Source organism: Streptomyces sp. NPDC107522, from assembly GCF_055657525.1.
Window position 1 is genome coordinate 354,499 of sequence record NZ_JBVKAU010000006.1, and the last position, 56,883, is coordinate 411,381.

The window sequence follows — 56,883 nt, forward strand, 5'->3', positions numbered from 1 at the left end:
GTGAGCCCCGGCGCAGCCCGGCCCCGCCCCTCACCGCAAACCCCGGTCACTTCACCGGAAACGCCACGTCACACACGGGGTCCTCGGCCCCCGCCGCGTCCCAGTCCGCGAAGTAGATCTCCCGGCACGGGCCCGCCTGCCACAGCCCGTGCCGCGGGATCCACTGCTCGACCGCCTCGAAGGCGGCCAGGATCTGCGGATGGGCCACCTGGGCCTTGGTGATCCGGGTGTAGGCCAGCCGCTGGGCCGGCTCCACGCGTACCTTCGTCTCCCAGGTACGGCCCTGCTTCTCCAGCCACGCCCGGGCCGCCGCCTCGTCGGCCACCGGCACACAGGACTCGGCGGGCCCGTCGCTCTCCATCGACACGTCGGAGTGGTAGACGACGAACGGCGGTGCGGTGATGCCGCCGCACTCCTTCGCCGCCTCCTCCAGGCGTCCCAGTGACGCGCCGATCCAGGCCGGCAGCTCGCCCGCCAGCACATGCCGCGTCTCGGTGATCAGCACCTGCTCGGGCACGTCCACCGTCTCGACCACGAACTTCCCGTACATCTCGGAGCTCCTCCCCGACAGTCGTCCACGGAGGTACTCGGCGAGTGTCCGCTGCCCCGCCACCCGCGCCTCGACGTCCGCCCAGTACGCGGCGAGCCGGTCGGCGGCCGCGGCCCCGTCCGGGGCCTCGACGACCTCGGCGACCCGGGCCAGCGGCATGTCCAGCTGGCGCAGGAGTGCCACGAGGCGAGCGCGTTCGATCTGGTCGGCGCGGTAGTAGCGGTAGCCGCTCAGCTCGTCGACGTGCGCAGGGGCGAGCAGCCCCAGGCGGTCGTACAGCCGCAGGGCCTTGGCCGACAGCCTGGCCCGCGCGGCGAACGCGCCGATGGTGAGCAGTTCGTCGTCCACGGCCTCATCCTCCGTCACCGGGCGGCTCTTCCGCCCGGTGCGAAGAACGGTCGGCCCTGCCCCAGGGGCAAGGTCAACCGGCCAGCTGACCCTCGATCGCCGTGACGATCTCCGCCGCCTCCGGCTCCGTCTGCGGCGAGAAGCGGGCGACGACCGCGCCGTCCCGGCCGATCAGGAACTTCTCGAAGTTCCAGCGGATGTCACCGCTGTGCCCCTCGGCGTCGGCGAAGCCGACGAGCCGCTCGTACAGCGGGTGCCGGCCCTCGCCGTTCACCTCGACCTTCTCGGTCATCGGGAAGGTCACGCCGTACGTCGCCGAGCAGAACTCGGCGATCTCCTCGGCGCTGCCGGGCTCCTGCCCGAGGAACTGGTTGCAGGGCACGCCGAGCACGGTGAAGCCACGCTCCGCGTACTGCTCCTGGAGCTTCTCCAGGCCGGTGTACTGCGGGGTCAGGCCGCACTTGGAGGCCACGTTGACGACCAGTACGGCCTTGCCGGCGTACTGGGAGAGGTCCGCGGAACCGCCCTGGAGGGCGCCGATCTCGACGTCGAGGGGGGATGCGTTGGTGTCAGCAGTCATAAAGCGGATGCTAGCTCCGGTAGGTACCGGGCCCATGGTCCGGCCCCGCCGCCTTCACCAGCACCGCCCCGGCCGTCGTACGCGAATACAGCACCGACCGCCCCGCCCGCCGCCGCTCCACCAGCCCCGCGTCCAGCAGCACCCGCAGATGCCGGCCGACCGAGCCCAGCCCCTGCCCGGTCACGGCGACCAACTGGGTGGTGCTGAGCGGGGCGTCGAGGAGGACGAGCACCGCTGCCCGCGCGTTCCCGAGCAGCGCTCCCAGGCTCGCGGGAACAGCCCGCCCGCCGGGGTCGGCGAGCGCTCCGGCGCACGCGTAGACGACGGCGTACCGGTCGGGCTCCTCCCAGGACACCCAACCGCCCTTCGGCGTGACCGGCACGAAGACCAGCTCGGCGCCGGAGATCTCGCGGGGCGGGTACTCGTGCAGGTTCACCTGGAGCCGGTTGTCGCCGAGCCAGCGTGTGCTCCCCGGCCGCAGCGAGTCCAGTACGGCCGCCCAGCCGCCCCGGCTCACCCGCGCGGTCCGCGCGACCACGTCGGCCTCCAGGATGCGCCGGCGCCGGTACCAGTCCGGGCGTACGGTCTGCGTCCAGACGTATGCGAGGAGCTCGGCGGCGCGTTCGGGCAGGTCGTCCCGGTCCAGTACGGCGGGGAGGGGCCCCGCGAGGGAAACGGTGAGGTGGGCGCGGGCCGCCTCGGGGCCGGCCGCGCGCACGCGGGCGAGGCCCTCCTCGAAGGTCTCCCCGTCCCTCGGGGTCGGGGTGAGGAAGTCGGCGATCCAGTCCTTCCCGAGCCCGGCCCGCACCAGCCGCGCGGTGACCGGGTCGGCGGCGAGACGGGCCCGGTAGCCGGGCAGATGGGCGTCCAGCCAGGCGCGTTCGCCGGGGTGGGCGGCGGCGGCCGAGTGCAGCAGCTTCAGCGCGGCGAAGGTCTCGGCGAGCGGGGAGAGCACGAACCGGCTTCCGGCGAGGGTGTCGGCGTTGATCTGCCACCAGCCCATGAGTCCTCCAGCCCGTTCAGCCCATGGGCCGCCCCGTCCTCCCCCGTGGGCCGCCCAGTCCTCCCAGCGACCTTTCGCGCCCCGGCGAAACAATAACGACCGCGTTCCCGGCCGCCGCAGACTCCGCGCATGCGCAGCTACCGACAGCTCTTCCGCACCCTGGAGTTCACTCCGCTCTTCCTCGCCTCCTCGGCCAACGTCCTGGCCCAGACGATCAGCGGTCTCGCCCTCGGCACCCTGGTGTTCCGGGCCACCGACTCGCCGCTGCTGTCCGCGGTGAGCATGTTCGGCCCGTCGCTGGCGCAGGTGCTCGGGGCGACCTTCCTGCTGTCCGGCGCCGACCGGCTGCCCCCGCGGTCCGCGCTGACCTGGATCTCCCTCGTCCTCGCCGCCACCACGGCGGTCCTCACGCTGCCCGCACTGCCCCTCTGGACGCTCTTCCTCGTCATCGTCGGACAGGGTCTGGTCGCGTCGCTCGGCGGGGGAGTCCGCTGGGGCCTGGTGAACGAGATCCTCACCAAGGACGGCTTCCTGCTGGGGCGTTCGGTCTTCAACATGATGGCCGGGGTCACTCAGATCACCGGGTACGCGACGGGCGGCGTCCTGGTCGCGCTGCTGTCGCCGCGCCTGTCACTGCTGCTGGCGGCGGCGTTGTACGGGGTGGCGGCGGTCGTGCTCCGCCTCGGCCTCACCGCCCGTCCGCCCCGCGTCCAGGGCCGCCCGTCGGTCGCGGCGACCTGGCACACCAACGCCCTGCTGTGGTCCTCCCGGCCTCGCCGCCTGGTCTTCCTCGCCCTGTGGATCCCCAACGGCCTGATCGTCGGCTGCGAGTCCCTGTACGTCTCCTACGCCCCGGACGCGGCGGGCACGCTGTTCGCCTGCGCGGCGCTGGGGATGTTCGCCGGCGATGTGACGGTGGGCCGTCTCGTGCCGCCCGCGCTGCGCCCGCGGCTCGGCGTACCGCTGCTGCTCCTGCTGGCCGCCCCGTATCTGTTCTTCGCGCTGCGCCCGGCGGCGCCGGTGGCCGCCGTCGCCGTGGCCGTGGCCTCGGTCGGCTTCGGCGCGAGCCTCGTCCAGCAGGAGCGGCTGGTGGCCCTGACCCCCGACGAACTCGGCGGTCATGCCCTGGGGTTGCACGGCTCCGGGATGCTCTCGATGCAGGGGGCGAGCGCGGCGCTGGCGGGTTCCGTGGCCCAACTGACCTCTCCGGCGACGGCGATGACGGTGATGGCGGCGGCGTCGATCGCGGTGACGCTGACGCTGGCGGCAGCGAGGCTTCGGCACGCGGAGGAGAGCGGGCTCGTGGCAGCGGAGGGCTCGCGGGGACTGTGACACCTGGGTCCGCCGGTGCGCTGGACCGGGTAGTCGGGGAGAGGTGCGTCCTCGTACCGTCCTCTTCGACTGAGCGCGGCGGTGGACCGAGCAGCGTCCCCACGGCCCACCGCCGCACCCCTGGGTCTCCCCGCAGGAATGGCCAAAACCTCACGGCGCGTGAGGCGTATCCGCGCCAACTAGCCCGCGTACAAGGGGAGTTCACCTAGGTTGGTTGCGGATTTGACCACCGGCGACGACTCGTACCGATCCCCAGGAGGCCACCGTGCCCGACCCCGACATCCCCCTCGGTGCCACCGCCCGGACGCGGGCCCGGATCGACACCTCCAAGCCGCACTCGGCACGCTTCTGGAACTACTTCGTCGGGGGCAAGGACCACTACGAGGTCGACCGGCGGATCGGGGACGAGATCAAGGAGATCTTCCCCGGCCTCGTCGACGTGGCCGTCACCAGCCGCCAGTTCCTGGGCCGCGCCGTACGCCACCTGGCCGGCGAGGCGGGCGTACGGCAGTTCCTGGACATCGGCACCGGTCTGCCGACCGCCGACAACACCCACCAGGTGGCCCAGCGCGTGGCGCCGGACGCCCGCATCGTGTACGTCGACAACGACCCCATCGTGCTGGCCCACGCGAGCGCCCTGCTCACCAGCACAGCCGAGGGCATGGCGACGTTCCTGGACGCCGACCTGTACGACCCCGGAGGCGTCCTGGAGGCCGCCGCGGGCACGCTCGACCTCTCCCGCCCGGTCGCCCTGATGATCCTCAACACGCTCGGCCACGTCGCCGACCACGACCAGGCCTGCGACCTGGTACGCCGCCTCCTGGCCGGCCTCCCCTCGGGCAGCCACCTGGTGATCAGCGACAGCACGGCCACCAGCGAGGGCATGATCGCCGCGTCGGAGGCGTACAACGCCAGCGGCGCCGTGCCGTACCACGTGCGCAGCATCGGCGAGATCGCCGCCTACTTCGACGGCCTCGACCTGGTGGACCCGGGCATCGTCCAGGTCCCCGAGTGGCGCCCCGACACCCATGGCCCGACGGACCCGGCGACGGCCGCGGTCGACGCGTACTGCGGGGTGGGCCGCAAGCCGTGACGGGCCGGGCGATCGCAGACGGGGCGGTCGGGGGCGGGGCGTTCGGAGGCAGGGCTCAGCGGCGCGAGCGGGTCGCCGCGTACTGCGAGGTGGGCCGTATGCGCTCCTCTCGTGTGCCTGTCACCGCCCCTGCTCCACGTACTCCTTGAACTGCTCGAGATCGCTGCGGACGAGCCGCTCGATCGCGTTCGCCTGGGCGAACCCCTTCGGCCCGCCGAAGGTCTCCCTGACCGTGCCGGGGTCGTACTCGAGCCGCGCCTGGACCCGGGTGTGATCATCGTCGATCGGCAGCAGCGAGAAGGATCCCGCCAGCCCGGGATCGCCCGTGGTGCGCCACTCCAGCACGCGTTCCCCCGCCCGGTCGGAAACCCTGGCCTCGAACTCCCGGGCCCGCCCCCCGGCCTCGACGCCCAGCCGCGTCCGACCGCTCTCCTCCGCACGGGCCTCGCGCACCCCTGCCAGGAAGCGCGGATAGTCCTCCACCTGGTGAAGGCTGTCCCAGGCCGTGTCGATCGGAACTCCGACATCCACGTGTTCTTCGAGGGTGCTCATGGCCACCTCCACGTCCGGCTCATGAAGTCATGACCTTCTGCTTCCAGTGTGCGCCTGGGCCGCCCCGCCCGGCGCCGGTGTTCCCTCCGTCTTGTCCCCGTGTCCCACCAGGCACAAAGCAGCCCGCCGGAAGATCGCTTCCGGCGGGCTGTTCGACACTCCGACGCAGGTCGGCCCCGGGTGAGCTACCTGCCGAGGACGACGGTGTTGTTGCAGCCCTGGGTCGAGCCGAGGACCATGGTCTGCGAGCCGGGCGAGCCCTCGCCGTTGGACCGGTTGCCCTCGCGGCCGTTCTGGAACCCGAACTGGCCCTGTACGACGACGTTCTCCTCGGTCGTCGAGCACGAGGTGCTCTGGCTGATGAGGAGCGTCTTGCCCTCTTTGCTGTCCTGCTTTTGTTTGTGGCCGTGCTTGTGCCCTTGCTTGTGTCCCTGCTCGTGCTTGTGTCCGTGTCCGTGCCCCTTCCCGTCGGCGTAGGCGGTGCCGGTGCCGAGGAAGCCGATGGCGCTGAGGAGGACGGCCACGACAGCGATCTTGCGAGGCTTGCGCATGTCTTCTCCGAGCGTTGAAGCGGACGCTTATGCGATCCGCCACGTCATAAGGTGACGAGAGGTTAATGCGCAAATACCGGATATCTGCTCGTCGGCACGCCGGATCGTCCGACCGGCGAGCAAGCGCACCGGCCACCGCGACCGGCCCAAGTCCCCTGTACGGCCAAGGCATCACGCAGCCGAACGCGGACGTAGGCGCTCCGCGCAGAACCACCCGTGTGGCCGCCGCCAAGGGCGCGAGGCGGCCCGGGCTCCTCGCCGCTCACCCGGGGCGCTGACGAAACTCCCGTGCACCGTCGACGAGTTCGCGAAGCGACAGCGGACACCGCGAACTCGCCGAGCCCTTCAACGGTTTCGCCCTCGGCAGGGCCGGCCTGATCGGCGGGCCGCGGTCCGCCGCGCTGTGGCCGAGGCCTCGACCCGCGGCACCCCGCCCGCGCTCATCACCGCTTCGCTCGCCGACGCCGACTCTCCGCCCGCTCACGCAAACGGCCCCGGACGAGAAGTCCGAGGCCGAGCAGAAGCCCTCTCTGAGGGAGTCTCCCCAGGTCAGAGCGGTAACGCATGGTGCCCCCGGCAGGATTCGAACCTGCGACACCCGCTTTAGGAGAGCGGTGCTCTATCCCCTGAGCTACGAAGGCAAGGATCTCGGCGAGATCCGGCGACTAGCCTAGCGGATAAGGGATCGAGAGTGGGAAGGTTCTGGTTTCCGCAGGTCAGGAGGGGTCTGCGGGGAGTGACTGGATGGGTGGCTGGCGGGGCGTACATGGCCGGGGCGGGCGGCCAGGAGGCCGGTGATCGCTTCCGGTACGACCAGGGCGGTCAGGACGGTGAGCGGTGCGCGCCAGCCGTCGGTGATGTCGTGCAGCAGGCCGATGGCCAGCGGGCCGAGGCCGGCGAGGAGGTAGCCGGTGGTCTGGGCCATCGCCGAGAGGGCGGCGGCGGTCTGCGGGTTGTTCGTGCGCAGGCCGAGGAGGGTCATGGCCAGGGGGAAGGCCGCGCCGGTCGCCGCGCCGAGCAGGCATACCCATACCCAGCCGTACGTGGGGGCCAGCAGCAGGCCCGTGAGGGAGACCGGCTTCGCCACGACCACGGCCACCACCAGGGGCTGCTGGCTGCGCATGCGGGCGGCGGCAAGGGGGACGACGAAGCCCAGGGGGATGCCGATGGTCAGCATCACCGACATCATCAGGCCGGCCTGGGCGGGTGGGTAGCCGCTCGCCTGCATGATCTGCGGCAGCCACGCCACGAGTACGTAGAACATCAGCGAGACCAGTCCGAGGAACGCCGACAGCCACCAGGCGAGCGCGCAGCGCAGTAAGGATCCGCCGGGCGGCTGGGACCTCGCCGTCGCTTTCGGTCCCGCCGTCACTCTCGGCCTCGGCATCGGTGTAGGACGTGGCCCCCTGCGGTGTCTCCCGTCCGCTCCAGGCGCGGCCAGCAGCCCCCACACCACCGCGGCCGGCACCGCCGGTACCGCCCACACCGCAAGGGCGAACTGCCATCCGGCCGCGGCAGCGAGCGGCACCGCGGCTCCGGCTGCGAGGGCGCCCGAGACGGCCATGAGCGTCATGGTGAGGCCGGTGAACAGGCCGGTCCGGTCGGCGAAGTGGTCCTTGATGACGGCGGGCACGAGGACGTTGCCGACGGCGATACCGGCCCCGCACAGCACCGTTCCGGCGTAGAGCGCCGTAGACCAGGGAACGGCGCGCAACGCGGCGCCGAGCGCCAGGACCGTGGCGGCGGCGCACACGGCGGCGTGCGTCCCGAACCGGCGGGACAGCCGGGGCGCGAGCCAGGCGAAGGCGCCCAGGCACAGCACCGGTGCTGTCGCCAGCACGCCGACCTGGGTGCCGGACAGGGCGAGCGCCTGCTGTACGTCCCCGATGAGCGGCGGCGCTCCGGTCATCGCCGCGCGGAGATTGACGGCCAGCAGAATCAGGCCGGCGATGAGCCACAGCCTGGTGTTCACGTGTGTTCCCCCATGCGCGTGCGGTCCCCCGTGGACGTGACGGCGGCCCCCTCCTCCGCACAGGAGAGGGCCGCCGGGCTTTCAACTCGGGCTCCGGTCAGTCGCCCGCGTCGTATCAGTCGCTCGCGCCGCGTCAGTTGCCCGCGTCGCGTCAGTCGCTCGCGCCGTGTCAGACGCTCATGCCGTGGTCGACCGGACACGTCGCCCTGCCCGCGGTGCGGAACGCCACCCCGGAAGCCGCGCCGGAGGCGGTCGTGCCGAGCTGCCTCAGGATCTCGTCGGACAGCAGGTCCTCCTTGCCCTTCAGGGCGTCGGCGACCTTCGCGTCGGACACGAACACGAGCTCCGCGGCGATGTTGTCCTGAACGATCCGCGCCAGGTTGTCCAGCGCCACCCCGATCGGGTCCGACGGCAGCTGCGCCGTGGGGATGTCGATCAGGTGGGTGGCCACCTTCTTCTGGTTCATCATCGGCTTGATGATGATCTCCGCCTGGTTCAGCACCGACGTCGTCCAGATCGACAGCACCACCGTGTACAGGTCGGCCCAGGCGTTCTCGCCGATCTGTGCCCGCCACTTCCTGCACAGGCCCTGCACGCCGGAGATCTGCGCCGCGGAGGCGTGCTGCATGTTCACGCGGATCGACGGGTAGACGCGCCGCGCGAAGTCCTGGAACGAGGCGATGTCGAAGGCGCGGGCGCGGACGGAGTCGGCGATGAAGGTCAGCGCCTCGTCGAGGATCTTCGCGCAGGAGTTGTGCAGCTCCTGCGGCAGGTTCGCCGCGGCGAGGTTGTTCTTCGCGGTGGTCAGCCTGTCGGCGAACGCCTGCAGCGGCGTGGTCCACGCGTCGGTGCCGGGGCCCTTCATGGCCACCATGTCGAGGTCGTGGGCGTCGATCCGGTCGGCGTTGGCGACGTTGGGGACCTTGTCCGACAGGTACTCCGCGATCGTGGAGTAGATCCCCAGCGGCACATGGGCGATGGACTTCGCCAGCTCGAACTCCTCGGCCACCGGGTGCTCGACGTACTGCTTGCCCTGGTGGACGAGGGTGAACGTGCCGCCCTTCGCGTCGTTCTGCACCACGATGACGGGCCCGAGATTCCTGACCAGGTCGGCTTTCAGCGCCGCGTAGTTGGTGCGCATCGCGGCGTTCACGGCGCGCAGGGAGTCCCGGGCGGCGGTCTGTGGGTTCACCGCTTCGGCGGCGGGGGCGGCGTCGAGGGCGGTTGCCGCGGTCGGCGTGGCGGCCGTATGGCCGAGGAAGGCCGCGGCGCCGATGCCGCCCGCGCTGCCGATGAAGGTCCGGCGTGTTGCCATGGCTTGCTCTCCGTAACGAATGGGTCGTCAGGTGTTCCCGCCGTGGGGGAAGCGGTGGTGTGGGGGGAACTGACCCGCCGGGAGCCGCGAAGGGCCGGGACGCGGGGAGCAATGCGAGGAGGGAGTCCCTCTCCGGCGGCGTGGGGCTGGAGGGAGGCCGGAGAGGGGGAACTGCGGGGCGCGCTAGCTCAGCGCGGTGGGGGAGGGGACGACCACGCCGTACAGGTCGGCGATCGTCGCCAGCGCGCTCTCGTGGATCTGCTCGGCGGACAGTCCGCCGCCGACCGAAGGCAGCGGCCGGGTGGCGCAGGCGTTCGCGACCACGGTGGGCTTGTTCCCGCGCAGGAACGCGCCCTCGGCGGTGAACGTCACGCACATGTGCGTCATGAACCCGGCGATGACCAGGTTCTCGTTCCCCGCCCGGTCGACGTGCCCGCCGAGGCCGGTGTTCACGAAGGCGTTGGGGGCCTTCTTCACCACGGTCCTCTCACCGTCGGCGGGCTTGACCCTGTCGTGGATCCGGCCGATCGGTCGGCGGATGTCGTACGGCGAACCCGCGCCGCCGTCATTGACGATGTGGATGACCTTCCCGCCCGCCTCGCGGGTCGCGCTCAGCAGCTCGGCCGCGGCGTCCAGGGCCGCCTGCCAGCCGGTCAGTTCCATCACTCCCCGGGTGTAGGTGTTCTGGTAGTCGACCATGAGCAAGGTGGCGGAGGCGAGCGAAGCCGGTCTGTCGGCCAGGCCGCCCAGCTTGCGCAGCGTCGTCGTGCTCGACGTGTCGGCGTCCGCCGCCTGCGCGGGGGAGCCGCCCAGGCGGGTGGCGCCGAACACCGCGGCGCCGCCGACCAGGGCCGCGCCGCCGGCCCTCAGGAACCCGCGGCGGGACTCACTGCCGCGCCCCGGCCCCGCCATGTCAGGCCAGCTCCTTCCCGGACGCGACGACGACGCCGTACGCGTCGGCGATGGCCGCCAGGGCACTGCGGTGCAGCTCGTCCGCGGACACGTCGACGATCGACCGGGTGGCGCACGCGTCCGCGGGGACGGTCGGCCTGTTGCCGCGCAGGGCCGCGGACGCCGTCGTGTACGCGATGCACATATGGGTCATGAACCCGGCGACGATCACCGTGTCGTTGCCGGCCTCGTCCACGAGCTTGCCGAGGTCGGTGCCGTGGAAGGCGTCCGGGGCCTGCTTGACGACCACGGGTTCACCGTCGACCGGCGCCACGTCGGGGTGGATCGCGCCGATCTCGGTGCGGATGTCGTACGGCGAGCCTTCGCCGCCGTCGTGCTGGACGTGGATGACCTTCGCCCCGGCCCGGCGGGCCCGGGACAGCAGGTCCGACGCCGCTTCCAGGGCGGGCTTCCAGCCGTCGAGTTCCATCACACCGCGGGTGTAGGTGTTCTGGTAGTCGACGAGGACGAGCGTCGAGGACGCGAGGGCCGCGGGGGTGTGGTCGGCACCGCCGAGTTCGCGCAGCGTCTTGCTTGCCACAGGTCTTCTCCAAGGTTCCGGGGGCGTGAGCGGGTGGTGCGACAGGGGTTGTGCGGCACGGGTCGTGCGACACAGGCCGCGCAACACCGGCCGTTCAACACTCTGTTGAACATGTATGCGACGCTATGGCCCGAACCGGGGGGTGGGCAATGACGCGCTATATGCAGAAACCGACACCCATGTCTGCGAGGGAAGCAGGGGGTTGCAGGGTGGGGGCCGTGAATCGATTGATGGTGATGGTGCTGTTCGAAGGGGTCGACCTCCTCGACGTCACCGGGCCGCCGGAGGTGTTCTCCCTCGTCCCGCGCGAGATCCAGCGCGAGGTTCCGTACGACACCACCGAGCGCGTCGGCTACGAGGTCGTGCTGGCCGCCGAGACCCTGGAGCCGGTGACGACGGCGGCGGGCGTACGGATCCTGCCCGACACCACGTTCCAGGACGTCGCCGCACGGGCCATCGACACCCTCCTGGTGCCCGGCTCCGTCGAGGTGGACAGCGAGCGCCGCATCCATCCCGTCATCGAGCCCGGCACGGTGGCCCGGGTGAAGGCGCTGGCCGCCCGCGCCCGGCGCGTCGCCTCGGTGTGCGTCGGCGCGCACATCCTCGCCGCCGCGGGCCTCCTCGACGGCAAGCGCGCCACCACGCACTGGTCGACCGCGCAGCGGCTCGCCGCCGACCATCCGGCGGTGCGGGTCGACCCGGATCCGATCTTCATCCGCGAGGCGGGCGAGGTGTGGACCGGTGCGGGGATCAGCGCCTGCCTGGATCTGTCCCTCGCCCTGGTCGCGGAGGACTTCGGCGAGCAGGTCGCGCTGCGCGTCGCCCGCCAGCTCGTGATGTACCTGAAGCGGCCCGGCGGGCAGTCCCAGTTCAGCGTTCCGCTGGAGCGGGTGTCCACGACACGGCGCATCGAGGACCTGCGGCATCACATCCTGAACCACCTCGACCAGCGCCTCACCGTCCCGGAGCTGGCCGCGTACGCGCACGTCAGCGACCGGCAGCTCACCCGCATCTTCAAGACCGAACTCGGCACGACCCCGCACGCCTACATCGAGTCGCTCCGTGTCGAGACGGCCGGCCACCTGCTGGCGACCACCGACGACACGCTGGAACGCATCGCCTCCGGCTGCGGGTTCGGCACCGTCGACACCCTCATCCGGGCGTTCCGCCGCCGCCTCGCCACGACGCCGAGCGAGTACCGGGCCAGGTTCCGCGCGACCGCGGTCCAGGGAGCGTCCTGACGTACTTGACCTCGAGTTAACTTGAGATTTTACGTTGCTCTGGCGGGCCTCACCCGAGGTGATCCGCGAACTCCCTGCGCAGTCAACGGAATTGAGGCACCTCCATGTCCCAGCCCCCGCTCAAGATCGGCGTCCTCATCGGCAGCGTCCGCCCCGGCCGCCTCGCCGACAAGGTCGCGCAGTGGTTCGTCTCCGAGATCGGCCGGCGCGACGACATGGAGACGCATGTCATCGACCTGTCCGAACCCGCCCTCACCGACGAGCTCAAGCTCACCCTGGAGCGCTCCGCCGCCCCGGACGACGCCCCGACCCTGGCCGAGCGCATCGGTGGGCTCGACGGGTTCGTCGTCGTCACGCCCGAGTACAACCACGGCTACCCGGCCGCCCTGAAGCTGGCCATCGACTACGTCTACCGCGAGTGGCGGGCCAAGCCGGTCGGCTTCGTCTCCTACGGCGGTATGGCCGGCGGCCAGCGGGCCGTCGAGCAGCTGCGCCAGGTCTTCGCCGAGCTGCACGCCGTCACCCTGCGCGACACCGTCAGCTTCCCCATGGCCTGGGAGCGGTTCGACGACGAGGGCCGCCCGTACGACCAGGACGGCACCGCCAAGGCCGCCACCGTGCTCCTCGACCAGCTCGCCTGGTGGGGCCTGACCCTGCGCGAGGGCCGCGCCGCCAGGCCGTACGACGGCTGAACCCGAAGCGACTCGGCCTCAGCACATCGCAACAGCCTCAGGACATCGCGACCCGCGCGAACCGCCCCGCCACCCGCAGGTCCCGCTCCACCCGCCCGGCCGTCTCCACCAGCTCGGGCAGCACGTCCCGTACGCACTCCTCCACCGACCGCCGCGCCGCATGCATCGCCACGTTCACCGCGGCGACCACCCTGCCGCCGCGGTCGCGCACCGGTACCGCCACCGAGCGCAGGCCCTTCTCCAACTCCTCGTCGACCAGGGCGTATCCGCGGGCCCTGACGTCCTCCAGTACGGCCGTCAGCGTCGCGGGATCCGTGGTCGTACGCGGTGTCAGCGGGGACAGGTCCCCCAAGTGCCGTTCCCCGGCGGGGAGGTCAGCCAGGAGCACCCGGCCCAGCGAGGTCGCGTACGCCGGCAGTCGCGTGCCGACCGCGATGTCGACGCTCATCACGCGGGCGGTGGCCGCCCGGGCCGTGTACTGGATCTCCTCGCCGGACGGCGTCAGCACCGCCAGGGACGCCGACTCGTGGACCCGGTCGGCCAGTTCGGCCAGGTGGGGAGTGGCGATCCGCGCCAAGGACGTACGGGACAGGGGTGGAAAGCCCAGCGACAGGACACGGGGCGTCAGCGAGAAGGCACGCACGCCGCACGGGCGGACCAGGCCCAGATGCCCGTACGTGATGAGCGCCCTGCGTGCCGTGGCCCGGGACAGTCCGGTCGCCTGGGCCACGTCCGTGAGGGTCAGCTCGGCGCGTCCCTCGCCGAAGGCGGTCAGGACCGTCAGTCCGCGCGCCAGCGACTCGACGAACTCCCTGCCCAGTTCCTGCTTGGAGGCGCCCGTCCAGGTCGCCAGGCCCGCCGGAGCCGCCTCGCGCCGCGGCTCCGGGGCCTCGCGCAGCTCGCGTTCCATCTCCGCCACCGCCGTGCGCAGCCGGGGGAGGAGCGTGTCGCGCAGGTCCGCGGCCGTGTGGCGGCTCGTGTGGCTCACCACGTTCGCCACACAGGCGATACGGCCGCCCGCCCGGGGATCGCGCACCGGGACGGACACGGCGACCAGCCCCGGCTCGATCAACTGATCGTCCAGCGCCCAGCCGTCCTCCCGCGCCCGCGCCGCCCGGCGTTCGAAGTCCTCGTCGGAAGACACGTGCTCCCGGGGCGGTACGGCCGGAAAGCCGCGGTCTTGCGGATCCGCCGCACGGCGCTCGCGCCAGGCCCGCCACTCCGCGTCCGACCACAGCGTGGCGAACAGCGGGCCCGGCGCGGTGCGCTCGGCGGGCAGCAGGTCGCCGATGCGGAAGCTGAGGGACATCGCGCGGCGGCGCGTCGCCTGGTGGATGAAGCGGATGCCGTCGCGGTCGCCGACCGCCAGCGACACCGACTCGTCCAGCTCGTCGGCGAGCGCGTCCGCGTGCGGGGCGAGCAGGGCGGGCAGGCCCAGGGCGGCCAGATAGGCGTTGCCGAGTTCCATCACGCGGGGTGCCAGCACCACGTCACGGCCGTCGAGACGGACGTACCCCATGCGGGCGAGCGTGGACGCGATCCGGTCCACCGTGGAGCGGGCGAGCCCGGTGGCCCTCTCCAGCCCGCTCGCGCTCAGCGTCCCGCCGGCCTCCGTCAGCTGCCACAGCACCGCGACACCGCGGATCAGCGGCGTCACCGCCTCCGCCGGTACGGCGGGGGCGTCCTGGGTCGTCTTCGCGGGCATCGGCTCTCCGGTACGGCGTTCGCAGCAGGCTCACACCGTAATCCGCCGCACGCCCCCGCCCACGCCACGCCTGCGCCGCGCCCACCCCTACGCCTGTCCGTCCTTACTCCCGGGTCACCCGCACCCGGTAACTCCCCGCCACATCCGCCTCCACCACCGCGATCCGCACCCCCCGCTTCGTGTCCCGGAACTCCTCCCCCGGCACGAACGCCGCGTCCGAGAGCTCGGCGTGCACGTTCGGACTGCGGGTGCAGCCGCCGCTGTCCTGCCGGGCGTCGTGGACCTTCACCGGGCCCATCCCGGTGTCCACGTCCGCGTCGACCTTGTAGATCAGCACGCCGGGCCGGCACACGGTCTCGTCGTTGCCCTCGCGCGTGCGCACCTCGACGGCGTATCCGCTGCGGCGGTCCAGCGGTACGAACACCAGCTTCGGGCCGCCCTCGCGGGCCAGCGGCGTCAAGGCGTGGTCGGAGGTCCCGGGAGCGGCCGCGCACCGTACCTGCGCCGCGTCCAGCCAGCCCAGCTTCCACTTGTGCCAGCCGAGCAGGTCGTTGTTGGCCCCCCAGTCCTCGCTCATGATGTCCCAGTGCCCGACCGCGCTCCCGCCCTCGGCCGTGTACAGGTCGGGCAGCCCGAAGACGTGGCCGTTCTCGTGGGGGAGGACCCGGTAGCCGGTGCGGTGGTAGGAGCCGGAGCCGTCGTCCTGGCGGGAGTAGACGAAGGAGGCGTTCGCGACCGAGACGCCGTCCGCCACCGGGGCCTCGGTGTTGCCCGCGAAGGACACCGACAGGACCGTGTCCAGGGCCGAGGGGCCGGCGTTCGGCGTCACCAGCACGTTCAGGAAGTCGTACGACCGGAAGTCCACCCCGGGGTCGGCCGCGGCCACGATGTCCTGGACCAGCTGCCGGTACCCCGGGTCGAAGGGCGCGCCGCGCTCTATGCCGTAGGCGTGGAAGGACTTGGGCATGCGCAGCCAGTCGCGGATCGGGGTCTCGGGGCGGTAGTCGAGGCGGCCGTAGGAGCTGGTGCGGAACCACTCCTGGGTCTTCGGGAAGAACTCCGCGAAACGGTCGAGCGCCTTGCCCTGGCCGGGCGCGTCGGGGAAGTCGACCATCACGGTGAGGGCGTGGACGGTGCCGGTGGAGCGGGAGTAGCCGCGTGCCGTGGGCACGCCCTCCGACATCTGGACCGTCGGCCGGCCGCTGATCATGCAGGGGCCGAGGGGGGAGGAACGGGACAGGGCGATCGGTCCCGCCTGCGTTGCCGTCGAGGGGCCCGCCGTGTGGCGCCCGGTGCCTGCCGAGGTGCCGACCGCCAGGGTCAGGACGGTCACGGAGGCGAGGGCAACCGCACGGCGGGGGCGTATCCGACGGCTCGGCTGCATGCAGGGGCCCTTCCGTCCATGGCAGCCCGCCGACCGCGCACTGCGCCCTCTCGATCACCCTGTGTCGAGGGATGCGCGGGCGCGCGTTGGAAGAGACCGAACGTGGGTTCTTGCGAACAGAGACTTGTGATTCAGGTCACATGAAACTTTTCGGGAGGCGGGAAATAACCGGGGATCCCTTCCCCGTTTAGCCATGTGTCCGAGCGAAACGGGGACAGCTTCCCCGGATCGCCTCCCACTGGAACTCAGGAGTACGCCGTGCAGACCGCGACCCCCGTAGCGCGCAAGGCGAGCCGGCCGCGCGCCGACGCCCTGCGCAACCGGGAGCGGATCGTCACCGCCGCCCGGGAGATGTTCGTCGAACTCGGCCCCGACGTGCCGCTGGACGACATCGCCCGCCGGGCCGGCGTCGGCAACGCCACGGTGTACCGCAACTTCCCCGACCGCGACGCGCTGGTCCGCGAGGTCGTCTGCTCCGTCATGGAGCGCACGGCCGCGGCGGCGGAGCGCGCGCTCACGGAGACCGGGGATGCCTTCGAGGCCCTGGAGCGCTTCGTGCACACCGCCGCCGACGAGCGGATCAGCGCGCTGTGCCCGATGGTCCAGAGCACCTTCGACAAGCACCACCCGGATCTGGAAGCCGCACGCGAGCGGGTGGAGCAGCTGGTCGCGGAGATCATGGACCGCGCCAAGGCGGCCGGCCAGCTCCGCTCCGACGTGGACGTCGGTGACCTCATGCTCGCCGCGGCCCAGCTCAGCCGGCCCCCGGCCGGGACCGGGTGCCAGATCGCCGACCGCTTCGTCCACCGCCATCTGCAGCTGTTCCTGGACGGACTGCGGGCCCCGGCCCGTTCGGTCCTGCCGGGCACGGCACTGACCATGGAGGACCTGCGCCAGGCCTGACCGATCAGTACGGACCGATCAGTACCGCCCGATCAGTACAGACCGATTAGTTCAGACCGATTAGTTCAGAGCACAACAGCAGTCATCACCTCGACGATTCTCACCGGCCGTCACAGCCGACGAGCCGTCCCCTTTTCTTTCACTTTTTCCGTCACGAAGTCCCGAAGTGGGTACCCCCATGTCTGAAACAGCCGCAAAGGCTCCCGGCACACCGGCGACATCCGGTGACGCCAACCGCTGGAAAGCGCTCGTCTTCATCGCGCTCGCCCAGCTGATGGTCGTCCTCGACGCGACCATCGTGAACATCGCCCTGCCCTCCGCCCAGCAGGACCTGGGCATCTCGGACGGCAACCGCCAGTGGGTCGTCACGGCCTACGCCCTCGCCTTCGGCGGTCTGCTGCTGTTCGGCGGCCGGATAGCCGACCTGTGGGGCCGCAAGCGCGCCTTCGTGGTCGGCCTGATCGGCTTCGCCGGTGCCTCCGCGCTCGGCGGTGCGGCCACCAACGAGGCGATGATGTTCGGTGCCCGCGCCCTGCAGGGTGTCTTCGGCGCGCTGCTCGCGCCCGCCGCGCTCTCGCTGCTCGCCGTGATGTTCACCGACGCCAAGGAACGTGCCAAGGCGTTCGGTATCTACGGCGCCATCGCCGGTGGTGGCGGTGCCGTCGGCTTCATCCTCGGTGGTGTGCTGACCGAGTACATGGACTGGCGCTGGACGTTCTTCGTCAACATCCCGTTCGCGATCGTCGCCGCGCTCGGCGCGTACTTCGTCATCCGTGAGCCGGAGGGCGGCCGTAACCGCAACCCGCTCGACATCCCCGGCGTCCTGCTGTCCACCCTGGGCCTGGTCGCGCTGGTCTACGGCTTCACCCGCGCCGAGTCCGACGGCTGGGGCGACTCCGTGACCGTGGGCATGTTCGTCGCCTCCGCGGTCCTGCTGCTCGCCTTCGTCGTCACCGAGGCCAAGGTCAAGGCCCCGCTGCTGCCGCTGCGCGTGGTCACCGACCGCAACCGCGGCGGCGTCTACCTCTCCCTCGGCATCGCGATCATCGCGATGTTCGGCACCTTCCTGTTCCTGACCTACTACCTGCAGATCGTGAAGGGCTACTCGCCGATCAAGACCGGCTTCGCCTTCATGCCGATGATCGTCGGCATGATGGTCGGCTCGACCCAGATCGGCACCCGCCTGATGACCCGTCTGCCGGCCCGCCTGCTGATGGGCCCCGGCTTCCTGGTCGCCGCGATCGGCATGCTGCTGATGACGCAGCTGGAGATCGGCTCGTCGTACACCTCGACCATCCTGCCGTCGATGCTGCTGCTCGGTCTCGGCATGGGTACGGCGTTCATGCCGGCCATGTCCCTGGCCACCCTGGGCGTCGAGCCCCGGGACGCCGGTGTCGCCTCCGCGATGGTCAACACCTCGCAGCAGGTGGGCGGCGCGATCGGCACGGCCCTGCTGAACACGATCGCCGCCTCGGCCACCACCTCCTACATCGCCGACCACATCGGCTCCGCGACCTCCAGGTCGCAGCAGCAGCTGGTGGCGCTGCAGGGCCAGGTGCACGGCTACACCAACGCGATCTGGTTCGCCGTCGGCATGCTGGTGCTCGCCGCGGTGATCGTCGTGACCTTCGTCAACGCCGGCCGTCCGGGCGGTACGACGGTGGCGTCCTCGGAGGAGGACGTCGAGGACGAGGTGGCGGTGCCGGTCGTCGCGCACTGACAGCCGACGACGACCGTACGGCCGTACCCCTTGGGACCAGGCGTACGTACGGGGATGGGGACGCTCCGTACGTACGGCCTCGAAGGACCTGCCCCGGCTTCCTGAACGAGCGGTTCAGCGGAGCCAGGGCAGGTCCGCACCCGCTTCGCTGGGCTGCAGGCCCTCGGCGACGATCTGCATGATCTCGCCGAGGGCCCTTTGCTGTTCGGGGGAGAGCCGGTCGAACATGGCCTGGCGTACGGCCTCCACATGGCCCGGGGCCGTCTGCTTCAGCACCTGGAGGCCCTGGTCGGTCAGCACGGCGAACTGGCCCCGCTTGTCGTCGGGGCAGTCCTCGCGCCGGACCCAGCCGTTCTTCTCCAGCCGGGCGACGGCGTGCGAGAGCCGGGAGCGGGTGATCTTCGCGTACATCGCCAGCTCGGTCATCCGCAGCCGGCGGCGCGGAGACTCGGCGAGCTTGACGAGCAGGCCGTAGTAGACGTGCGGCATGCCCGCGTCCCGCTGGAGCTGGCGGTCCAGGTAGTCCTCGAGCAGCGTGGTCGCGTCGATGTAGGAGCGCCAGACGCGCTGCTCCTCGTCGGTGAGCCAGCGTGGTTCCTCCCCGGAGGCGGGGTCGGACGCCGGGGGCGCGGAGGTCGATGCCGTGTTCATGTACTCCACTGTACGAGAGCTCTCCTTGAAGTTTTAACTACCTGGGCGTACGGTCGTGACAAGAGAAGTTTTAGATTTGAAGCAAGTAGTTCCAGTGAAGCGAGTAGGGCCTCGGTCCCTCGGAGGGAGTCACCACCATGTCCGCCGCCACGCAGGAGCGCATGCCCGCTCTCTATCTCAGCCACGGCGCCCCGCCGCTCGCGGACGATCCCGTATGGCCCGGTGAGCTCGCCGCCTGGTCGGCCGGCCTGCCGCGCCCCAAGGCGATCCTCATGGTCTCCGCCCACTGGGAGGAGGCCCCGCTCGCCATCGGTGCCACCGAGACCGTTCCTCTCGTCTACGACTTCTGGGGATTCCCCGAGCACTACTACCAGGTGAGGTACGGCGCGCCCGGTGCTCCCCGACTCGCAGAATCCGTACGGAAGCTGCTGCGCGCCCCCGGCGCACCCGTGCAGGACTTCCCGGACCGCGGCCTCGACCACGGCGCCTACGTCCCGCTCGTCGAGATGTACCCCGAGGCCGACATCCCTGTCCTGCAGATCTCCATGCCGACCCTGGACCCGCTGAAGCTGATGGAGATCGGCCGCAAGCTGGCTCCCCTGCGTGACGAGGGCGTCCTGATCGTCGGCTCCGGCTTCTTCACCCACAACCTGGCCGCCCTGCGCCAGGGCGGCATCCCCGCCTGGTCCGTGGAGTTCGACGACTGGGGCCGCCGGGCCCTGGAGAACCGTGACTGGGACGGGCTGCTGGACTTCCTCCACAAGGCCCCGGCCGGCCGCTACGCGCACCCGCGCACCGAGCACTTCGCCCCGCTGTTCGTGACGATGGGTGCGGCGGACGCGACGGGCGAGCTGGACGGCCAGAAGTCCGTGATCGACGGGTTCTGGATGGGGCTGGCGAAGCGGTCGGTGCAGTTCGGCTGACCTACAGGTCCTTTTCGTACCAGGCGACGTCCCAATATCGGCCGAACTTGCGCCCCACCTCGCGGTAGGTCCCGACGTGGCGGAACCCGAACCGCTCGTGCAGCCGCACGGACGCCTCGTTGGGCAGCGCGATCCCGGCGTAGGCCCGGTGCAGATCCTCGTCGGCGAGAGCCTCGAACAGAGCCTTGTAGAGGAGTGTGCCGACGCCGCGGCCGCCCACGCGCGGGGCGAGGTAGATCGAGACCTCCACGGAGGTCTCGTACGCCGGCTTCGGCCGAAAGGCGCTGGATGTGGCGTACCCCAGGATTTCCTGAGAGTTCCCTGAGGAGTCCGCCGCCCCGGCAACCATCAGCCGATGCGGCCCGTCTTCAGGGTGGGAGAGCAGCCAAGGGCGGCGCTCTTCCGGTGTGAAGACCGCGGTATCGAATGTGATGGGCGTCTCACGTACGTAGTGGTTGTAGATGTCGGTGAGGGCTTCGAGGTCGCTTTCGACTCCTGGCCTGACCTGCACCTCTGTACGTTCCGACGGCATCGGGCCTCCTCGTGTGGCCGGACAGGGTACTGCAAGATCAGAAAAATAGGGGGGCGGGTTGGGAATTCTGTCCTGATTCCAGTCGTTGTTTCCATCGAATGCCGGGCACTCGAGAAGAGTCCCAAGCGTTCACGGACCACCCGCCAGCCCACATCGCAAGGGAGCACGCATGGCAACCCGTGCCGTCGCCCGTCGTCAGTCCGCCACCGGCGAGGCCGTCGACGCGGCAAGCAGTGTTCGCGCCCATGGCGGCGAGATCGCGGACCGCGACCTGGTCGGCATGTACCTCGACGAGATCGCGCGTACGCCGCTGCTCGACGCCGCCAAAGAGGTCGAGCTGTCGCAGATCATCGAAGCGGGTGTGTTCGCAAGGCAGGTCCTCGACGGATACGAGGAGTCCAAGGCGGACGCCACCCGTGAAGAACTCGAGGCCCTGGTGGCCGAGGGAGAGCGGGCCAAGGACATCTTCATCCGCTCCAACCTCCGCCTGGTCGTGGCGGTGGCCCGCCGCTACCCGCGCAGCGGCCTGCCCCTGCTCGACCTGATCCAGGAGGGCAACGCCGGTCTGGTGCGCGCGGTGGAGAAGTTCGACTACCGCAAGGGCTTCAAGTTCTCGACGTACGCGACGTGGTGGATCCGTCAGGCCATCACCCGCTCGATAGCGGACCAGTCCCGCACGATCCGCCTCCCCGTCCACCTGGTCGAGGAGCTGGGCCGCATCCGCCGCGTCCAGCGCGAGTTCAACCGGGAGAACGGCCGGGACCCGGAGCCCGCGGAGATCGCCGCGGAGCTCGGCTCGACCCCGGAGCGCGTCTCGGACGTCCTCGACTGGGCCCGCGACCCGGTCTCCCTCAACATGTCGGTGGACGACGAGGGCGAGACCCAGTTCGGCGACCTGCTGGAGGACACGTCCGCGGTCTCTCCCGAACAGTCCGTCCTGACCCTCCTCCGCAGCGAGGAACTGGACGACCTGATCGGCCGCCTCGACCAGCGCACGGCGTCCATCATCAAGATGCGGTACGGCATCGAGGACGGCCGCGAGCGCACCCTGACCGAGGTCGGCAAGGAGCACGGGCTGACCCGCGAGCGCATCCGGCAGATCGAGAAGCACGCCCTGCTGGAGCTGAAGAAGCTGGCGCGCAGCACCGGCTTCGACGCGGCGGCGTAACGCCTCCGGCGGCAGCGCCGTGGGCGGTGCGGGCCGGTGGAGCATGGTCGAGTGCCGTGCCGGGATGCCGTCCGGGGGCGTGCGACCGGTGGCGGGCGCGTACGCCGGGTGGCGAAAGACCGCGCAAACATGGCGATGTAACGCCGCTTCAACCGACTGGCCCCCGGGAACAAGACCTCAGGGCAAGGGAGTTCGAACCCTGAGGTCCCCGGCGTTGCGGGCTACGGTCTCCGGCCTCGTGCCCGACCCCGAGCCCCGACGGGATCCACCGCGGACGCACCACCACAGACCTGACCCACCACCAGCAGACCAAGTCCCGACGCACTCCCCCCGGCGCCGGGACTCTCCCTGAGCCGGGCTTCGGCGCCTATCCCCCCTGGGTGCCGGGGCCCGGCTCCTTTGGCTTCCGGGGAGACCGGGCGCCCCTGGCCCTGGCCCGGACAGGGTGATGGGGAGCTGAGGTCGGGAGAGGCTCACGGTCTCCCGGGGCCACGCCGGCCATGGACTTCGGCGCCACCCGCCGGAATTGGCTCCGGAACCCCGGCAAGCTGGGCGGGTGGGTCACCCCGTACCTGAACCACGGGGTGGCCCACCCGGATGGCAGATTGTGCCACATGGGCATACCCTGCCGAGCGTGAGCAGCCCCACCCCCGCACAGCCCTCCTCCGCTCCGTCCCCCTCACTGACGGAGCGACGCAAGGCGGCGACCCGCATGGAGATCGCCCGCGCCGCGGCCGGCCTCTTCGTGCAGCAGGGTCTGCGGGCCACCCGAGCCGAGGACATCGCCCAGGCCGCCGGAGTGGCGCCGCGCACCTTCTACCGCTACTTCGCCACCAAGGAGGAGGCGGTGGCCCCGCTCTACACGGCGGGCGCCGACCGCTGGACGGAAGCGGTCCGAAACGCCCCCGCCGAGCTGTCCGTACCCGAGGCTCTCGAACACGCCGTCCGGCACACCCTGACACCGGGCGCGGGCGTGTCCCCGGCCTCCTGGGAGTGGGTCCGCACCTTGGTCCGCCTGGCCACGACGAGCCCCGCACTGCGGAAGGTGTGGGCGGAGGTCTGCCATGAGGGGGAGGCGAGGCTGGCGGAGGTGTTGGCGGGCAGGAACGCCCACCCCGGAGCCGGCTCCGACAACGTTGCCGAAGCCGCCCCGGCGGAGTCTCCAGACCTCCGCTTCGCCGCCGCCGTGGCCGCCGCGGCCGTACGCGTGGCCGTCGAGACCTGGGCGGCGGGGGAGGGGGCGGCCGACGGGCCGCAGGGTCCGGCGGCACTGGCGGTGCGCAATCTGGAGGCGCTGAGGGACTTCCCGTGGGGCGACATCGTGGTGCCGCCCGCTTGAGAGGTTGCACGGCGTGGAGGCTGGGCGGCGGTGGGTGCGCTCGCCCGCGCCGGCGGGGTGCCGCCTCTGTGGGTCGGGAGCCGCCCCAGCGGCACGACTGCCCGCAGCTGGGCACGCTGCTGCGGTCACGTGGCGCTGGCGCGTACCCCGCGCGGGCCCGCGGCCAGGCACGCTGCTGCGGCCATGCGGCGAGGGCGCGTACCCCCACGCACCCGCGGTCGCGTACGGCGGGAAGGGGACGTGTCGGGGGGTGTCCGCCCGCAGTGGCCGGCGTCAAGAAACGGCACCTCCCTGCCCGACCCCGGCCGCCGGTCCGAGGACGGACACCCCCCGGCACGGCCCCGACCCACAAACCGACCGCAGGCGCTACGCGCACCCCCACCGAACCCGCACAGGCGCCGCAGGCATCAACGCGCACCCCCACCCAGCCGCGCGCACAGGCCGTCGCAAGCCCCCCGCCTCAACCGCCGGAGGCAGAAGCACCCGCCCGGCTCAACCGCGCCCCCAACTCCCGTACACACCGCACCAGTTCCTCCGGCGACTCCACCACGAACTCGCAGTCCACCATCGCCAGCCGAACCGCCATCCACTCCACGGAGTCCCCAGCCGTACCCCGCAGCCGGCACCGCCGGTCGTCGATCGGCTCGGGCGCCCCCACCCACCCCGGCAACCGGGCCGCCACGAACTCCGCGGGCGCATCGAACGTCACGGAGAACTCGTACGTCTCCTGCCGCCGCCACATCGACTGCCGCAGATACTCCGCCGCACTCCCCGACGGCAACTCCCGCGGAGCGAACCGCGCCCCCGTGGCGAACGGCTCGCTCACCCGGTCGACCCGGAACGTCCGCCAGTCCTCCCGGTCGAGGTCGTACGCGACGAGGTACCAGCGCCGCCCCGTCGACACCAACCGATACGGCTCGGTCGAGCGACGCGACTGCGCCCCGTCCCCCGCCCGGTAGGCGAACCGCAACCGCTCATGCCCCGCCACACACGACGCCATCACGGTCAGCGTATCCGGCGCGATGCTCGCCCCGTCCCCGCTGGTCAGCGGCATCGTCGCGGCCTGCAGAGTGGACACCCGGTGCCGCAGTCGCGACGGCAGCACCTGCTCCAGCTTCGCCAGCGCCCGCACCGACGCCTCCTCCACCCCCTCGACCGCGTGCCCGGCCCCGGCCCGCAGCCCGACCGCGATCGCCACGGCCTCCTCGTCGTCCAGGACGAGCGGCGGCATCGCCTTGCCCGCGACGAGCCGGTACCCGCCGTCGGCCCCCTTGGTCGCCTGCACGGGATACCCCAGCTCCCGCAACCGGTCGATGTCCCGCCGCACCGTGCGCCGGGACACCCCCAGCCGGTCCGCGAGCTCGCCACCGGGCCATTCGCGAGGCGTCTGGAGGAGGGAAAGGAGCGTCAGGAGCCGTGCCGGAGTGTCCGTCGTCATGCATCCGAGGATGCCGCACGAGTAGGACACGATCTGACCTAATGCGGGTCTACCTTCGAGCCATGACCTCCACCGAGACCCTCATCGATCGGGCGCCGTCCGCTCCGGCTCCCACGGCCGACCGACGCCGCTGGTTCGCTCTCGCCATCGTGATGACCGCGGCGTTCATGGACCTCGTCGACGTCACGATCGTCAACATCGCGATCCCGTCGATCCAGCAGAACGCGGGCGCGTCCTTCAGCCAGATCCAGTGGATCACCGCCGGCTACGCCCTCGCCTTCGCCGCAGGCCTGATCACCGGCGGCCGCCTCGGCGACATACACGGCCGCAAGCGGCTCTTCCTGATCGGCATCGGCGGCTTCACCGTCGCCTCGGCCCTGTGCGGCTTCGCCGCGAACCCGGAGATGCTGGTCGCCTCCCGCCTGCTGCAGGGCGCGATGGCGGCGCTGATGGTCCCGCAGGTCCTGTCGATCGTGCACGCCACCTTCCCGGCCCACGAACGCGGCAAGGTATTCGGCATGTTCGGTGCGGTCGTCGGCCTCGGTGCGGTCACCGGCCCGCTGCTGGGCGCACTGCTGACGGAGTGGAACCTCTTCGGCCTCGAATGGCGCCCGATCTTCCTCATCAACCTCCCGGTCGGCATCGCGGGCCTGATCCTCGGCAGCCGCTTCATCACCGAGTCCAAGGCGCCGAAGGCGCTGAAGCTGGACCTGGTCGGCGTCGTCCTCGTCACCGTCGGCCTGCTGATGCTGCTCTACCCGCTCACCCGCGGGCGCGAGCTGGGCTGGCCGCTGTGGGGGTACGTCTCGATGGCCGGCGCACTCGTCGTCTTCGCGGCGCTGGTGGCCTACGAACGGCGCAAGACCGCCCGCGACGGCTCCCCGCTGGTCGAACTGTCCCTGTTCAAGGTGAAGAGCTTCGCGGCCGGCATCGCCGTGCAGACCGTGTTCGGCATCGCACTCGGCATCTTCTTCCTGGTCTGGACGCTGTACATGCAGATCGGCCTGGGCTGGAGCCCGCTGAAGGCCGGCCTGACCGGGATCCCGTTCTCCATCGCCGTCTCGACGGCGGCCGGCATGTCCGTCCAGAAGCTGGTCCCGCGCTTCGGCCGCAAGGTGCTCCAGGCGGGCGCGCTGGTGCTGGCGGCGGGCGTCCTGCTCTACATGTGGGAGTCCGAGCACTACGGCCTGACGATCGCCCCCTGGCAGATGGCGCTCCCCCTGGTCGTCATGGGCGTCGGCATGGGCCTGATCGTCGCCCCGCTGACGGACGCGATCCTCTCCGAGGTGCCCCGCGAGCACGCGGGTTCGGCGTCGGGCCTCATCAACACCGTGCAGCAGATGGGGAACGCGCTCGGCCTCGGTCTGGTGTCGGTGGTCTTCTTCGGCACGATGAGCGACCGCCTCGCCCCGGCCCAGGTGGGCCCGGCCTTCGCGGACGCCTTCCAGAACGCGCTGGGCTGGGTGGCCGCGGTGATGACCGTCATCTTCCTGCTGATGTTCGCACTGCCGAAGCGTCCGGCCCAGCACGTGGAGGGCGCCCCTGCCTCGGAGGACGCCGGGGAGGGGGCGGCCAAGGAGCCGGTCCTCGCGGGATGAGTGGTGGAGCGTGCGCTCGCTGTCCGGTCGGACCGCGGGCGCACCGCGCTGCTACGCCGCGAAGGCCTTGGTCCTAACTGCCGTCACTGCCCGCGATCGTGGACAGAGGCCGGTCGACCAGGCGTCGCAGCCGCTCACCGGACGGCTGAAGCGCCGCTCCATCAAGGGCCGCCAGCTCCCCCAACGACAGGCCCGACAGCGTGGGGAGCCAGGACTGCGCCACCTCAGACGCCGGTTCCTGGGGGGTGCGGTGTTCCCTCGATGACATGGCGTCACCGTATCCCATAGCTTAAGGTGCGGCGCGTGCCGATGCCCCTTCATCACCTCTCCGCCGATGTCCTGCGATCGCTGGCCTCCGTCACCGAGGACGAAGAAGCCGTCGCCTTCCTGCTGGACGCGGAGACGAGCCGTCGGCTCCTGTTGCTGCGGATGATCCTGGACCGTGCGGCGGAGGCGGCACCGAGCGACACCGCCGGCCTGCACCGGGACTGGCAGCTGCTGGAGGCTGCCGAGCGGGTGGATCGAGTGGCATTCGGTGCGGCGCTGCTCGACCCGCAGGTGGGGGTGTGGGCGGCGACGCTGTTGCGCAGGCTGACCAGGCCGGATCCGGCGGCCGCCGAGGGCGAGGCACCGCTGCGCGTGGAGCTGGGATTCCTGGGCCAGCTGGCGGCGGCGGTGTTCATCGAGGCCGGAGCCGACTTCCGTGCGCACGTGCCCGTCCGGGACGGTCGGGTCTTCCTGCCGGGTCTGGGCCGGGCGACCGTCGGCGGTGATCCCTGGGGCACCGCCGAGGTGTGGGCGCGGGAGGGCGTGGTCCGCCTCGCGGCGGGCGGTACGACAGTGACGCTGCCGGACGAGACGGACGGCGACGCCCCGGGCTGGGAAGGGCTGCGCAGGCTCCGCACCGAGCATGCCGGGGTGACCCTCACCCTCACGCTCGACGACCTGGGGCCGTATCTGACGGTGGCGGCGCTGCCGACGGCCGGACGACTCTCCACCGCGCAGTTCGACTCCTGGCGGCGCTGGTTCGGGCGCATGTGGTCGATGCTGGTGGACGGCCACCCGGCCAGTGCCCGGGCGCTGGCCGCCGGATTGCGGTCCGTGGTCCCACTGCCTCGCGGCGAGCGACTGCGTGCGCGGGCGGCGTCGTCCAGTGATGCGTTCGGGTGCCTGCTGTTGTCCGAGCCGGACGAGGACGAGGTGCTCCCGGCGCAGCTCGGTGTGGCCCTCGTCCACGAGTTCCGGCACACCCTGCTCAACGGCCTCATCTTTCTGGCGCCGCTGTTCGAGGAGCACGACGACCTGTTCCACGCCCCCTGGCGCGACGATCCTCGGCCACTGGGAGGGCTGGTACACGGGGCGTATGCCTTCTCGGGTGTCGCGCACTACTGGCGCACGCGCGGTACGGAGGGGCTCGCCGGCTTTGAGTTCGCCCTGTGGGCGAGAGCCGTGCGCTCCGTGCTCGAGGCGTTGCACGACCATCCCGCGCTCACTCCACTGGGGCGCGCGCTGCTCGAAGCGCTCGCAGAGCAGACCGCGCACTGGCACGAGGAGCCGGTGGGGGCGCGCGAACTGCGCCTCGCCCACCTGGCGGCCGTACACCACCACGCCACCTGGCGCGCCCACCACCTGCGCACCAGCCCGGCCTACGCGGAGGCGCTCGCGGACGCATGGGTGGCAGGGCAGCGCAAGGAGGCAGGTACGCGCCCCCAGCCCGAACTGCGCGCCGACCCCCGGGCCTGCCGACTCGACACCCTGGCGCTCCTGGCGCGCCTCAGCCTCATCGCCCCTGCCGAGTTCGACGCCCTGTGCGACGAGGCGGACCCGGCGAGCCGCGTGCCCGGAGCCGGTTCGGCGGATCTGGCCCTGGTGAGGGGCGATGCTCAGACCGCGGTGAAGCTGTACGCCGAAGAGCTCACCGTTCCCGGAGCCCGGCCCGCGGCCTGGGCCGGGCTGGGGCTGGCGCTGGCCGAGTGCGGTGAGCGGGACGCCGGAGCGGCCCTGACCGGCCACCCCGAACTCGCGGTCGCCGTCAGCCGGTCCCTGCCCGTGCCGCCGGACCCGGTGGCGCTGGCACGCTGGCTGGCCGGGTAGGGCCGCTCCGGCCGGCCCGTTCGGCACGGCGGGACCGTCGTACGGTTGTGCCGCTCCCGGTCACAGTGGCATCGGGTCGATGTCGCAGTCCGCGCGGTGGTCCCAGTCGGCCGCCTGCGCGACCGCCGGGTGGCTGCTGCCCAGCTTGCGGGCAAGGCGTTCGCGGACGTCGCCGCGCAGGGACTCCGCCTCCTCGGTGCGGCCCATCGCCCGCATGTCCATCGCCAGATTCGCCGCGCAGGCCAGGGTCGAGGGATGGTCCTCGTCGAAGACCTCACGGGAGCGGCGCAGTGTCTCGGTGTCCAGTTCCAGGGCGCCGGACACGTCGCCGAGCGCGTGCAGATCGCTGGCGAGGTTCGTGCGGCACACCAGTGTGGACGGGTGGTTCTCGCCGACGGCAGCCGTGAGTCCCTCCAGCGCCACGGAGTTGATGTACCGCGCGCCCGCCGCGTTTCCCAGCTGCCGGTGGGTGACCGCGAGGTTCACGGCGGCCGACAGGGCGTGCGGATGGTGCTTGCCGTACGTCGCCTCGTACTGCCGGCAGATGTCGCTGCCCAGCTGTAACGCCTCATCCAGGCTGCCCCGGTGCCGCAGGTGGATGGTCAGTTCGAGGGTGGCGGCCATGGACTCGGGGTTGTGGTCGCCGTATCGGCGTACGAGTTCGGAGCGGATCCGCTCCGCCGTGATGGCGGCCTCCTGGTGCCGGCCGGCTTTGCGGAGCCCGACGGCGAGGTGACGGACGCACGAGAGGGCGAACGGGTTGGTGTCGCCGAGCAGGGAAGTGGCCTGCTGGGTGATCTCGCGGTGATGAGTCAACGCCGTGCAGTAATCGCCGAGTTCGCGGATGTCGATGGCCAGGCCGAGCCAGGTGAGCAGGGTGAGGACGTGGTCCTGGCCGAAGACCTGGGTGCGGTCGTGGTAGGTCCGCTCGTCCAGCCGTCGGGCCCGGTCGAAGTCGCCGACCAGACGCAGGCTCACACCGAGGTTGTGCGCGGCGCGCATCGTGTCCGGGTCGTCCGGGCCTATGAGCCGTACGTACTTCTCGTGCACGGACTCGGCCAGGCGGAGCGCCTCTTCGAACGCGCCCCGCACCCGGTGGTCTATGGCGACGTTGCCGAGCGCTTCGATGGTGTCCTGGTGGTCGGGACCGACCGACCGTAGATAAGCCTCCAGCACCTCGGTGTTGAGCTCGGCCGCCTCTTTGTAGCGGCCCATGTTGAACAGCAGGAACCCCATATAGCGGGCGACCGCGAGGGTCTGCGTGTCTTCCTCGCCCAGCCGCCTGCGCCAGTTCTCGTGCGCGGTGCGGGCCAACTCGAGGCCGGACTCGTAGTCGCCCCGGCGCAGCAGGCACCTGACCTCGTTCACCACCAGGTTGCGCGCCCGCCTCTCGTCGGACAGCACCGCCTCCGACACGACCACATGGGGATACAGGGCGCCGTAACGGTCCCAGCGCACCGCGTCGTCGGGGTCGTTGGGGTCGCTGGCCGCCAGCAGCAGATGGGTGCCGCGCCGCATGACCGCCCGGTCCTCCTCGGTCATCCGGAACTGCAGCGCGGCCTGCACCAGCCGGTGCATCTGCAGCGAGTTGGTGCGGTGGTTGAAGCGGGCCAGTGAGTAGCGGCCGATGTCGCGGATGACCTGGCCGAGCCGGATCGGGTCCTCCAGGGCGGCGTCCAGCTCGGGGGTGATGGAGCCGGGCGGCATGCGGGTGAACATGCTGCGCGCGATCGGTTCGGGCGCGCAGAACGAGCACACCTGTAACAGCTGGTACGCGGCCGGGCTCTTGGCCTCCAGTTGGTCCAGCGAGATGTTCCAGGCCGCGATCACAGGGTGCTGGTCGCCCAGGGGAGCGGTGCCGCGCAGCAGGTCGAGGCGCTTCTCCGCGAGCAGGCGCAGGTACTCGTCCACCGGCATGCCGGTCTCCGCGTGCCAGGCGGCCGCCTGCTCGATGGCCAGCGGCAGGTCGCCGAGCGCCTCCGCGAGCCGGTCGGCATCCTCGTCGCTGATCCCGGGCCCGCGCACCTGCAGCAGCTGTTTGCTCTCCTCCCGCATGAAGACGTCGACCTCCAACGGCCGCGCGAGGGAGGCCCATTGGGGGTTGCGGGAGGTGACCAGGATGTTGCCGGGCCCACCGACCGGGAAGAACGGCCGTACCGCCTCCGGGCTTTCGGCGTTGTCGAAGACCAGCAGCCATTTGGCGTAGGGCACTCCGATGCGCAGCGACTCCAGGACCGCGGCGACCGTCGAGGCGGCGTCGGAGCCGGGCTGCAGTCCCAGCCGTGGGGCCAGCTCGACCAGGGAGAGGGAGATCTGCGCGGTGCGCTCGGCGGAGATCCACCAGATCACGTCGTACTCGGTCATACGGCGGTAGAGGTACTCGATGGCCAGCAGGCTCTTGCCGACCCCGCCCATGCCGTGCAGCGCGTGCGGCAGCACGGCGGTCGCCCGCTCCCGCAGCAGCCGCTGGTGAAGTTCGTCGAGGAGGGCCTCGCGGCCGGTGAAGTTCGGATTCCTCGGCGGAATGTTCCCCCACACCGTGGGTGTGTTGCTGGCGCGTTCACTGCCCACCGTGCTCGCCGGGGCCTGATGCGGCATCACCGGCCTCCTCTTCCCCTGAGTCGTCTGAGTCGTCGATCGGTCGGCGCCGTCCGGGGCCCGGACGACGGCATGGCTGGGTGTTGCGGGTGCGGTGGTGCCCCGGTGCGCGGTGTGCCGTACGTGTTCCCGGTGGGCCGCCAGTGCTGCGTCCACCTCGTTCGCCGACCTCAGGAACGGCCCGGACAGCGCGTGCAGCACGGCGCTCTCCGCGCTGAGCCACGGCTCGGACTCCTCGTCGACCGGCGGGACCGTGGGCACGGCGGCCCCGCGCAGCAACCGGGGCAGTCGCCACAAGTGTTCCCCGCCGGATCCCCGCCGATCCCCCACCAGTTCGACGACTCGCACCAGATCGGAACGCCGCCCGGCGGCGAGCAGCTCCTCGCGCACCCCGGTGGCGAACCCGAAGGCGGCGGCGGATCTGTCGGCGGGCCTGACCAGGCCGTGCACCAGCAGTTGCGCGAAGTCGGCGAGCGAACCGTCCGGCAGGACAGCGTCCTGAACCTCGCCGATCAGCGGCGGGCCGAGCGGGACCGCGGCGAGCATCGTCGCCAGAGTGAACACGTTCCTGGGCACCGCGGAGCGGAAACGCGCCACCTGCGCCGCCGCATCCCCGGGCGGCTCCGGGTCACCGACCGGGGCGGGCATGCGCGCGCGGGGGAACATCACCGTGAGCGGCAGCCACCCCGGCGGCGCCGCGCCCAGCAGGCCGGACCAGGCGTCCAGCCAGCGAGGGCTGAGTTCGAGCACCGGGATCGGCACATCGGGGCGCCTGCCCGGCGGCAGCCCGCCCACGTCCGGACCCAGGCCCCGTGCGCGCCACCGCAGCCGGCGGTTGGCCACGGCCGGCGCGGGCGAGCGCAGCAGTACCTGCCAGTGCTGCAGCCCCGTTCCGGCCCACACCGGGTGCGGCAGCAGGTCGACCACCGCGACCGGCCCGGCCTGCCCCCAGCGACGCAGCAGCGGCTCCACGGCATGCGTGCGCCAGCGCGGGCCCGCACCGTCGGTGAGCAGCAGGGTCAGCCGGCGGTCTGCCCGGCGCTGCAGCGTCGCCGGAGCAGCGTCGCCGCCGTACGGCAGCCGCCGACAGGTGTCGTCGTACGGCAGCCGGTGCACGGTGATCCGCCCGAACGCGCCGCAGCGGTGCAGCGCCACGGCGAACGCACGGACCGTCTCCTCCCAGACGCCCATGGTCGGCCCCGCATCGGCCACCACCGCCACGTCCCAGGCACCACACGCCGCCCGGCTCGGTCCGAGCGCCGCACCGAGGCGGCGCAGGGCGTCCGGGAGGCCCTCGGGGAGGGCCGGGGGAAAGGAACCGGCCGCCGTCACGGCTCCTCCGCCGCGGTCCACCGCCACAGCGTGTCGACCGCCTCCTGCCAGCTGCGCCCGTCCGCGGCGATGGCCGGCAGGACGCCGTCGACGGCCAGCTGGAGGGCATCGAGGAACCGTTCCACGACGGGCCCCTCGGCGTCGGCGGCCCGTTCCAGGAAGGCGTCGACCACGTCCGGTGCGGGCGCCCGGGCCGAGTCGCCGTCGGGGAAGCGGGCGGCGGCGACGGCACGCAGGAACTCGGGAGTCGGCCGCGGCATCCGCAGAGAGACACAGCGGGACACGAGGTCGTACGGCAGATCCCGGTCACCCGCGGTCGTGATGACCAAGACCGGGAAGGCATCGCAGCGCACCACCCCGCCGGACAACGGCACCCTGGCCGCCGGATCGTCGTCCGGCGCCAGCCGTGCCTCGCCCCCGGGCGCGGTGTCGGGCAGGGAGAAACCGCCGGCCGTCAGCACCGTGCACAGGTCCTCGGGCAGGGCGATGTCGGCCCGGTCCAGCCGGTCGATCAGCAGCACCCGGGGTGTGCGGTGGGGCAGGAAGGCGGTGCCGAGCGGTCCGAGCCGGGCGGCACCCGCGTACAGACCCTCGTGGAGCGTGCTCAGGCTGGTGATCTGCCAGCGCAGGACGCGGCCGAGGCCGAGTTCGCGGCTGATGCGGTACGCAAGGGCCGACTTGCCGGTGCCGGGTTCGCCGGTGACGAGCAGCGGGCGGCTCAGGAACAGTGCCGCGTTGACCCGGTCCACTTCCTCCGGCACCGGCGGCAGCGGGTGCGCCGGGTCGCCGAGCAGGACGGACGCGTACGGGTCGTCGGCCTGCGGCGCCGGCAGGTCCGGGCCGCCACCGAAGCTGCGCCAGGCAGGCGGATCGGGCCAGTCGTCCAAGCCGGTGCCGGGGCAGCCGGTGCCCCGGTAGATCCCCCACGGCTCGCTGTTCGCAGGCATCAGCGGCGTCCCCTCGGGTCGGTGGCTCGCTCTGTGGTTGTTCCCCTCCCGGACCGGCGATCGGCGCTCACCGTACGTCCGGCAGCACGGGTTTGCGGTCCGGGTCGTCCCACAGGACCGCCAGATGCCGGCCCGGGTGCGTGCCGTTCTCGCCGTCGATGGCCGCCCGGCGGCGGTAGGCGGCGACCTTGGCCGGAAACCGCTGCAGGCCCTCGTCGAGCAGCGTGCTCAGGACGTCCCGGAATTCCTGGGTGGACCGGTTCGCGCGGTGCCAGATCACCACGGGCAGCCCGCTGCGCAGTGCCGCCTGGAGCTCCCGCTGCCCGCACTCACGGCCGGGCAACGGCGGTTCGCTCAGCACCAGGGCCACGAAGTGCTCGTTGTCGCCCAACCGGGCCTCCAGGCCGCGCAGATGGTCGCCGTTTCTGCGGGCCACGTTCATGTACACCGACTCCGAGGCGTGCTCGCCGACGGCGAGCTGCTCCCAGCGGTGGCGCCAGAACCGGTGCCAGGCGGTGTTCTGCAGCCGGTCCAGGCTGCGGATGACGACGGGGTAGTCCACCGCGAGCGGTACGTGCGGCACCTCGCCGGGGTCCCGGGGCCACCAGTCCACCGGCAGATTGAGCAGCTCGAAGGGGAGCACGAACTCCAGCCACAGGTGCGCCGACCTGTCCCCGCCGACCCGTTCGACCTGCCGGATGATCCGGCTCACCGTGGGCTGAAGCCCCTGTGCCGGCACCCTGACCGGAGTGTCGCCGTGCTCCCAGTCCAGGCCGCGCGCGTCCGACATGAAGGCGTACGTGAGGGTGTAGAACCCGTCCTCCAGTGGGTCGGGGGTGATGTGGATGGCGAGATATTCCTGGTGGCGCCTGGAAGGGACCGCCGCCGGCCGCGATCTGGCCCGCTCCTGGTCCAGCCGCGCGGCCAGCTCGCACTTGAGGGCCCACTGGCGGTTGCGCGCCATGACCTCGGTCGCGGTGCGCGGATCCATCTGCGCGGTGCTCCGGTCGAGGTAGACCATCCATGGCGGCAGCCCACCGGGCGCCGCGTTCTGCCCGGCCACGTGCAGGAAGTCGTGCCAGGGGGTCTCGGCGTGCGGCGGCGGTGCGGGCAGCCGGTCGTCCGTGGCCGCCCGGACCAGTGCGAGGCGCGTCGCGTACGACATCTGCAGCGGCCCGAGGGCAGCGGCGAGGAACTGCCAGGAGTCGGTGACCTCGGGCAGACCCGTCACCGAGGCCACGGCCGCCCACTCGTCGGCCAGCCGTTGCACGACAGCGGCCTGGGGGCAGTCCTGCTCCAGGTCCGACAGCATCCGTGCCAGCCCGGTCAGCCCGCCCTCCTCGGCGGCGCAGAACCGGAACAGCTCCACGAACTGCAGCTGTGTCGTCGCCTGCTCGCGCAGCACGACCCGGCGGCCCACCGCCTCTCCGACCAGCTCGACCAGCAGCGCCCGGGCCGGACGGTCCCGCAGCGTGCGCACGTCGAGGAGCGCGGAGACGGTCTCCTGACGGATCCGTTCCTGTATGCGCAGGGCCGACCTGGCTGCCGTCGCATCGTTCTCGATCGTCAACGCGGCCCCATTAGGCCGGGGAACGGCGAGGGTGCGGCGGAGGCGTCCGCGCGTCTGTCGGACCGCCGGTCCCGCCGGCCGTGCAGCCGGCGCACGCGGCCCTGGGACGGCCCCGCGAAGGCGCGTTCGCACTCGGTCACCCCTTGCCCCGGGCCCGCCTGCCCGCTGCCGCGCGACACGATGCCGACGCTGATCGTCACCGCCGCCCCGCTCAGCCGGGAAACCGCGGCGGCGCGAGCGGCTTGGACCGGCCGCTGCGGGCGCCGCCGATGCCGTCGAGCAGGCGCGTGCGGGCCTCCTCGGGGGGCAGGCCCACCAGGTCGATGTACACCACACCGCCCAGCAGGCCGCGCGGGGTGAAGGGCGCGACCCGGACCGGTACGAGTCTGCGGGCCACGCCCGTCGGGTCCTCGCCCTGCGCCGCGAGCGACTCCTGGCGGCCGTACACCGAGCGCAGGTAAGCCGGGGACAGCACGGCGACGATCCGTTCGCACTCGGTCACCCCCTTCTCCATGACGAACTGCCAGTTGCTGCCGGGGACGAAGTCCCACTCCTGGACCAGCACGCGGTAACCGGCCTCCTCCAACTGCCAGGCGATCCAGGCTGCCCATGCACGGTCGGCGGAGGTGTACGAGACGAAGAAGTCCTTACGGTCCCCACTCCCCTCAGGGGGCGGGAGAACGGGATCGGAAGGCGAGGTGGAGCGGTGGTCTCCCGGTGTCTCCCGGACCGCGGGCTCGCCGTCGCCCCGCTCCTCGGGGCTTTCCCACTCGGCGGCGAGCCGGGCGACCGTCTCGGCCGCCCGGCTGGAGCCCTCGATCAGGTGCACGGCGGAGGTCAGCGCGGGGAGCCCGTCCTTGGTCTGGACGCAGAAGCGGACGAGCTCGAGCAGCTGCAGGTGCGCGGTGGACTGCTCCCGTAAGGAGAGCCGGCGCCCGAGCAGGTCACCGATCAGCTCGATCAGCAGCGCCCGCGCCTGCGGGCTGGTCGTGTTCGGCGAGTCGAGCAGCGCGTCGACCATCCTGGTCTGCCAGCTGTGGTCCGGACGGGCGGGGCGCTTCGAGTCGTCTGTGTCCACAACACCCCCCGAGAAGCTGTGTCCCGAGGTCCAGGATACGGACGCGGTGACACGGCGTCAGGGGTTCGGCGAGGCAGGAGCGAGTGGGTGGAGCCATCTCTCTCGATGCCTGTTTGTGTCCGTCCTGCGCCCGAACCTGTTTACTTTCCAGAAATCCGGGCGTAGCCTCCCAGCGAAACCACAAGTTCGGGCACAGTTCGGAGGCGAACGGACATGTACGCACCGGAGCGGCAGCAGGAGATCCTCCGGCTCGCCCGTGACGGCGGCCGAGTGGACGTCCTGTCGCTGGCCGAGGAGTTCCAGGTGACGGCGGAGACGATCCGCCGGGACCTGAAGGCCCTCGACCGCGCCGGGCTCGTGCGCCGGGTGCACGGTGGTGCGATCCCGGTCGGGCGCCTGGACTTCGAGCCGGACCTCGCCGAGCGGGAGGGCACGGCGGCCGACGAGAAGGACCGGATCGCGAAGGCGGCCCTCGCCGAGCTGCCCACCGAGGGCACGATGATCCTCGACGCCGGTACGACGGTGGCCCGCCTCGCCGCCGCGCTGCCGCTGGAGGCGTCCCTCACCGTCGTCACGCACAGCCTGCCCATCGCCGCCCGCCTCGCGGACCACCCGGGCATCCAGCTCCACCTGGTCGGAGGGCGCGTTCGGCACCGTACGCGCGCCGCCGTGGACGCCTGGGCGCTGCGCGCGTACGGCGAGATCCGCGCCGACGTGCTGTTCGTCGCGGCCAACGGCTTCTCCGCCGAGCACGGTCTGACCACCCCCGACCTCGCCGAGGCCGCCGTGAAGCGCGCGGCCGTGGCAGCTGCCCGCCGCGTGGTGCTGCTCGCCGACTCCTCCAAGCACGGCCAGGAGCACTTCGCCCGCTTCGGCGACCTGAGCGATGTGGACCTGCTGATCACGGACAGCGGGCTGAGCCCCGAAGACGCCACCGCGATCGAGCGCGGCGGCACGGAAGTAGTACGCGCATGATCCTCACCGTCACCCCCAACCCGTCCCTGGACCGCACCTACGAGGTCCCGTCCCTCGACCGGGGCGAGGTCATCCGCGCCACCGGCGAGCGCATGGACCCGGGCGGCAAGGGCGTGAACGTCTCGCGTGCCGTCGCGGCCGCCGGGCGGCGCACGATCGCGGTCCTGCCCCTGGGGGGTGCGCCCGGCGCACTCGTCGCCGACCTGCTCGACGCGCAGGGCATCGAGGTCACGGCGGTGCGGGTCGCCGGAGCCACCCGCTCGAACATCGCGCTCGCGGAGTCGGACGGGGTGCTGACGAAGATCAACGCGCCCGGTCCCGAGCTGTCCGTGGCCGAACAGGAGCTGCTCCTGGAGACGGTGCGCGAGCAGTCGCACGACGCCGACTGGATCGCCTGCTGCGGGAGCCTGCCCCGGGGGCTCGCGCCGTCCTGGTACGCCGATGTGGTCGCCAGGGCGCACGCGGGGGGCGCGCGGATCGCGCTGGACACCTCCGGGCGCGCCCTCCTCGAAGCCCTGCGTGCGCGGCCCGACGTGGTGAAGCCGAACGCCGAGGAGCTCGCGGAGGCCGTCGGGCGCCCCCTGGCCACGGTGGGCGACGCGATGAAGGCGGCCGAGGAGCTGCGCGAGATGGGCGCGCGGGCCGTGCTCGCGAGCCTGGGTGCCGACGGGCAGTTGCTGGTGGACGGCACGGGCGCCTGGTACGGCAGTGCGCGCGTCGACGTCGTACGCAGCAATGTCGGCGCGGGCGACTCCTCCCTGGCCGGTTTCCTGATCGCCGGCGGCAGCGGCCCGGAGGCCCTCGCCTCGGCCGTCGCCCATGGCGCGGCGGCCGTACAGCTTCCCGGCAGCGTGATGCCGGCCCCGGGCGACCTGGACCCGGCGGCGGTGACGGTCACGGCCGAGGTGCCGGTGGATCGCGTCCTGAAGGAGCCGGTGTCATGACGAATGTCGTGGTTGTCACACTTCTTGCCGATCCGGTCCGCAAGCGGCGAAGCTCGGCGTTACTCGCGCCCGCCGACGGACGGCAGGGCCTCCTGAGCCGCTCTGCCGCCCGGGGGAGGCGGGCTTTCCCCGACCTCGCCTCCCCCACCCAGGCCACCCCCCACCGCACCCACGCCACCCCCCACCGCACTCACCCCACCCCCCACGGCACCCCCGTCCCCTCTTCCGCCCACCAGACTCCCCGGGCGATACGCGTGCGAAGGAGCCCGCGATGAGCGACATGATCACCGCGGACCTGGTCGATCTCGACCTGTCCGCCGACACCAAGGAAGCGGCGGCGCGCGCCCTCGCCGAGCGCATGGTGGCCCTGGGCCGGGTGACCGACCTGGAGGGCTTCCTCGCCGACGTGGCCGCCCGCGAGGCGCAGATGCCGACCGGTCTCGACGGCGGCATCGGCATCCCGCACTGCCGCAGCGAGCACGTCACCGAGCCGACGCTCGCCTTCGGGCGCAGCGCCGCCGGCATCGACTTCGGTGCGGCGGACGGCCCCGCCGACCTGATCTTCCTGATCGCGGCTCCGGCAGGCGCGGACGACGCCCATCTGACGATCCTGTCGTCGCTGGCCCGCCAGCTGATGAACGCCGAGTTCACGGACGCGCTGCGGTCGGTGGGCGACGCGGCGTCGGCGGCGGCGCTGATCCGGGGCGAGGAGCCCCAGGCGGCCCAGGCGGCCGCTTCCGCAGACTCCGTGGCGTCGTCGGTGGCGGCCTCCGCCGACGACGCCACGGGCACCACGGCCCCGGCGCCGGGCGCGCACGCCGAGGGCGCGAACGCCCCGGCTTCCGCCGACGGCGAGCGCCCGTTCCGTATCGTGGCCGTCACCTCCTGCCCGACCGGCATCGCGCACACCTACATGGCGGCCGAGTCGCTGGAGAACGCGGGCCGGGAGGCGGGCGTCGAACTCGTCGTCGAGACGCAGGGCTCGGCCGGCTTCACCCGGCTCGACCCGGCCGTCATCGCGGCGGCGGACGGCGTGATCTTCGCCCACGACGTGTCCGTACGGGAGAAGGACCGCTTCGCCGGAAAGCCCACCGTCGACGTCGGTGTGAAGGCGGGCATCAACCGCCCCGCCGAACTCATCGCCGAGGTCCGCGAGAAGGCGGCCCGCGGTGAGGTCACGGCGGCGGCCCGGACCGGCAGCACCCCGGTCGAGCGCGGCGGCGAGCCCGGCGAGGGCTACGGCACCAAGCTGCGCAAGTGGCTGATGTCCGGCGTGAGTTACATGGTCCCGTTCGTCGCGGCGGGCGGTCTGCTGATCGCCCTCGGCTTCGCGATCGGCGGCTACCAGATCAACGAGGCCAAGCCGGTCACCGAGCACTTCGACTGGCTCCAGGTCGACAGCTGGGGCGCGCTGCTGTTCCAGATCGGCGGCGTCGCCTTCGGCTTCCTGATCCCCGTCCTCGCCGGCTACATCGCCTACGGCATGGCGGACCGGCCCGGTCTCGTGCCCGGCTTCGTCGGCGGCATGATCGCCGCCGACATCAACGCGGGCTTCCTCGGCGGTCTGGCCGCCGGTCTGATCGCCGGTGCGGTCGTCCTCGCCATCCAGCGGATCAAGATCCCGCCGGTGCTGCGCGGCATCATGCCGGTGGTCGTGATCCCGCTGTTCTCCTCGATGATCGTCGGCTTCCTGATGTTCGTCGTCATCGGCAAACCCATCGCCGAGGCGCAGAAGGGCATGACCGACTGGCTCAGTGGCCTCTCCGGCACCAACGCCGTCCTGCTCGGCATCCTGCTCGGCCTGATGATGTGCTTCGACCTGGGCGGACCGGTCAACAAGGTCGCGTACGCCTTCGCCACCGGCGGTATCGCCGTGCAGGCGCCCAGCGACTCAGCGATGAAGATCATGGCCGCCGTCATGGCCGCCGGTATGGTCCCGCCGCTGGGCATGGCCCTGGCCACCGTGGTCCGCAAGAAGCTGTTCACCACCGCCGAGCGCGAGAACGGCAAGGCGGCCTGGGTGCTGGGCGCCTCCTTCATCACCGAGGGCGCGATCCCGTTCGCCGCGGCCGACCCGCTGCGCGTGATCCCTGCCTCCATGGCGGGCGGCGCGGTGACCGGTGCGCTGACCATGGCCTTCGGCTCGACCCTGCGCGCCCCGCACGGCGGCATCTGGGTCACCTTCCTGATCGGCAAGCCGTTCCTGTACCTGCTGGCCATCGCGGCCGGTACGGCGGTCACGGCCGGCCTGGTCATCCTCCTGAAGGGCATGCGCAAGACGGCCCCGGAGACTGGCTCGGCCGCCGAGTCCCAGGCGGCCACGGCCGCGGAGGCGAAGCAGCCGGTGGCGGCGTAAGGCACCAAGAGAGCCGCTTGTCCCTTTGAGGCGCTGTGAGTTGTTCACGGCACCTGCGAGATACGTCACGGTCCGGGCCCAAAGGCCCGGACCGTGGTGTCTACTGGGGCTTATGCCTGAGCACGTCTCGTTTCTCCAGTTGCTGGGCGCGGCCGTCCTGGCCCTGGCGGCCGTGCTGTGGGTGATCGGCCTGACCCGCGTCCTGCGCAACGTCCGTGCCGAGCAGTCGCCGAGGCACTCGCGCCCGATACTCTCCGCGCTCCCGCACCAGCGGCAGGCGGCCCCCGAGCTGGAGGCCGTCGAACTCACCCCGGCGGAACGGGACGCGTTCGCGGGACTCGTACGACAGCTCAACGACGGTCGCTGAAAGCTGTACGGCCGCTGAACAGCGGGGCCGGCGCCACGACACGTGCGCCGAACAGCGGGGACAGGGCTACGACACCTGCGCCGCCCGCCGCTCCATCGCATCACGCGCCGTGTCCTCGTCGACGTACACCTCGCACATGTGCCGTCCGTCCGGCGTCGCCGTGTGCTCGACCTCCCACAGCGAGACCTCCCTGCCGTCGCGCAGCAGAAAGGCGTGCTCGTAGAGCGAGAAGCACAGCCCGGCGCGTCCCACTCGGCAGGGGCGCCCGAACGCCTGGGTGATCTGGTGCGCGAAGGCCGTAGCCAGCAGCGCGGCCGTCTCCGCGCCCGGCCGGTCGGCGTTCTCCGCCCGGCGCAGCAGCCTGCGCGCGTGATCCGGCGAGTCGTCCGGCGCATACGCGTGCCGGGGCGCGGGGATCGGCGACAGCTGCACCGTCACCGGCAGTTCGAAGTCCGGGGCGTCCGGCGGCAGCGGCAGCCGCGAGGTCGCGGCGCGCAGCTCCTCCTCGTCGACGTACACCTCGTGCTGCGCCAGCCCGCCCCGCGCGGTGTTGTGGACGAGCTCCCACAGGGTGAGCGCCGAGCCGTCGGCGAGCAGCCAGGTGTGCCGGTACGTCTCGCGGTGCAGCCCCGCGCTGTGGTGCGCGGAGTGCAGCGAGCTGTCGTGAGCCAGCGCGCAGTCGAGCCGCCGTATCGTCTCGTCGGGCAGCTCGAAGGAGTTCAGGGCGCGGCCGAGGAGTCGCGCGAGGTGCTCCTCCGGAGACTCCGGCGACTCGGGTGGTTCGTACGCTGCCGTCTCGTACGGAACGCTCAAGGTTTCTCCCGGCGTTGCTGCATGTCACCTTGTGGGTGCATACCGTAGCCCCTCGGTCGGACATCATGTCCGGGAACCGAGAAAACGTACGTCCGGTAAAACGCGCGGGCCGCGCGAGAAGTTCCCGCGCGGCCCGACGAACCGTCAAGAATCCCTGCTGGGAGGGGGTTTCAGTGGATCACGCGGCGCTGCCCGCCACCCACTCGCTCCATGACATGTTCCAGCCGTTGAGTCCGTTGTCCGGCGTCACGCTCTTGTCGGGGGAGTTCTTGACGATGACCACGTCGCCGAGGAGCGAGTTGTCGTAGAACCACTTGGAGGGCGTGTCCCCCTGCCCGCCCTTCACGTCCTGCAGACCGACGCAGCCGTGGCTGGTGCCCTGGCGGCCGAAGGGCGGATTGCCCTTGTTGTACCAGTAGTTTCCGTGGATGAACGTGCCCGACTGGGTCAGGCGCATCGCATGCGGCACGTCCTTGATGTCGTATGCGTCGGCCAGGTTGACCGTGCGGCTGTCCATGTGGAGCTGCGGGTACTTCTCGGAGATCACCATCTGCCCGTTGTAGGTGGAGAACTCCGAGCTGCCCGCGGAGATCGGCACCGACTTGATCGTCTTGCCGTCCCGCACGACCGTCATCGTCTGCGTGTTCACGTCGACCGTCGAGACCTGCGAGCGTCCGACGGTGAAGGTGACGGTCTTCTTCTGTACCCCGTGGACGCCGTTTGCCCCCTCGACGCCGTCCAGGTCGATCTTCATCGTGACCTTGGATCCGGCCTTCCAGTACTCCTCGGGCCGGAAGTCGAGCCGCTGCGTCCCGAACCAGTGCCCGACCACCTTCTGCCCGCTGCTGGAGGTGACCGTGATGTGCGACTGCACGGCCTTCTTGTCGCTGATCGCCTTGTCGAAGGTGAATGACACCGGCATGCCGACGCCGACGGTCGTGCCGCCGTCGGGCGTGTACGTCCCGATGAAGCTGTTGGCCTTGGAGACCGTGGTGAAGGTCGAGTCGGCGTTGGAGGTACGCCCGTCCGCGTCCTTCGCGGTGGCCGATATCTCGTACTTCGTCCCCCGCTCCAGCTGCTCCTTCGGCTTCCAGCTGCCCCCGTCGGCGGACAGGGAACCGGGCACGGCCTGCCCGCTGTCCGCCTCCGTCATCTTCACCTCGGTCAGCTTGCCCTCGCTGACCTTCACGCCGGTCGAGTTGATCGACGCCCCCGTCGAGCCGTCCTTCGCCGAGATCACGATCTTCGCCGCGGAGGTCCTGGGCGAGTCCTTGCCGCCCTTCCTGTCCTCGTTGTCGGCGTTGGCGCTCCCACCGCAGGCGGTGAGGGTCAGGGCGCCGATCATCAGGGCGGCACAGGCCCCCAGTGCGCGCCGCGCTGCTATGTCCGGCGTTGTCACGATCTGCTCCATCTTCGTGTGATCTGCGGGATCCGTTCCGTTCCACGGTGGAAGAGGCCACCGTCACGGGACCGGGTTCCCGACGTTCGCGGTGAATGCCGTCACGTGACAGAACCGCGACAATCGAACACACGGGAAAGGTGCCACCGCGTCAGCTGCCCGGTCGCGCTCAGCGCACCCCGTACAACTCCCCGTACGACGGCCACGCTCCACCCGGCCCGTCCACCGACTCGGCCGCGCGCACGGCACGCACGATCGCGCGGGTCACCGCGTCCGCGCCCGCCGTGAGAAGGCCGTTCAGCGCGAGGGGGTGCTCCGCGTCGAGCGGGTGTTCCCCGGTGGCCAGTGCGAAGACCGTGTCCCCGTCGTTGAGCAGGTGCACCGGCCGCACGGCGCGTGCGATGCCGTCGTGCGCCGTGCCGGCCAGCTTCTGCGCCTGCGCCTTGGACAGCTGCGCGTCGGTGGCGACCACCGCGAGCGTGGTGTTCAGCGGGGGCGGTGCGTTCTTGGCCGCGGCCTCGGCCAGGCGCCGGTGTGCGGCCTCGTGCACGTGTGCCTCCGGGTAGTTCACCCGTCCCTGGAACAACTCCCCGTAGAGCACGCCGGTTTCCGGGTCCACCGCCGCCCCCGCCGCGTTCGCCACCACCAGGGCGGCCACCGTGGTCCCCGAGTCCAGGACGGTGCTCGCGGTGCCGATCCCGCCCTTGACCGGCCCGACCGTGGCTCCGGTGCCGGCGCCCACGCATCCCTCCCGCACGGGTGTGCCGGGTTCGCTCGCCGCGGCCGCCTCGACCGCCGCCCGGCCGGTGGCCGCGTCCGGCCTCGCGCGGAAGTCGCCGCCCCGGCCCAGATCGAAGACGCAGGCGGCGGGCACCACCGGCACGACATGCGCCGGATCCAGCCCCACGCGCACCCCCCGCCCCTGCTCCTCCAGCCAGGCCATCACCCCGGACGCCGCGTCGAGCCCGTACGCGCTGCCGCCGGTCAGCACGATCGCCTCGACCTTCTGCACGAGGTTGCGCGGATCGAGCGCGTCGGTCTCCTTGGTCCCGGGACCACCGCCACGTACGTCCACGGCGGCGACGGCCCCGCCCTCGGGCGCGAGGACGACCGTGGTGCCGGTGAGCCAACCGTCGCCGATGCGCGTCGCGTGCCCCACCCGCAGCCCCGCGACGTCTGTCAGAGCGTCAACTGTCATACGCCCAGTCTCGTGCAGCGACGGGCGCCGTCCCACGACCTCGTCGGCCGTTCCGCCGGCCGCCGGGAGACGTTCCGTCGGCCCCTAGGAGACCGGCGCCTGCACCGCCTGTCTCTTCTCCCGGCTCGTCATGCGGGCCGTCAGCGTGGTCCCGGTCGCCACCGCCCCCGCCGAGACGAGGCCGGCCGCCAGTACCGCCCACTCGCCCAGGAAGGTGCAGCAGATCACCAGCAGTGCCGTCGTCGGCAGCACCAGCTGCTGGGCGATGCCCACCTTGAAGTAGCGGGAGTGCAGCGCCCAGACGGTGAGGAGATAGAGCGCCGTCGGCAGGGTCACCGCGGCCGACGCGGCCAGCGTCGAGATGTGCGCCTTGCCGACGGCCTGCTCGACCGCCACCTCCAGCCCCGCGCCGATCGCGGCCGCCGAGGCGAAGACCAGGTAGTGGCCGTAGCCCCACAGGAACGCCTGCTTGTTGGAGCGCAGATGGCCGTGGATCGGCACCACGAAGTAGATCCACCACGCGGCGAAGATGATCAGCAGCCCGCCCGCCGCGATCGGCAGCAGGTCGCCCAGCGCGTCGTTCTCGTCGATGCCGGTCTTCACGGCGACCGTGGCCGCGGCGATGGTCTCGCCGAGCACGATGATCGTGAACAGCCCGTACCGCTCGGCGATGTGGCGCGGATGCCAGGACGTGGGATGGTCCTTCTCCGCATACGGCGGCACGCACATCTCGAGGATCGCCATCACCAGGAAGACCCAGGCCCTGCTGTCCTCGGGCAGGACCACCAGACCCGCCCAGCCGATCTGGCACAGCAGTACGCCCGCGACGTACCGCAGGGCCATCGTTCTCTCCGCGCCCTCGCTCGATCTCGCCACGCGCAGCCACTGCGCCACGAGGGCGACCCGCATGATCACGTAGCCCAGCCACACCGCCAGGAACTCGTGCTCCTCGAACGCCCGGGACACCCCGGCCGCCAGCACCAGCACACCGGCGATCTGAATCAGGGTGACGACCCGGTAGAGGGCGTCGTCGTTGTCGTACGCCGAGGCGAACCAGGTGAAGTTCATCCAGGCCCACCAGATGGCGAAGAAGACCATCGCGTAGTCGAGGATCCCCTCGCCCGCGTGCCCCTCGGCGACGGCGTGCACCAGCTGAAAGCCCGCCTGGGCGATGGCCACGACGAAGCACAGGTCGAAGAAGAGTTCCAGCGGAGTGGCGGTCCGGTGCGCCTCACCACGGCCACGGGCCGTGAGCCTGCGCAGCGGGCGAGGGCTCCGTGGCGCGCGGGGGGAGTCCGGCGCGGGAGCTGAACGGGACGTCATGGGATCAAGCACAGCAGATGGGGCATGGAATTTCTTGCCCAGCGATTCACAGGTGCCCACGGCCCTCACCCGCAGCCGGGAAGGCCGTGGCGCGAGGGCCGTGGCCGCGAGGTCCGTGGCCGGGCGGGCCGTACCCTGGACGCATGAGCACCGCCCCCGCCCCCGAGCCGCGCAAGCCCAAGCCCGCGCTGATCTTCGACGACCCGCTGGACCAGCAGTCCTCGGACGACACGGACCGTGGATGGGGCGAGCGGCCGGGCAGCGACGGCGACAGCGCGGCCGACCTGAAACGCTTCCTCGACGAGAAGCCGCCCCACCACCTCTGAGCCCGGCCGGCCGCCGTCATGGCTGGTTGTTCCCCGCCCCGCGCTGGGCGACCAGGGCGTCGCGGATCTCCTTGAGCACCTCCAGCTCGGTCACCTCGATGACCTCGTGGGCGCCCTCCTTCTCCTTGCGCCGAGCCTCGACGCGGGCCAGGTACTTCGCCATGGGCAGGACCATGAGGAAGTAGACGACGGCCGCGGTGATCACAAAGCTGAGGGTCGCGCCGAGGACCGAGCCCCACAGGATCTGGATGCCCTGCTCGCCCTCGCACGTCGAGCTCAGGCACGAGCTGTAGTGATCGAGGTTCTTGGTGCCGATCGCTCCGACCAGGGGGTTGATGATCCCCTTCACCACCGCGTTGACGATGTTGGTGAACGCGGCTCCGATCACCACCGCCACGGCCAGATCGACGACATTCCCGCGCATCAGGAAGGTCTTGAAGCCCTGCCAGACGCTCGGATCCTTCTTCTCGCTCACTTCGGAGCCACCCCTCGGACGCACACGTTGTGGAACAGACCGCTCCGCAACCTACGTCAGCGCCACGCCACCCTGTCCAATCCCGGCTCAGCACAGCGTCACCGCCAGCCGTGCCGTCGCGCTCGCCCCCGCGAGGCGTGCCGCCGTGGCGCGCGGCACCGAGAGCACGACCAGCGCTCCGCTCTCGCTCGCGGCGTCCAGGGGCTCCGGCACCTTCGTCACCCGCGCCCCGCGCGCGACCACCTGGGCGTCGCCGCCTGTCGCGGTCTCCTCGGCGGCGATCACGTCGACCCGGTCACCGGGCCGCAGCAGCCGCACGGTGGCCCCGTCGGCGATCCGCACCGGCGCGGACACCCGCTCGACCGCCCGGTGCTGGCGTACCGGCTCCGCCACCGGATGCCCGCGCGCCCGGTCGGCCTCCCGAGCCGCCTCGCGCGGACCCGCCGCCACGAGCGCCGCCGCGGTCACGGCCAGCCCGGCCGCCACGGCCCGCCTGCGATGCCGTACCAGCCGGCGCAGCGAATACCGCCCGCCCCGCACCCGCACCGGGGCGAAGTGCGGCACCTCGCACGTGGCCGGAGTGTCCGGGCCCGGCGGGAGCGGAACTGCGGGAGAGGACCAGGAGCGGGACGACGGAGCAACGGACATGAGGACCACCACCTGCGACGACGGAACGGCTTGCGACGCCACGATGAGGCATTTCGCCGCCGCCCGCCGGAGCCCGTGGACTACCGCCCGGTTGTGGAAAACTCCCCCACCCGAACGAGGAGTTCCGCCCTCCGAACGAGGAGTTCCGCCCCCGAGATCCCCCTACGGCAGCTCGAAGCCCGGATCCATCCCACCCAGCGCCCCGGTGCACAGACAGTCCCGCTCCTCGTTCGCCGGCAGCGCGGCCACCGCGTCGAAGAGCACGCCCCGCAGCCGGTCCACGTTCGCCGCGAACACCCGCAGCACCTCGTCGTGCGAGACGCCCTCGCCGGTCTCGGCGCCCGCGTCGAGGTCGGTGACCAGCGTCAACGACGTGTAGCAGAGCTCGAGTTCACGGGCGAGCGCCGCCTCGGGGTGGCCGGTCATGCCCACCACCGACCAGCCCATGGCCTGGTGCCACAACGATTCGGCACGGGTCGAGAAACGCGGGCCCTCTATGACCACCAGCGTGCCGCCATCCACCGGCTCCCAGTCCCGCCCGCGCGCCGCCTTCAGCGCGGCCGCCCGCCCGGTGGGGCAGTAGGGGTCGGCCAGGGAGACGTGCACGACGTTCGGCACGGTGCCGTCGGGCAACGGCAGCCCGTCGAAGTAGGTCCCCACCCGGGACTTCGTACGGTCGACCAGCTGATCCGGCACGAGCAGCGTGCCCGGCCCGTACTCGGGCCGCAGGCCGCCGACCGCGCACGGGCCGAGGACCTGGCGCGCACCGAGCGAGCGCAGCGCCCAGAGGTTGGCCCGGTAGTTGATCCGGTGCGGCGGCAGATGGTGACCGCGGCCGTGCCGGGGCAGGAAGGCGACCCGTCGGCCGGCGATCTCGCCGAGGAAGAGGGAGTCGCTGGGCGGCCCGTAGGGGGTGTCCACCTGGATCTCGGTCACGTCGTCGAGGAACGAGTAGAAACCGGAGCCGCCGATCACGCCGAGTTCGACGTTCGCCTTGTTCGCCATGCCCGCACCCTAACCGGACCCGGAAACGCCGAGGACCCCGTCGCCGGATGACGACAGGGTCCCGTAAGAGAAGCGGGCCCTACGCGCGCGTAGGACGTCGGCCTTACGCCGCGGAGCTGCTGGAGGAGGTGCCGGCGCTCGACGACTTCGAGTCCGAGGACGACGAAGAAGAGGAGGACGACGAGTCGGACGAGGAGGACGTCGACGACTTGGACGACGCCGGCGAGCTGCTCGACGAGGCGCCGCGGCTGTCGTTGCGGTAGAAGCCGGAGCCCTTGAAGACGATGCCGACCGCGGAGAACACCTTCTTGAGGCGGCCCTGGCAGCTGGGGCACTCGGTCAGGGCGTCGTCGGTGAACTTCTGCACCGCCTCGAGGCCCTCGCCGCACTCGGTGCACTGGTACTGATAGGTGGGCACTGTCTTCCTCCTGGCACTCTCACTCGATGAGTGCTAACGACGAACCATAGTGACGTATTCCAGCCGCTCAGTCCACTGCCACCGGCACGCGGTGACCGACGCCACGTGCGACGGTACGGCCGCGGGGCCGCACCACCAGCCGTGAGCGCAGCGCCACCAGGGTCGCCAGGGCGAGCAGGGTCCCGCCCATCGGCACCAGGAACCCGGCACCGCCCCAGAAGCGGTCCTCCAGCTGCCCGGCGACCGTGACGGCGGCCGCCTGGCCGAGCGCCACCGCGCCCGTGAGCCAGGTGAACGCCTCGGTGCGGGCACCCGCCGGAACCAGGCTCTCGACCAGCGTGTAGCCGGTGATCAGCGCGGGCGCGATGCACATGCCGACGAGCAGGCCGAGGCCGGCCAGGACGAGCACCGAGTGCGCGGCCCACAGGCCGGACGCGGCCAGCGCGAGGGCGGCGTAACCGATGAGCAGGCGGCGCTGTGGGGCCACCTTCCAGGCGATGGCGCCGCAGGCGATGCCGGAGAGCATGTTGCCCGCCGCGAAGGTGCCGTACAGGACGCCGTTCAGGCCGGGCTCGCCGATCGACTCGGTGAAGGCGGCCAGCGAGACCTGCATGCCGCCGAAGACGGAACCGATGCCGAGGAAGGTCACGATCAGCACGCGCACCCCGGGGATCCGCAGCGCGGAAGCGTGCTCCACGCGCGCGTGCCCGCTGACGGTGACCGAGGGCTGTGTGCTCTTCTGCGCGGCGAACAGCAGACCGCCCAGCAGGGTGAGCGCGGCCTCCGTCACCAGGCCCGCGGCCGGGTCGACGGCGGTGCACAGGGCGGTGGCCAGCAGCGGACCGACGACGAAGGTCAGCTCGTCGGTGACCGACTCGAAGGCCGCGGCCGTCGTCATCAGGGGCGAGCCCTGGAGCTTCACGCCCCAGCGCGCCCGCACCATGGGCCCGACCTGCGGCACCGAGGCACCGGTCGGCACGGCCGCCGCGAACAGCGCCCACAGGGGAGCGTGGGCCAGGGCGAGCGCGGTCAGGGTCAGGCCCGACAGGGTGTGGATCAGCACGCCGGGGATGAGGACGGCGCGCTGTCCGTAGCGGTCGGCGAGGCGGCCGCTGTACGGGGCGAACAGCGCCATGGAGACGCCGGTGACGGCCGCGGCGGCACCTGCCGCGCCGTACGAGCCGGTGGTGTGCTGCACGAGCAGCACGATGGAGATGGTCAGCATCGCGAACGGCTGGCGTGCCGCGAAGCCGGGGAGCAGGAACGTCCAGGCGCCGCGGGTGCGCAGCAGCTGTCCGTATCCCGGGCGGGAAGAGGGCGCGGAGTCCTTCGGCGCCTTCGACGTGGTGACCGTGGCCGCCACGGCCGTGCCTTTCTGCCGCCTGGTAGCGCGGCCCCTTCGGGTGGGGGGCGGCGCCGAGAGCTGTCCTCTTGCGCGGAACTGCGGTAGATACCGGCGCCCACTTGAGGAAGGGCGTCCCGGCCGCCATACGGTCGCGCCAGCTCTGCGTCAGGCAGAGTTGGTTTGATCTGGGTGACGCCTGCATAGTACAGGGAGCAGCGCCTGCCGATCCTGTGAAAATGAGCACCATACGGCGCTTCACCTGCGATTCGGGCGACCCGGGTAGGGCAGCCCCGGCGCCCCGTAAGACCGTCCCGTCAGACCGTCCCGTTCGTCCCCAGCCACCCGGCCAGCTTGCCCCCCGTACCCACGGCGCGCAGCCGGCGCTCAGCGGCGTCGCGTACCGGGTCCGTGGCGACCACGAGCAGTTCGTCCCCGCGCCGCAGCGCTGTCGTCGGCAGCGGAACGAACGATTTTCCCTCGCGGACGACGAGGGTGACCGCGGCCCCGGCGGGCAGTCGCAGCTCGTTGACCTCGACGCCGTGCATCTTCGAGCCCTCGGGGATCGCGACGGACAGCAGATGCCCGCGCAGCCGCTCCAGGGGCGCCGACTCGATGCCGAGGTCGGCGGCCTCGGGGCCCCGGCCGAGGTCCAGCGTGCGGCCGAGCCACGGCAGCGTCGGGCCCTGGACCAGGGTGTAGACGACGACCAGGACGAAGACGATGTTGAAGATGCGCCGGCTGTCCTCGACACCGCCCACCATCGGGATCGTCGCCAGGATGATGGGTACGGCGCCGCGCAGCCCCGCCCAGGACATCAGCGCCTGCTCCCGCCAGGGGACGCGGAACGGCGTCAGACACACCACGACGCTCAGCGGGCGCGCCACCATGGTCAGCGCCAGCCCGATGAGGAGGGCGGGCACGATGTCGTCGCCCAGCTCGTGCGGGGTGACCAGAAGGCCGAGCAGGACGAACATGCCGATCTGCGCGATCCAGCCCAGCCCGTCGGCGAAACCGCGGGTGGCGGGCCAGTGCGGCAGCTTGGCGTTGCCCATCATCATCGCGGCGAGATAGACGGCCAGGAAGCCGCTGCCGTGGGCCATGGCGCCCGCCGCGTACGCGGTGACGGCGATGGCCATGACGGCGATCGGATAGAGACCCGAGGCGGGCAGCGCCACGTGCCTGAGGCCCCAGGAGCCCAGCCAGCCCACTGCGATGCCGACGGCCGCACCGATGGCCAGCTCCAAAGCTATCTCGCCCGCCAGCACGTACCAGTGCTCGATCGGGCCGTGCTCGGAGAAGGCGACCACCAGGATGACCACAGGGGCGTCGTTGAAGCCGGACTCGGCCTCCAGGGTGCCCGTCACGCGCGCGGGCAGCGGGATCTTGCGCAGGACGGAGAACACCGCCGCGGCGTCGGTCGAGGAGACGACCGCCCCGATGATGAGCGCCTGCCGCCACTCCAGCCCGACCAGGTAGTGCGCGGCCGCCGCCGTGACCCCGACGCTCACCGTGACGCCGGCCAGCGCCAGCGCGGACGCGGCCGGAAGGGCCGGCTTGATCTCCTTCCACTTCGTGCCCAGACCACCTTCGGCCAGGATCACGACCAGCGCCGCATACCCGATGACCTGGGTCAGCTCGGCGTCGTCGAAGCGGATGCCGCCGATGCCGTCCTGGCCCATGAGCACGCCGATGCCCAGGTACACGAGCAGGCTGGGGAGCCCGCTGCGCGAGGAGATCCGGACCGCTGCGACGGCGACGAGCAGGACGAGCGAGCAGACGAGCAGGAGCTGGTTGAGGTCGTGGACAGTCAGCGGCCGTTCCCTTTCCCTGGCCCGCGCGCATGCGCGCGTGGGTCACGTACATAGGACACGAAGTGGCGGTTCTCCGCACCCAACTACTTCGTTACCTTACCTAACTCTTGACGATTTCTTGACGCTCCGAGAGGCATGATCGAACGTCCGTCCGCGCTGGTTCACCACTCCGCGTCAAGCGGGACCGGGCCCTGCGCCTATGGTTGCTCCAGCGCTCATTCAAAAGGACAGCCGGCCCTGCCGCTCGCGTTAGGACAGCAAGGACAGCGATGCCCCCCAATACCACCGCCTCCACGGGTCAGCAGCCCGGCAAGTCCGGCAGGAAGAAGGGGCGCAAAGCCCGTCTGATCGTCCTCGTGCTGGTGCTGGCAGTGATCGCAGGCGTCACCGGCGGTGCCTACTGGTCCATCAGTACCGTCCGCGCCTCCTTCCCGCAGACCAAGGGCTCGCTCACGCTCGCCGGCCTGTCCGGGCCCGTCGACGTCAAGCGCGACGGCTACGGCATCCCACAGATCTACGCCTCCTCCGACGAGGACCTGTTCATGGCGCAGGGCTACGTCCAGGCGCAGGACCGGTTCTACGAGATGGACGTGCGCCGGCACATGACCTCCGGGCGCCTGTCGGAGATGTTCGGCAAGAGCCAGGTCGACAACGACGAGTTCCTGCGCACCCTGGGCTGGGACCGCATCGCGCAGCAGGAGTACGACAAGACGCTGTCGGCCTCCACCAAGAAGTACCTCCAGGCCTACGCCAAGGGCGTCAACGCCTACCTGGACGGCAAGGACGGCAAGGACATCTCCCTGGAGTACGCCGCCCTCGGCTTCACCAACGACTACAAGCCGGAGAAGTGGACCCCGGTCGACTCGATCTCCTGGCTGAAGGCGATGGCCTGGGACCTGCGCGGCAACATGCAGGACGAGATCGACCGCGCCCTGATGACCAGCCGCCTCGGCCCCAAGGAGATCGCGGACCTGTACCCGCAGTACCCGTACGGCCGCAACAAGGCGATCGTCCAGGCGGGTCAGTACGACGAGACCACCAAGACGTTCGAGCAGAGCGGCTCCGCGTCCACCGCGGGCTCGTCCACCGTCGGCTCCGCAGGCGGCACGGCGGGCACGGCCTCCTCCTCGGGCACGACCGGCCTGCAGAGCCAGCTGGCGGGCCTGCAGAACGTCCTGGACGACCTCCCCACGGCCGTCGGCGTGAACGGCAACGGCATCGGCTCCAACTCCTGGGTCGTCTCCGGCAAGCACACCATCACCGGCAAGCCCCTGCTGGCCAACGACCCGCACCTGTCGGCGTCGCTGCCGTCCGTCTGGTACCAGATGGGCCTGCACTGCCGCAGCGTCTCCAGCAAGTGCCAGTACGACGTCACCGGCTACACCTTCGCGGGCATGCCCGGCGTGATCATCGGCCACAACCAGAACATCGCCTGGGGCATGACCAACTCCGGCGTCGACGTCACCGACCTCTACCTGGAGAAGCTCTCCGGCGACGGTTACCAGCTCGACGGCAGGACGGTGCCCTTCAAGACGCGCGAGGAGACCATCAAGGTCGCCGGCGGCGAGTCCAAGAAGATCGTCGTCCGCGAGACGAACAACGGCCCCCTGCTGTCCGACCGCAGCTCCGAGCTGGTGAAGGTCGGCAAGAAGGCCACCGTCGACACCGCCGCCCCCGACCGCGGCGACGGCTACGGCATCGCCCTGCGCTGGACCGCGCTGGACCCGGGCACCTCCATGGACGCCGTCTTCGCCATGGACAAGGCGGCGGACTGGAACGACTTCCGCGCCGCGGCGACCCTGTTCGACGTGCCCTCGCAGAACCTGATCTACGCCGACACCGAGGACCACATCGGCTACACGCTGCCCGGAAAGATCCCCACGCGCGCGAAGGGCTACGACGGCTCCGTCCCGGCGCCGGGCTGGGACTCCAGGTCCCGCTGGACCGGCTACATCGACGACGACGAGCTGCCGTACGAGTACAACCCGGCCCGCGGCTACATCGTCACCGCCAACCAGGCGGTGGTCGACAAGGACAAGTACCCCTACACGCTCACCACGGACTGGGGCTACGGCACCCGCAGCCAGCGCATCACCGACCTGATCCAGTCGAAGATCGACGACGGCGGCAAGATCTCCACCGACGACATGCGCCAGATGCAGCTCGACAACAGCAGCGAGATCGCCAAGCTGCTCGTGCCCCAGCTGCTGAAGATCAACATCGATGACAAGGACGTCCGGGACGCGAAGGACGTGCGGGACGCACAGGAGCTCCTGGAGGGCTGGGACTACACCCAGGACGCCGACTCGGCGGCGGCCGCCTACTTCAACTCGGTCTGGCGCAACATCCTCAAGCTCGCCTTCGGCAACAAGCTGCCCAAGGAGCTGCGGGTCAAGGGCCAGTGCCTGTGGGTCGACCCGGTCAACACCACCGGCCCCGCGGACGAGACGAACAAGGTGCGCGAGTGCGGTGAGCGCGACGCCGACCAGGCGCAGCCGGACGGCGGCGACCGCTGGTTCGAGGTCGTGCGCAGCCTCATGGACGACGAGAAGAGCTACTGGTGGACCACGCCGAAGTCGGGCAACCGCCCCGCGGCCGTCAACCGGGACCAGCTGTTCAAGCGGGCCATGATCGACGCCCGCTGGGAGCTGACCGCCAAGCTCGGCAAGGACATCGACACCTGGAGCTGGGGCCGGCTGCACCGCCTGTTCCTGAAGAACCAGACCCTCGGCACCGAGGGCCCCGGTTTCCTGCAGTACATCCTCAACCGCGGCCCCTGGAAGCTCAGCGGCGGCGAGGCCACGGTCAACGCCACCGGCTGGAACGCCGCGGGCGGCTACGGCGTCGTCTGGGTGCCGTCGATGCGGATGGTGGTCAACCTCGCCGACCTCGACAAGTCCAAGTGGATCAACCTCACCGGTGCCTCCGGGCACGCCTACAACGCCCACTACACCGACCAGACGGACAAGTGGGCCGACGGCGAACTGCTCGACTGGTCCTTCTCCGACGGCGCGGTCGACGACAGCACGAGCGACACCCTGGTGCTCAAGCCGTGACCCCCTGACGGCGAACGGCTGAAGGGGCCCTCCACGCGCGCGTGGAGGGCCCGTTCGCCTCAAGGGCGTGGCTCAGGCATCCGCGAAGCGGCGCACACCCGACGGCGTCACCACCGCGTGCACCGGCCGGTCGTGCGGCTCCTCGGGAAGGCGCTCGACGACCTCGGAGTCGTACAGCAGCACCACGAGCGCGGGACGGGCACCCGCGCGTTCCAGCCGGGCGAGGACGCGGTCGTACGACCCACCGCCGCGCCCCAGGCGCATCCCGCGCGCGTCGACCGCCAGGCCCGGCAGCAGCACGACGTCGGCGCCGGTCACGGCGTCCGGGCCGAGGCGTTCGCCGCTCGGCTCGAAGAGGGCCATCTTTCCGCCGTGTTGGACCCGGGCGAGGGAGTCCTCCCCGGCGTACGTGCCCCAGTCGAGGTCGTTGTCGGGCAGGAGGGCGGGAAGCAGGACGCGCACGCCCCGCGCGCGCAGTGCGTCCAGCAGCGCGAGCGTGCCGGGCTCGCTGCCCACGGAGACGTACGCCGCCACCGTGCGCGCCTGCGCCAACTCGGGCAGCTGAAGTGCCCGCTCGGCCAGCGCGGCCGACGATGCCCGCACGTCATCCGCCGTCAACCTGCTTCTCACCGCGAGGAGCTCTCGCCGCAACATTCGCTTGTCAGTCTCGCCCGGACGTCCGATGTGACTCACCAGTCGCTTCCCGTACCCTTCCCAATGCGCTCATATGAGAGCCAAATAACCGGAGCCTCAGATTCCCTACAAAGGCACCGGATAAGGTGGCGGGCATGACTCAGTCGCACCCTCGGATCAGCAAGGCTGTCATCCCCGCAGCGGGCCTTGGTACCCGCTTCCTGCCGGCCACCAAAGCCACTCCCAAGGAGATGCTGCCGGTCGTCGACAAGCCGGCGATCCAGTACGTGGTCGAAGAGGCCGTCTCCGCCGGCCTCGACGACGTCCTCATGATCACGGGCCGCAACAAGCGCCCCCTGGAGGACCACTTCGACCGCAACTACGAACTCGAGTCCGCCCTGGAGAAGAAGGGCGACGGCGAACGGCTCGCCAAGGTCCAGGAGTCCAGTGACCTCGCCACCATGCACTACGTGCGCCAGGGCGACCCCAAGGGCCTCGGCCATGCCGTCCTGTGCGCCGCCCCGCACGTCGGCCACGAGCCCTTCGCCGTCCTGCTCGGCGACGACCTGATCGACCCGCGCGACCCGCTGCTCAAGCGGATGGTCGAGGTGCAGGAGCAGCGAGGCGGCAGCGTCATCGCGCTCATGGAGGTCGCGCCCGAGCAGATCCACCTCTACGGCTGTGCGGCCGTGGACCCCACCGAGGACAGCGACGTGGTCAAGGTGCACGACCTCGTCGAGAAGCCGGCCGTGGCGGACGCCCCGTCGAACTACGCGATCATCGGCCGCTACGTCCTCGACCCGCACATCTTCGACATACTGCGCAAGACCGAGCCCGGCCGCGGCGGTGAGATCCAGCTCACCGACGCCCTCCAGCAGCTCGCCGCGGACGAGAAGGTCGGCGGCCCCGTGCACGGCGTCGTCTTCAAGGGCCGCCGCTATGACACCGGCGACCGTGGCGACTATCTGCGTGCCATTGTCAGACTCGCATGCGAACGTGAAGACCTGGGCCCGGACTTCCGGACCTGGCTTCGCAGTTACGTAGCCGAGGAGATGTAGCGATTTGAGCACCGCCGCGCCCCGCCCCGCCGACCAGGACCACCTCTGGTCGGTGGACGAACACCTGGAGGACATCCTCACCACCGTCCGCCCCCTCGAACCCATCGAGCTGCAACTGCTCGACGCCCAGGGCTGCGTCCTGGTCGACGACGTCACGGTGCCGGTCTCCCTGCCGCCGTTCGACAACAGCTCCATGGACGGGTACGCGGTACGGGTCGCGGATGTCGCGGGCGCGAGCGAGGAGTTCCCCGCCGTCCTGGAGGTCGTCGGGGACGTCGCGGCGGGCCAGGCCGGACTGCTCCACGTGGGCCCCGGCCAGGCCGCCCGCATCATGACCGGTGCCCCGCTGCCGCCCGGCGCCGAGACCGTCGTTCCGGTGGAGTGGACCGACGGGGGCCTCGGCGAGGGCCCGGTGACCGGGATGCGCGCGCGCAGCCTGGCCCCCGAGGGGGCCCACGGCGAGGTGCACGTGTACCGGTCGGCCGAGGCACGCGCGCATGTGCGGGCGACGGGCAGCGACGTGAAGGCCGGCGACCGGGCGCTCGAAGCCGGTACGGTCCTCGGACCGCCGCAGATCGCCCTGCTCGCCGCGATCGGCCGCGGCACGGTACGCGTCCGGCCGCGCCCGCGCGTGGTCGTCCTGTCCACCGGCAGCGAACTCGTCCAGCCCGACGAGGACCTGGGCAGCGGCCAGATCTACGACTCCAACAGCTTCGCCCTCACCGCGGCCGCCCGTGACGCCGGCGCCATCGCCTACCGCGTGGGCGCCGTCGCCGACGACGCCGAGACCCTGCGCAACACCATCGAGGACCAGCTCGTGCGCGCCGACCTCATGGTCACCACCGGCGGCGTGAGCGTCGGGGCGTACGACGTCGTCAAGGAGGCGCTGTCCCACGTCGCCGACGAGGACGAGGCCGGCAGCGGCATCGAGTTCCGCAAGCTCGCCATGCAGCCCGGCAAGCCCCAGGGCTTCGGCTCCATCGGCCCCGACCACATCCCGCTGCTCGCACTCCCGGGCAACCCGGTGTCGTC

48 protein-coding genes, 1 tRNA gene and 1 pseudogene (1 of these 50 only partly in view) are annotated in these 56,883 nt (G+C 71.4%); 19 read left to right on the forward strand and 31 right to left on the reverse strand.

Going from position 1 to position 56,883, the window contains the following annotated elements; genetic code table 11:
* Positions 1–46: 46 nt before the first annotated feature.
* The 3 genes from ACZ7L6_RS21930 to ACZ7L6_RS21940 are packed head-to-tail and all read right to left on the reverse strand — an operon-like array spanning position 47 to position 2,481.
* Positions 47–916 (reverse strand): MerR family transcriptional regulator, encoded by an 870-nt coding sequence (locus ACZ7L6_RS21930; protein ID WP_471926337.1) that lies wholly within the window; start codon positions 914–916, stop codon positions 47–49.
* A gap of 55 nt (positions 917–971) precedes the next feature.
* Complete coding sequence (locus ACZ7L6_RS21935) at positions 972–1,478, reverse strand: glutathione peroxidase (protein ID WP_471926339.1); 507 nt, start codon at positions 1,476–1,478, stop codon at positions 972–974.
* A 10-nt stretch (positions 1,479–1,488) separates the two neighbouring features.
* Positions 1,489–2,481 (reverse strand): ArsR/SmtB family transcription factor, encoded by a 993-nt coding sequence (locus ACZ7L6_RS21940; RefSeq protein ID WP_471926341.1) that lies wholly within the window; start codon positions 2,479–2,481, stop codon positions 1,489–1,491.
* Between the two features lie 129 nt (positions 2,482–2,610).
* Here ACZ7L6_RS21940 and ACZ7L6_RS21945 point away from each other — a divergent pair, with 129 nt between their 5' ends.
* Together ACZ7L6_RS21945 and ACZ7L6_RS21950 are read left to right on the forward strand one after the other, a co-directional pair.
* Positions 2,611–3,813 (forward strand): MFS transporter, encoded by a 1,203-nt coding sequence (locus ACZ7L6_RS21945; protein WP_471926343.1) that lies wholly within the window; start codon positions 2,611–2,613, stop codon positions 3,811–3,813.
* Positions 3,814–4,078: 265 nt separating this feature from the next.
* A complete protein-coding gene (locus tag ACZ7L6_RS21950; RefSeq protein WP_471926345.1) occupies positions 4,079–4,906 on the forward strand; it encodes an SAM-dependent methyltransferase in 828 nt (275 codons plus the stop codon).
* A 120-nt stretch (positions 4,907–5,026) separates the two neighbouring features.
* On the opposite strand, the gene ACZ7L6_RS21955 is transcribed toward ACZ7L6_RS21950, so the two are convergent.
* The 7 genes from ACZ7L6_RS21955 to ACZ7L6_RS21985 all read right to left on the reverse strand — a co-directional run bounded on the left by ACZ7L6_RS21955 (position 5,027) and on the right by ACZ7L6_RS21985 (position 10,788).
* Entirely contained in the window at positions 5,027–5,458 is a 432-nt protein-coding gene (locus ACZ7L6_RS21955) for an SRPBCC family protein (protein WP_471926347.1), read from the reverse strand.
* A 185-nt stretch (positions 5,459–5,643) separates the two neighbouring features.
* Positions 5,644–6,009 carry a hypothetical protein gene (locus ACZ7L6_RS21960; RefSeq protein ID WP_471926349.1) on the reverse strand — a complete coding sequence of 122 codons (366 nt, stop codon included), beginning with the start codon at positions 6,007–6,009 and terminating at the stop codon, positions 5,644–5,646.
* A 565-nt stretch (positions 6,010–6,574) separates the two neighbouring features.
* Positions 6,575–6,650 (reverse strand) — tRNA-Arg (locus tag ACZ7L6_RS21965).
* Positions 6,651–6,679: 29 nt separating this feature from the next.
* Positions 6,680–7,981 carry an MFS transporter gene (locus ACZ7L6_RS21970; protein ID WP_471926351.1) on the reverse strand — a complete coding sequence of 434 codons (1,302 nt, stop codon included), beginning with the start codon at positions 7,979–7,981 and terminating at the stop codon, positions 6,680–6,682.
* Between the two features lie 169 nt (positions 7,982–8,150).
* On the reverse strand, positions 8,151–9,296 hold the full coding sequence (locus ACZ7L6_RS21975; protein WP_471926353.1) for a hypothetical protein: 1,146 nt from the start codon (positions 9,294–9,296) through the stop codon (positions 8,151–8,153).
* Between the two features lie 183 nt (positions 9,297–9,479).
* Positions 9,480–10,208 (reverse strand): isochorismatase family protein, encoded by a 729-nt coding sequence (locus tag ACZ7L6_RS21980; protein ID WP_471926355.1) that lies wholly within the window; start codon positions 10,206–10,208, stop codon positions 9,480–9,482.
* A 1-nt stretch (position 10,209) separates the two neighbouring features.
* On the reverse strand, positions 10,210–10,788 hold the full coding sequence (locus ACZ7L6_RS21985; protein WP_471926357.1) for a cysteine hydrolase family protein: 579 nt from the start codon (positions 10,786–10,788) through the stop codon (positions 10,210–10,212).
* 209 nt (positions 10,789–10,997) lie between these two features.
* Between ACZ7L6_RS21985 and ACZ7L6_RS21990 the strand changes: the two genes are divergently transcribed.
* On the forward strand, positions 10,998–12,029 hold the full coding sequence (locus tag ACZ7L6_RS21990) for a GlxA family transcriptional regulator (protein WP_471926359.1): 1,032 nt from the start codon (positions 10,998–11,000) through the stop codon (positions 12,027–12,029).
* 104 nt (positions 12,030–12,133) lie between these two features.
* Positions 12,134–12,721 (forward strand): NADPH-dependent FMN reductase, encoded by a 588-nt coding sequence (locus tag ACZ7L6_RS21995; RefSeq protein WP_471926361.1) that lies wholly within the window; start codon positions 12,134–12,136, stop codon positions 12,719–12,721.
* 37 nt (positions 12,722–12,758) lie between these two features.
* Here the strand turns inward: ACZ7L6_RS21995 and ACZ7L6_RS22000 are convergent, their stop codons facing one another.
* Positions 12,759–14,426, reverse strand: coding sequence for an IclR family transcriptional regulator domain-containing protein (locus tag ACZ7L6_RS22000; RefSeq protein WP_471926363.1), 1,668 nt, complete (start codon positions 14,424–14,426; stop codon positions 12,759–12,761).
* 103 nt (positions 14,427–14,529) lie between these two features.
* Positions 14,530–15,810, reverse strand: a complete 1,281-nt coding sequence (locus ACZ7L6_RS22005) for a M6 family metalloprotease domain-containing protein (protein WP_471926365.1) — start codon at positions 15,808–15,810, stop codon at positions 14,530–14,532.
* 258 nt (positions 15,811–16,068) lie between these two features.
* On the opposite strand from ACZ7L6_RS22005, the gene ACZ7L6_RS22010 reads away from it, so the two are divergent.
* Positions 16,069–16,713, forward strand: a complete 645-nt coding sequence (locus tag ACZ7L6_RS22010; protein ID WP_471926367.1) for a TetR/AcrR family transcriptional regulator — start codon at positions 16,069–16,071, stop codon at positions 16,711–16,713.
* 178 nt (positions 16,714–16,891) lie between these two features.
* Positions 16,892–18,433, forward strand: a complete 1,542-nt coding sequence (locus ACZ7L6_RS22015) for an MFS transporter (protein WP_471926369.1) — start codon at positions 16,892–16,894, stop codon at positions 18,431–18,433.
* A 114-nt stretch (positions 18,434–18,547) separates the two neighbouring features.
* Here the strand turns inward: ACZ7L6_RS22015 and ACZ7L6_RS22020 are convergent, their stop codons facing one another.
* Positions 18,548–19,084 (reverse strand): MarR family winged helix-turn-helix transcriptional regulator, encoded by a 537-nt coding sequence (locus ACZ7L6_RS22020; protein WP_471926371.1) that lies wholly within the window; start codon positions 19,082–19,084, stop codon positions 18,548–18,550.
* Positions 19,085–19,221: 137 nt separating this feature from the next.
* On the opposite strand from ACZ7L6_RS22020, the gene ACZ7L6_RS22025 reads away from it, so the two are divergent.
* Positions 19,222–20,007 (forward strand): dioxygenase family protein, encoded by a 786-nt coding sequence (locus ACZ7L6_RS22025; protein ID WP_471926373.1) that lies wholly within the window; start codon positions 19,222–19,224, stop codon positions 20,005–20,007.
* 1 nt (position 20,008) lies between these two features.
* Here the strand turns inward: ACZ7L6_RS22025 and ACZ7L6_RS22030 are convergent, their stop codons facing one another.
* Positions 20,009–20,539, reverse strand: a complete 531-nt coding sequence (locus ACZ7L6_RS22030) for a GNAT family N-acetyltransferase (RefSeq protein WP_471926375.1) — start codon at positions 20,537–20,539, stop codon at positions 20,009–20,011.
* Positions 20,540–20,708: 169 nt separating this feature from the next.
* Between ACZ7L6_RS22030 and ACZ7L6_RS22035 the strand changes: the two genes are divergently transcribed.
* Both ACZ7L6_RS22035 and ACZ7L6_RS22040 read left to right on the forward strand, forming a co-directional pair.
* On the forward strand, positions 20,709–21,707 hold the full coding sequence (locus tag ACZ7L6_RS22035) for an RNA polymerase sigma factor RpoD/SigA (RefSeq protein WP_398819411.1): 999 nt from the start codon (positions 20,709–20,711) through the stop codon (positions 21,705–21,707).
* Between the two features lie 634 nt (positions 21,708–22,341).
* The gene (locus ACZ7L6_RS22040; protein WP_471926377.1) at positions 22,342–23,046 is read left to right on the forward strand and encodes a TetR/AcrR family transcriptional regulator; all 705 of its coding nucleotides are present in this window, start codon (positions 22,342–22,344) and stop codon (positions 23,044–23,046) included.
* Positions 23,047–23,506: 460 nt separating this feature from the next.
* Here ACZ7L6_RS22040 and ACZ7L6_RS22045 read toward each other — a convergent pair whose 3' ends face one another.
* A complete protein-coding gene (locus tag ACZ7L6_RS22045) occupies positions 23,507–24,484 on the reverse strand; it encodes a helix-turn-helix transcriptional regulator (protein WP_471926379.1) in 978 nt (325 codons plus the stop codon).
* A 62-nt stretch (positions 24,485–24,546) separates the two neighbouring features.
* On the opposite strand from ACZ7L6_RS22045, the gene ACZ7L6_RS22050 reads away from it, so the two are divergent.
* On the forward strand, positions 24,547–26,082 hold the full coding sequence (locus ACZ7L6_RS22050; protein ID WP_471926381.1) for an MFS transporter: 1,536 nt from the start codon (positions 24,547–24,549) through the stop codon (positions 26,080–26,082).
* 73 nt (positions 26,083–26,155) lie between these two features.
* On the opposite strand, the gene ACZ7L6_RS22055 is transcribed toward ACZ7L6_RS22050, so the two are convergent.
* Positions 26,156–26,350, reverse strand: coding sequence for a hypothetical protein (locus tag ACZ7L6_RS22055; protein ID WP_471926383.1), 195 nt, complete (start codon positions 26,348–26,350; stop codon positions 26,156–26,158).
* Positions 26,351–26,391: 41 nt separating this feature from the next.
* Between ACZ7L6_RS22055 and ACZ7L6_RS22060 the strand changes: the two genes are divergently transcribed.
* Positions 26,392–28,176 carry an aKG-HExxH-type peptide beta-hydroxylase gene (locus ACZ7L6_RS22060; RefSeq protein WP_471926813.1) on the forward strand — a complete coding sequence of 595 codons (1,785 nt, stop codon included), beginning with the start codon at positions 26,392–26,394 and terminating at the stop codon, positions 28,174–28,176.
* A gap of 60 nt (positions 28,177–28,236) precedes the next feature.
* Here ACZ7L6_RS22060 and fxsT read toward each other — a convergent pair whose 3' ends face one another.
* From fxsT to ACZ7L6_RS22080, 4 genes are all read right to left on the reverse strand, one after another.
* Positions 28,237–32,127, reverse strand: coding sequence for an FxSxx-COOH system tetratricopeptide repeat protein (fxsT, locus tag ACZ7L6_RS22065; RefSeq protein ID WP_471926385.1), 3,891 nt, complete (start codon positions 32,125–32,127; stop codon positions 28,237–28,239).
* Complete coding sequence (locus ACZ7L6_RS22070; RefSeq protein WP_471926387.1) at positions 32,103–33,053, reverse strand: AAA family ATPase; 951 nt, start codon at positions 33,051–33,053, stop codon at positions 32,103–32,105. The genes fxsT and ACZ7L6_RS22070 overlap by 25 nt, the downstream gene beginning before the upstream one ends.
* Positions 33,054–33,120: 67 nt before the next feature.
* The gene (locus ACZ7L6_RS22075; protein ID WP_471926389.1) at positions 33,121–34,623 is read right to left on the reverse strand and encodes a VMAP-C domain-containing protein; all 1,503 of its coding nucleotides are present in this window, start codon (positions 34,621–34,623) and stop codon (positions 33,121–33,123) included.
* A 211-nt stretch (positions 34,624–34,834) separates the two neighbouring features.
* Positions 34,835–35,701: a TIR domain-containing protein gene (locus ACZ7L6_RS22080; protein WP_471926391.1), complete on the reverse strand. Its 867-nt coding sequence runs from the start codon at positions 35,699–35,701 to the stop codon at positions 34,835–34,837.
* A 213-nt stretch (positions 35,702–35,914) separates the two neighbouring features.
* Between ACZ7L6_RS22080 and ACZ7L6_RS22085 the strand changes: the two genes are divergently transcribed.
* The 4 genes from ACZ7L6_RS22085 to ACZ7L6_RS22100 all read left to right on the forward strand — a co-directional run bounded on the left by ACZ7L6_RS22085 (position 35,915) and on the right by ACZ7L6_RS22100 (position 40,343).
* A complete protein-coding gene (locus tag ACZ7L6_RS22085) occupies positions 35,915–36,676 on the forward strand; it encodes a DeoR/GlpR family DNA-binding transcription regulator (protein WP_471926393.1) in 762 nt (253 codons plus the stop codon).
* Positions 36,673–37,620, forward strand: a complete 948-nt coding sequence (pfkB, locus tag ACZ7L6_RS22090) for a 1-phosphofructokinase (RefSeq protein WP_471926395.1) — start codon at positions 36,673–36,675, stop codon at positions 37,618–37,620. Before ACZ7L6_RS22085 ends, pfkB begins: the two co-directional genes overlap by 4 nt.
* A gap of 271 nt (positions 37,621–37,891) precedes the next feature.
* On the forward strand, positions 37,892–39,976 hold the full coding sequence (locus ACZ7L6_RS22095) for a PTS fructose transporter subunit IIABC (protein ID WP_471926397.1): 2,085 nt from the start codon (positions 37,892–37,894) through the stop codon (positions 39,974–39,976).
* Between the two features lie 112 nt (positions 39,977–40,088).
* Positions 40,089–40,343 carry a hypothetical protein gene (locus tag ACZ7L6_RS22100; protein ID WP_471926399.1) on the forward strand — a complete coding sequence of 85 codons (255 nt, stop codon included), beginning with the start codon at positions 40,089–40,091 and terminating at the stop codon, positions 40,341–40,343.
* Positions 40,344–40,409: 66 nt separating this feature from the next.
* On the opposite strand, the gene ACZ7L6_RS22105 is transcribed toward ACZ7L6_RS22100, so the two are convergent.
* The 4 genes from ACZ7L6_RS22105 to ACZ7L6_RS22120 all read right to left on the reverse strand — a co-directional run bounded on the left by ACZ7L6_RS22105 (position 40,410) and on the right by ACZ7L6_RS22120 (position 45,076).
* The gene (locus ACZ7L6_RS22105) at positions 40,410–41,156 is read right to left on the reverse strand and encodes a DUF6227 family protein (protein WP_471926401.1); all 747 of its coding nucleotides are present in this window, start codon (positions 41,154–41,156) and stop codon (positions 40,410–40,412) included.
* A gap of 178 nt (positions 41,157–41,334) precedes the next feature.
* Positions 41,335–42,555: a L,D-transpeptidase gene (locus ACZ7L6_RS22110; RefSeq protein ID WP_471926403.1), complete on the reverse strand. Its 1,221-nt coding sequence runs from the start codon at positions 42,553–42,555 to the stop codon at positions 41,335–41,337.
* A 169-nt stretch (positions 42,556–42,724) separates the two neighbouring features.
* Positions 42,725–43,753, reverse strand: a complete 1,029-nt coding sequence (locus tag ACZ7L6_RS22115) for a P1 family peptidase (protein ID WP_471926405.1) — start codon at positions 43,751–43,753, stop codon at positions 42,725–42,727.
* A gap of 84 nt (positions 43,754–43,837) precedes the next feature.
* Positions 43,838–45,076 (reverse strand): low temperature requirement protein A, encoded by a 1,239-nt coding sequence (locus ACZ7L6_RS22120; protein WP_471926407.1) that lies wholly within the window; start codon positions 45,074–45,076, stop codon positions 43,838–43,840.
* 143 nt (positions 45,077–45,219) lie between these two features.
* On the opposite strand from ACZ7L6_RS22120, the gene ACZ7L6_RS22125 reads away from it, so the two are divergent.
* Entirely contained in the window at positions 45,220–45,402 is a 183-nt protein-coding gene (locus ACZ7L6_RS22125) for a hypothetical protein (RefSeq protein WP_471926409.1), read from the forward strand.
* A gap of 16 nt (positions 45,403–45,418) precedes the next feature.
* Here ACZ7L6_RS22125 and mscL read toward each other — a convergent pair whose 3' ends face one another.
* The 6 genes and pseudogenes from mscL to ACZ7L6_RS22155 form a co-directional block, all read right to left on the reverse strand.
* The gene (gene mscL, locus ACZ7L6_RS22130; protein ID WP_471926411.1) at positions 45,419–45,877 is read right to left on the reverse strand and encodes a large conductance mechanosensitive channel protein MscL; all 459 of its coding nucleotides are present in this window, start codon (positions 45,875–45,877) and stop codon (positions 45,419–45,421) included.
* A gap of 87 nt (positions 45,878–45,964) precedes the next feature.
* Positions 45,965–46,525: a hypothetical protein gene (locus ACZ7L6_RS22135; protein ID WP_471926413.1), complete on the reverse strand. Its 561-nt coding sequence runs from the start codon at positions 46,523–46,525 to the stop codon at positions 45,965–45,967.
* Between the two features lie 162 nt (positions 46,526–46,687).
* Positions 46,688–47,530, reverse strand: coding sequence for an S-methyl-5'-thioadenosine phosphorylase (locus tag ACZ7L6_RS22140; RefSeq protein ID WP_471926415.1), 843 nt, complete (start codon positions 47,528–47,530; stop codon positions 46,688–46,690).
* 103 nt (positions 47,531–47,633) lie between these two features.
* A complete protein-coding gene (locus ACZ7L6_RS22145; RefSeq protein WP_471926417.1) occupies positions 47,634–47,948 on the reverse strand; it encodes an FmdB family zinc ribbon protein in 315 nt (104 codons plus the stop codon).
* Between the two features lie 67 nt (positions 47,949–48,015).
* The gene (locus tag ACZ7L6_RS22150) at positions 48,016–49,311 is read right to left on the reverse strand and encodes an MFS transporter (RefSeq protein WP_471926419.1); all 1,296 of its coding nucleotides are present in this window, start codon (positions 49,309–49,311) and stop codon (positions 48,016–48,018) included.
* Positions 49,312–49,607: 296 nt separating this feature from the next.
* Positions 49,608–51,135 (reverse strand): annotated as a pseudogene (locus tag ACZ7L6_RS22155) (potassium/proton antiporter).
* 238 nt (positions 51,136–51,373) lie between these two features.
* Here ACZ7L6_RS22155 and ACZ7L6_RS22160 point away from each other — a divergent pair.
* Positions 51,374–54,160 carry a penicillin acylase family protein gene (locus tag ACZ7L6_RS22160; protein ID WP_471926421.1) on the forward strand — a complete coding sequence of 929 codons (2,787 nt, stop codon included), beginning with the start codon at positions 51,374–51,376 and terminating at the stop codon, positions 54,158–54,160.
* Between the two features lie 72 nt (positions 54,161–54,232).
* Here ACZ7L6_RS22160 and ACZ7L6_RS22165 read toward each other — a convergent pair whose 3' ends face one another.
* The gene (locus ACZ7L6_RS22165) at positions 54,233–54,814 is read right to left on the reverse strand and encodes a 5-formyltetrahydrofolate cyclo-ligase (RefSeq protein ID WP_471926423.1); all 582 of its coding nucleotides are present in this window, start codon (positions 54,812–54,814) and stop codon (positions 54,233–54,235) included.
* Between the two features lie 134 nt (positions 54,815–54,948).
* Between ACZ7L6_RS22165 and galU the strand changes: the two genes are divergently transcribed.
* Together galU and glp are read left to right on the forward strand one after the other, a co-directional pair.
* Positions 54,949–55,851, forward strand: coding sequence for a UTP--glucose-1-phosphate uridylyltransferase GalU (gene galU / locus ACZ7L6_RS22170; protein ID WP_471926425.1), 903 nt, complete (start codon positions 54,949–54,951; stop codon positions 55,849–55,851).
* Between the two features lie 4 nt (positions 55,852–55,855).
* On the forward strand, positions 55,856–56,883 hold the 5' portion of the coding sequence (gene glp, locus ACZ7L6_RS22175; protein WP_471926427.1) for a molybdotransferase-like divisome protein Glp. 295 nt of this gene lie beyond the right edge of the window; only the first 1,028 of its 1,323 coding nucleotides appear in the window; its start codon is at positions 55,856–55,858; the stop codon falls past the right edge of the window.

What these genes read in the sequence shown, in the direction of transcription:
- ACZ7L6_RS22125 (WP_471926409.1), top strand. Translation starts at nt 45,220, where the DNA reads ATGAGCACCGCCCCCGCCCCCGAGCCGCGCAAGCCCAAGCCCGCGCTG.
- ACZ7L6_RS22060 (WP_471926813.1), top strand. Translation starts at nt 26,392, where the DNA reads ATGCCCCTTCATCACCTCTCCGCCGATGTCCTGCGATCGCTGGCCTCC.
- ACZ7L6_RS22160 (WP_471926421.1), top strand. Translation starts at nt 51,374, where the DNA reads ATGCCCCCCAATACCACCGCCTCCACGGGTCAGCAGCCCGGCAAGTCC.
- ACZ7L6_RS22050 (WP_471926381.1), top strand. Translation starts at nt 24,547, where the DNA reads ATGACCTCCACCGAGACCCTCATCGATCGGGCGCCGTCCGCTCCGGCT.
- ACZ7L6_RS22100 (WP_471926399.1), top strand. Translation starts at nt 40,089, where the DNA reads ATGCCTGAGCACGTCTCGTTTCTCCAGTTGCTGGGCGCGGCCGTCCTG.
- ACZ7L6_RS22085 (WP_471926393.1), top strand. Translation starts at nt 35,915, where the DNA reads ATGTACGCACCGGAGCGGCAGCAGGAGATCCTCCGGCTCGCCCGTGAC.
- ACZ7L6_RS22120 (WP_471926407.1), bottom strand. Translation starts at nt 45,076, where the DNA reads ATGACGTCCCGTTCAGCTCCCGCGCCGGACTCCCCCCGCGCGCCACGG.
- galU (WP_471926425.1), top strand. Translation starts at nt 54,949, where the DNA reads ATGACTCAGTCGCACCCTCGGATCAGCAAGGCTGTCATCCCCGCAGCG.
- ACZ7L6_RS22005 (WP_471926365.1), bottom strand. Translation starts at nt 15,810, where the DNA reads ATGCAGCCGAGCCGTCGGATACGCCCCCGCCGTGCGGTTGCCCTCGCC.
- ACZ7L6_RS22135 (WP_471926413.1), bottom strand. Translation starts at nt 46,525, where the DNA reads ATGTCCGTTGCTCCGTCGTCCCGCTCCTGGTCCTCTCCCGCAGTTCCG.
- ACZ7L6_RS22000 (WP_471926363.1), bottom strand. Translation starts at nt 14,426, where the DNA reads ATGCCCGCGAAGACGACCCAGGACGCCCCCGCCGTACCGGCGGAGGCG.
- ACZ7L6_RS22095 (WP_471926397.1), top strand. Translation starts at nt 37,892, where the DNA reads ATGAGCGACATGATCACCGCGGACCTGGTCGATCTCGACCTGTCCGCC.
- ACZ7L6_RS22115 (WP_471926405.1), bottom strand. Translation starts at nt 43,753, where the DNA reads ATGACAGTTGACGCTCTGACAGACGTCGCGGGGCTGCGGGTGGGGCAC.
- ACZ7L6_RS22030 (WP_471926375.1), bottom strand. Translation starts at nt 20,539, where the DNA reads ATGCCGTCGGAACGTACAGAGGTGCAGGTCAGGCCAGGAGTCGAAAGC.
- ACZ7L6_RS21955 (WP_471926347.1), bottom strand. Translation starts at nt 5,458, where the DNA reads ATGAGCACCCTCGAAGAACACGTGGATGTCGGAGTTCCGATCGACACG.
- pfkB (WP_471926395.1), top strand. Translation starts at nt 36,673, where the DNA reads ATGATCCTCACCGTCACCCCCAACCCGTCCCTGGACCGCACCTACGAG.
- ACZ7L6_RS22015 (WP_471926369.1), top strand. Translation starts at nt 16,892, where the DNA reads ATGTCTGAAACAGCCGCAAAGGCTCCCGGCACACCGGCGACATCCGGT.
- ACZ7L6_RS22045 (WP_471926379.1), bottom strand. Translation starts at nt 24,484, where the DNA reads ATGACGACGGACACTCCGGCACGGCTCCTGACGCTCCTTTCCCTCCTC.
- ACZ7L6_RS22025 (WP_471926373.1), top strand. Translation starts at nt 19,222, where the DNA reads ATGTCCGCCGCCACGCAGGAGCGCATGCCCGCTCTCTATCTCAGCCAC.
- ACZ7L6_RS22020 (WP_471926371.1), bottom strand. Translation starts at nt 19,084, where the DNA reads ATGAACACGGCATCGACCTCCGCGCCCCCGGCGTCCGACCCCGCCTCC.
- ACZ7L6_RS21935 (WP_471926339.1), bottom strand. Translation starts at nt 1,478, where the DNA reads ATGACTGCTGACACCAACGCATCCCCCCTCGACGTCGAGATCGGCGCC.
- ACZ7L6_RS21945 (WP_471926343.1), top strand. Translation starts at nt 2,611, where the DNA reads ATGCGCAGCTACCGACAGCTCTTCCGCACCCTGGAGTTCACTCCGCTC.
- ACZ7L6_RS21975 (WP_471926353.1), bottom strand. Translation starts at nt 9,296, where the DNA reads ATGGCAACACGCCGGACCTTCATCGGCAGCGCGGGCGGCATCGGCGCC.
- ACZ7L6_RS22070 (WP_471926387.1), bottom strand. Translation starts at nt 33,053, where the DNA reads ATGCCTGCGAACAGCGAGCCGTGGGGGATCTACCGGGGCACCGGCTGC.
- ACZ7L6_RS22140 (WP_471926415.1), bottom strand. Translation starts at nt 47,530, where the DNA reads ATGGCGAACAAGGCGAACGTCGAACTCGGCGTGATCGGCGGCTCCGGT.
- ACZ7L6_RS21960 (WP_471926349.1), bottom strand. Translation starts at nt 6,009, where the DNA reads ATGCGCAAGCCTCGCAAGATCGCTGTCGTGGCCGTCCTCCTCAGCGCC.
- ACZ7L6_RS21980 (WP_471926355.1), bottom strand. Translation starts at nt 10,208, where the DNA reads ATGGCGGGGCCGGGGCGCGGCAGTGAGTCCCGCCGCGGGTTCCTGAGG.
- ACZ7L6_RS21940 (WP_471926341.1), bottom strand. Translation starts at nt 2,481, where the DNA reads ATGGGCTGGTGGCAGATCAACGCCGACACCCTCGCCGGAAGCCGGTTC.
- ACZ7L6_RS21995 (WP_471926361.1), top strand. Translation starts at nt 12,134, where the DNA reads ATGTCCCAGCCCCCGCTCAAGATCGGCGTCCTCATCGGCAGCGTCCGC.
- ACZ7L6_RS22165 (WP_471926423.1), bottom strand. Translation starts at nt 54,814, where the DNA reads ATGTTGCGGCGAGAGCTCCTCGCGGTGAGAAGCAGGTTGACGGCGGAT.
- ACZ7L6_RS22055 (WP_471926383.1), bottom strand. Translation starts at nt 26,350, where the DNA reads ATGTCATCGAGGGAACACCGCACCCCCCAGGAACCGGCGTCTGAGGTG.
- ACZ7L6_RS22035 (WP_398819411.1), top strand. Translation starts at nt 20,709, where the DNA reads ATGGCAACCCGTGCCGTCGCCCGTCGTCAGTCCGCCACCGGCGAGGCC.